This is a genomic window from Microbacterium sp. CR_7 (genome assembly GCF_041954755.1).
Taxonomy (GTDB): Bacteria; Actinomycetota; Actinomycetes; order Actinomycetales; family Microbacteriaceae; genus Microbacterium.
In genome coordinates, this window is sequence record NZ_JAVAYF010000004.1 from 279,976 (window position 1) to 334,596 (window position 54,621).

Here is a 54,621-nt window from a genome sequence, read left to right on the forward strand (position 1 = left end):
CCGATGCCGGCGAGGTCGATGACCTCGTCCACCCGCGAGGCGGGGATGCCGTGGGTCGCCGCCATGGCCCGCAGGTGGTTGCGTGCGGTACGGCCCGTGTGCACGGCCTTGGCATCGAGCAGCACGCCGACCTCGGTGAGTGGCGCGCGCAGCTTTCGGTACCCCCGTCCTGCGACGGTCGCGGTGCCCGAGGTCGGCCGGTCGAGTCCCACGATGAGCCTCATCGTGGTGGACTTGCCGGCGCCGTTGGGTCCGAGGAATCCGGTGACGGTGCCCGGCTTGACCGTGAACGACACGTCCTGGACGGCTGTCTTGTCTCCGAACCTCTTCGTGAGGCCCTCTGCTGTGATCATGCCTTTGACGCTACGGCCGAGGGAGGCTCCACCGCGTCCTCCTGCGGTACCGGAACGCAGGGCGTCGTCCTCCGGATCCGTAGCACCGCAGGACCACGCCGCCGAGGGACGATCAGTCGCGCGGACGAGCCGTCACGCGAGCGGACACCTCCTCCGATGCGGCGATCGCCTCATCGATGATCTCTCTCGTCGGCTCGGCGGTCAGCCAGTCGTGGCTCAGCGACGCGGGGATCAGCAGCGGCATCCGATCGTGGATGTCGGCGAGTCGGTCGGGAGCGGGGCGCATGACGATCGAGTAGCAGGTGAACCAGGTGCCGTCTGCGGTGCGGCCGCGTTGCGTCACCGCCGCCATGCCGAACAGCGCGCCGTCGTCGACGAGGAACTCGTGCCACACGCGCTCGGGCTTCTTCATCTCGTACCAGCTCGTGGCAGGGACCAGGGCGCGGGTCTTCAGACCGCCGGGGCGGTCCTGCAGGCGCTCTGACCTCGTGTTGATCGACGGGAACTTCGAGGGCTCACCGCCGATCAGGAAGCCCCACCATGCGGGCTCAAGGGTGGGTGCCGTGTCGGGCTGCACCACGATCGGGTTGAGGTTGCGGAGGTTCTTGCCGGTGGGGCGCACCGTCTCGTTCGCGTTCTCCTCCGCCCACCCGCGGAGGCCGTCGAGCACTGCCTCATCGGCGGCCTCGAGGAGCTCCGCATCGGTGAACCGGGGGTCAAGTCCGTAGCTCGCGCACATGCCGCCAGCGTACGCCGCACCACCGACATCGGCACGGGCCGGTCTCGCGCGCTCGGGTAGGGTCGACGGGTGACACCCGACCGCCGTCTACCCGCCCCCGTCGCGCTCGGCGGAGCAGTCGCGATCGGCGTCATGACGGCCGTGCAGGCACGCATCAACGGCGTCCTCGGCGTCAAGGTCGACAACGGGATCGTCGCCGGCCTCATCTCCTTCTCGGTGGGACTCGCGGCCCTGATCATCGTGATCGTCTGCATCCCCTCCGCGCGCCGAGGCGTGGGGCGGCTGCGCGACGGCATCCGACAGCGCACGATCCCGTTCTGGATGCTGCTGGGCGGCGCCTGCGGCGCCCTCACCGTCTCGACGCAGGGAGTGACCGCCGGGGTTCTCGGCGTCTCGCTCTTCACGGTCGGGGTCGTGGCCGGGCAGACCCTCCACGGGCTCGTCCTCGACCGGATCGGCTTCGGACCCGCCGGCGTGGTCGCCGTCACGCCGGGACGCGTGCTCGGGGGAGCGCTGGCGCTCGCCGCGGTGGGCATCTCGCTCAGCGGCGACGTGCTCGCGACCGCGCCGCTCTGGATGCTGCTGCTGCCCTTCGCGGCCGGCGTCGGCATCGCGTGGCAGGCGGCGACGAACGGACGCCTCGCGCAGCGGGTGCAGTCACCGCTCATCGCGACGTTCATGAGTTTCGTCGCGGGCACGGTGGCCCTCCTCCTCGCCGCAGCCGTGAGCGTCGCGATCCGCGGCCTGCCCGCCGCACCGCCCGCCGAGCCCTGGCTGTACCTGGGCGGGTTCCTCGGCTTCGCCTACATCCTGCTCGGCGCCTTCATCGTCGCGCACACGGGCGTGTTGCTGATGGGGCTCGGGTCGGTGCTCGGCCAGCTCGCGGCATCCGTCGTCATCGACCTCATCTGGCCCGCCGCCGCAGGCCCTGCCCTGTGGCAGATCGTCGGGATGGTCGTGGTGGCCGTCGGATCCGTGGTGGTCGCGCTGCCGCGTCGCCGACGCTGACTACTTCTTCTCGTCGCGCTTCTTCGGCGTGGGCTTCGGCATCCGGGTGACGAGCTTGCGCGCCTCGACGCCCTTGCGCCGCCCCGGCTTCTTGCCCTCCGGCTTGCCGCCGACGTAGAGCCAGCCGAGCAGCTCCTCGTTCTTGCCGAGGCCGTGCGCCTTCGCGACGGCCTTGGCGCGGGTGTAGTGGCCGGTGCGCCAGATGACGCCCCACCCCGCCTCGTCGAGCAGCAGGCTCAGCACGTGCGCGACGCCGGATGCCACCGCCTCCTGCTCCCAGCGGGGCACCTTGTCGCTCTTGCGGTAGCTGGCGACCACGGCGATCAGCAGCGGTGCACGCAGCGGCTTGGTCGACGGCGACGAGTCGCCCTGCGCCTTCGCGATCGCGGCGCCCAGCACCTCGCGGTCGCCTCCGCGCATCTCGATGAGACGCCATGGGCGCAGCGACGAGTGGTCGGCGACGCGCCCCGCCGCGGCGACGAGGTGCAGCAGCTCCTCGCGGGACGGCGCCTCGGCGGTGACCTTCGACCAGGACTGACGAGAGCGGACGGCCTCGAGCGCGCTCACGACTCGTCGGGGGTGAAGTTCAGCGCGATCGAGTTCATGCAGTAGCGGTCGCCGGTCGGCGTGCCGAACCCGTCGGGGAACACGTGGCCCAGGTGCGAGCCGCAGGTCGCGCAGCGCACCTCGGTGCGGACCATGCCGAGGCTCGTGTCCTCGATCAGCTCCACCGCATCGGGGCGGACGGATTCGTAGAAGCTCGGCCAGCCGCATCCGGAGTCGAACTTCGTGCCGCTCTTGAACAGCTCGGCACCGCAGGCGCCGCAGGTGTAGAGGCCGGAACGGCTCTCGTCGAGCAGCTCGCCGGTCCAGGCGCGCTCGGTCGCCGCTTCACGCAGCACGGCGTACTGGTCGGCGCCCAGTTCCTCGCGCCACTCGTCTTCGGTCTTGTCAACGCTGTACGACATCGGTCCTCCTGAGGTTCACCCCCATTCTCTCGTGTCCACTGGGGGTCGGCGCGGCAGAATGGTCATATGACGGATGCCGTGCAGCAGCGTTACGCGCGGTTCGCCGCAGAGGAGGCGCCGGGGCGCAGCGAGGTCTACGCCGAGTGGGCTGCGGGGGTGGCCGGTGATCCGGCGCTCCGCGACATCATCTCGAGGATCCCCGAGACCCGACGGCAGCCGCCCCTCGTCTTCGCGGTCACCCGGATGCTCGGCGTGGAGACCGGCGCGTTCGACACGTGGCGCGCCTTCGTGATGACTCACGCCGACGAGATCGTGGCGGAGTGCACCGATCGGCGGCTGCAGACGAACGAGCCGCTGCGCCTCGCCGCGCTACTTCCCGTGCTCTCCGAGATCGACGGACCCCTCGCGATGCTCGAGATCGGCGCATCAGCGGGACTCTGCCTCTACCCCGACCGCTACTCGTACCGCTTCGTCGATGGGGACGGTCGCGTGCGGGCGGCACTCGACCCCGCCGACGGACCCTCGTCGGTGGTGCTGGAGAGCCGCGTCGACGGCGAGATGCCCGAGCTCCGGGTACCGCGCGTGGTCTGGCGCGGAGGGGTCGACCTCGCCCCGCTCGACGCCCGCGATCCTCGCGATCGGCGCTGGTTGCGCTCGCTCGTCTGGCCGGGGGAGGAGGGGCGCGAGGAGCGTGTCGCGGCCGCACTCGACATCGCCTCCGTGGATCCGCCCCTTATGCTGCAGGGCGATGCCCTCGACCGCCTCGACGAGCTCGTGAGAGCCGCGCCCTCCGACGCGACGCTCGTGATCACGACCCCCGGCGTGCTCGTGCACATCCCGCGCGCGACGCGGACGGCGCTCGTCGACCGCATCCGCTCGCAGGCCGCGCGCTGGGTGACGATCGACCCGCCCGCTCTGCTCGACATCTGGGAGCCGCCCGTCGCGCATGAGGAGTGGCCAGGGTTCGTCGTCGCCCTCGACGGCCGGGTGCGGGCGGCAGCCGATCCACTCGGGCGATGGTGGGAGTGGCGCGCGGGCGAGTGAGGCGACCCGACGTAGTCTGAGCGCATGCGCGGAGAGCTCACGGAACGGGATCGTCTGATCCTCGCCCTCGAGACCGCGTGGCCGCGGCACGGCGGGGCCAAGGAAGAGGTCATCCGGGCGCAGCTCGGGATGAGCGCGGCTCGCTACTATCAGCTCCTCGGGCGGCTGATCGATTCCGAGGAGGCATTGGAGTTCGACCCCCTGCTGGTCGGCCGACTGCGCCGCATCCGCGATCGTCGCGCCTTCCAGCGCTCTGCCCGCACCCCCGGGTTCGTCGGCTGATCGAGCCCGCGCCACGCGCTGAGCGGTCGCCGACGCGGATACTCAGTGCGGTGCCGTTAGCATCGAGGGGTGTCTAAGCCGAACCGCGATCGATTCGACGACGTCCCCCGCACCTCCGGACGCGTGGGTGCGCATCGCGCCGAAGCGCCGGGGATGAACGGCTGGATCGTCCTCCTGTGGTCCTTCGTCGCCGCCCTCGTGCTCATCATCGGCGGCATCTTCGGCTCGCTCGTCGTCATGGGGCGCATCAGTCTCTTCCCCGAGGCTGTCCCGACCGCGATGCCCTCGCCCGAGGAGACCGGCGTCGTCGACACCACCTATTCGGTGCTCATCCTCAACGCGACGGCCGACGAGGGGCTCGACGATCAGATGCGAGACACGCTCATCAACAGCGGCTGGTCGGCCGACGTGGTGTTCGCGAGCGACAGCACGAGCCAGGACTTCTCCACGACGACCGTCTACTACGTCGCCGACGAGGACGAGCTGGCCGCGATCGGCCTTGCCGGCGTCATCGGCGGAGCCGACGTGCAGCAGAGCGACTTCTACGCCGACATGAACGACACGGACCAGAAGCAGCTCACGGTCGTGATCGGTCTCGACCGGTCGTCGAACCCGCCGGCGGCCACCGAGACCCCGGCTCCGTAGTCCCTTCGCAGCGGCTTGCACTCGATGGGGTCGAGTGCCAGAATGGCGTTAGCACTCTCTCACTCTGAGTGCTAAACCCAACGTCTACGTCCAGGAGGGACGACAAAACTCATGGCAAAGATCATCGCTTTCGATGAGGAGGCCCGCCGCGGCCTCGAGCGCGGCCTCAACATCCTCGCCGACGCCGTCAAGGTGACGCTCGGCCCGCGCGGTCGCAACGTCGTGCTCGAGAAGAAGTGGGGCGCCCCCACGATCACGAACGACGGTGTGTCGATCGCCAAGGAGATCGAGCTGGACGACCCGTACGAGAAGATCGGCGCGGAGCTCGTCAAGGAGGTCGCCAAGAAGACCGACGACGTCGCAGGCGACGGCACCACGACCGCGACCGTCCTCGCTCAGGCGCTCGTCCGCGAGGGTCTGCGCAACGTCGCAGCCGGTTCCGACCCCATCTCGCTCAAGCGCGGCATCGAGAAGGCCGTCACGGCCATCACCGAGGAGCTGCTCGCCAGCGCGAAGGAGATCGACTCCAAGGAGCAGATCGCCGCGACCGCATCCATCTCGGCCGCTGACCCGGCCATCGGCGAGCTCATCGCCGAGGCGATCGACAAGGTCGGCAAGGAAGGCGTCGTCACGGTCGAGGAGTCTCAGACCTTCGGCACCGAGCTCGAGCTCACCGAGGGCATGCGCTTCGACAAGGGCTACCTGAACCCGTACTTCGTCACGGACCCGGAGCGCCAGGAGGCCGTGTTCGAGGACCCGTACATCCTCATCGCGAACCAGAAGATCTCGAACATCAAGGACCTTCTGCCCATCGTCGACAAGGTGATCCAGGACGGCAAGGAGCTCGTCATCATTGCCGAGGACGTCGAGGGCGAGGCTCTCGCGACCCTCGTGCTCAACAAGCTCAAGGGCATCTTCAAGTCGGTCGCCGTCAAGGCTCCCGGCTTCGGCGACCGTCGCAAGGCGCAGCTGCAGGACATCGCGATCCTCACGGGCGGCCAGGTCATCACCGAAGAGGTGGGCCTGAAGCTCGAGAACGCCACTCTCGACCTGCTCGGCCGTGCGCGCAAGGTCATCGTCACCAAGGACGAGACCACGATCGTCGAGGGCGCCGGTGAGGCCGACCAGATCGAGGGTCGCGTCACGCAGATCCGCCGTGAGATCGAGAACACCGACAGCGACTACGACCGCGAGAAGCTGCAGGAGCGCCTCGCCAAGCTCGCCGGCGGCGTCGCCGTCATCAAGGCGGGTGCCGCGACCGAGGTCGAGCTCAAGGAGCGCAAGCACCGCATCGAGGACGCCGTCCGCAACGCGAAGGCGGCCGTCGAGGAGGGCATCGTCCCCGGTGGTGGCGTCGCGCTCATCCAGTCGGGCACCAAGGCCCTCGACGCTCTCACGCTCTCGGGCGACGAGGCGACCGGCGCGAACATCGTCCGCGTCGCGATCGAGGCTCCGCTCAAGCAGATCGCGCTGAACGCCGGTCTCGAGCCCGGTGTCGTCGCGAACAAGGTGTCTGAGCTCCCCGCGGGCCAGGGCCTCAACGCCGCGACCGGTGAGTACGGCGACATGTTCGCACAGGGCATCATCGACCCGGCGAAGGTGACCCGCTCGGCTCTGCAGAACGCGGCGTCGATCGCCGGCCTGTTCCTGACGACCGAGGCCGTCGTGGCCGACAAGCCCGAGAAGGCGGCCGCTCCGGCCGGCGACCCGACGGGTGGCATGGACTTCTGATTCAGAAGCGTTGAAGAGAAGACGCCCCGACCTCACGGTCGGGGCGTCTTTTCGTGCGCCCGGTCAGCGGAACAGGCTCGCCGAGAACTGGTCGGCCTCGGCGTACTGGGTGGCGGCGCTGCCCAGCGAATGGCCGATCGACTCGAGCGTCTGCTCGAGGTTCAGCTGACCCCCGCGCCACTGCTCCACGCAGGACTGGAACGCGCTCGACGCGTTCCCGACCCACGAGGACTGCAGCTGTGTGAGCTGGCTCGTGAGTGTTGCGGCCTCGACGTGCAGCCGCTCCATGGTGGCGAGCGCGGCCGTGTGGGCCGCACCCACGGCCTCTGTGTCGACGGTGATGACGGACATGGAATCTCCTCTCGATGGGATTCCGACGATAGGAGCGCAGCGCGCGCGGTCACCGGCGTCTCGACGCGCTTTCACCCGCACTGTGCACAACCCGCCAGTGCCCTCCGCGGTGGAGAAGCGTCAGAGCGCGAGCGGGTCGATCGGCTGCGTGTCCTCGAGGAGATGAGCCGGGGTGGCCCGCGACGGCGCCAGTGGGAGCGTGATCGTGAAGGTCGCGCCGCCGCCCGGCGTCTCGGTGACGGCGACGCTGCCGCGGAGCGCCTTCATGATCGACGCGACGATCGCAAGCCCGAGGCCGGAACCACCGGTCTCGCGCGCTCGAGACGTGTCGGCGCGCCAGAAGCGCTCGAAGATCTGATCGCGGATCTGCGGCGGAATGCCCTCTCCGTGATCGACGACCGAGATGCTGCCCGTTCCTCGGACGCGGTCGGCGTCGACGACGATCTCGAGAGGGCTGTCGGCCGGCGAGAACCGCCGCGCGTTGCCGAGAAGGTTCGTGACGACCTGGCGCACCTTGTTCTCCTCGCCCAACACGATCGGGGGAGTGCGGACGGGCACGTCGGTGGCCTCAGTGAAGTCGATCCCCGTGACCTCGGGAGCGGTCGGGGTGCGCGGCCGCCTACGCAGACGTCCGAGCGTCGCGCGGGAGAGCGCGCCGCGTGGCGTCGGAGGCTGCCGGTCGGGCGCGACCGGGGTCGGGCGCGTCGTGACGTCGATGAGAGGGGCGTCGACCGTGCGATCGATCACCGTCACCGTACGACCGGGGGCGGCGGCCCGGAGATCCAGAGCCGCGTCGCGCGCGATGGGACGGAGATCGAGTGCCTCGATCTCGGGCTCGCGCTCCTCGTCGAGACGGGCGAGGGCGAGGAGATCCTCGACCAGCACGCCCATGCGGATGGCCTCCTTCTCGATGCGCTCCATGGCGCGAGCCGTGTCCTCCTCGCCCTTGATCGCACCCATGCGGTAGAGCTCGGCGTACCCCCGAACGCTCACAAGGGGAGTCCGCAGCTCGTGGCTGGCGTCGCCGATGAAGCGCCGCATGTGCTGCACGGTGCGGTCGCGCTGGGCGAGCGACCCGTCGACGCGGTCGAGCATCGTGTTGATCGCGGTGTTGAGGCGCCCGACCTCGGTGGTCGGCTCGAGGTCTGTCAGGCGCTGACTGAAGTCGCCCTTCGCGATCGACATGGCGGTCGATTCGACCTGGCCGAGGCGCCGGAAGGTCAGCGTGACGAGTCCTCGGGTGAGGAGGGCCGCGATGAGGATCGTCACGAGCGCGACGGTGATGTAGATGCCGAAGAACTGGCTGATGATCCGGTCGGCGTAGTCGAGGGGCATCGCCACCATCTGGATCCGCAGCGCGCCATCGCCGTCACCGGGCAGCAGCGCCACTGCGGCGCGGAAGTCGTCGCCCTTCGTGCCGGCGAGGGGGAACACGCCGTCGCCGGCGTTCTGTGCATCCAGCAGCGTGTACTTCGAGGGGAAGGGCGGCTTGCCCCCGTTCGCGGAGTTGCCCGTCGTGGTCTGCAGCACGCCCTCGCCGTCGTAGATCGCGACGAAGAAGTCCCTGGGCGATTCGCGCGGGGTGTAGACCGTCTTGCCGTCCTCGACCGACATGTCGAAGTAGCGCGGGGCGAGGTCGGCCGAGACGAGCGCGGGCAGCTGCGCTTCGATGTTCCCGACGAGCGAGTTGCGCAGGATGGGCACGGTCCCTATCCCGGCGAGCAGGAGGCCGAGCGCGAGCACGGCGACGGTGACGCCCGTCACCTTCGCGCGCAGGCTGATGGCCCGCCACCAGCGGGTGACCGCGTCAGGCTTGTGCGCCATGCGGCCCTCCCTCCGGTCGTCGTCCGTGCGGCGTCAGCGCTCCGTCGACGACTACTTGCCGACCTTCAGCATGTAGCCGAAGCCGCGCTTGGTCTGGATGACCGACTCTTCCGTGTGCGGGTCGATCTTGCGGCGCAGGTACGAGATGTAGCTCTCGACGATGCCGGCATCGCCGTTGAAGTCGTACTCCCAGACGTGGTCGAGGATCTGCGCCTTCGACAGCACCCGGTTCGGATTGAGCATGAGGTAGCGCAGCAGCTTGAACTCGGTCGGCGAGAGCTCGATCGGCTCCTTGCCGACGTGGACGTCGTGCGTGTCCTGATCCATCGACAGTTCGCCGGCGCGGATGATCGACTCCTCGTCGGCCTGCATGGTGCGGCGCAGGATGGCCTGCGCGCGGGCGACGATCTCGTCGAGGCTGAACGGCTTGGTGACGTAGTCGTCGCCGCCGGCGTTCAGGCCCTCGATCTTGTCGTCGGTGCCGTCCTTGGCCGTGAGGAAGAGGATCGGCGCCGTGAAGCCCGCGCCACGGAGACGCTTGGTGACGCTGAAGCCGTTCATGTCGGGCAGCATGACGTCGAGGATGATGAGGTCGGGCTCCTCCTCCAGCACCGCCGAGATCGTGGCGGCGCCGTTGGCGACCGTCTTGACCTGGAACCCGGCGAAGCTGAGACCCGTGGAGAGCAGGTCGCGGATGTTCGGCTCGTCGTCGACGACCAGGATGCGCGCATCAGTCATGTCCCCATTATGGTGACTCAGACCATGCGGATGCTGACTATCCGTCGGAGCGGCGGTCACGCCGCGATCGCGTCCGCATCCATGATCGTGTAGCTGTAGCCCTGCTCGGCGAGGAAGCGCTGGCGGTTCTGCGCGTAGTCCTGATCGATCGTGTCGCGGGCGACAAGCGTGTAGAAGCTGGCCGTGTGACCGGACTGCTTCGGTCGGAGAAGTCGTCCCAGCCGCTGTGCCTCCTCCTGCCGCGACCCGAAAGACCCCGAGACCTGGATCGCCACTGACGCCTCGGGGAGGTCGATCGAGAAGTTGGCGACCTTCGACACCACGAGCAGATGGATCTCGCCCTCGCGGAACTGGCGATACAGCTCCTCGCGCTCGTCGACCGGAGTGGCGCCCGTGATCTGCGGGGCGTTCAGAGCCTCGGACAGCGTGTCGAGCTGGTCGAGGTACTGGCCGATCACGAGGATCTGCTCGTCGGGATGCTTGGCGATGAGCTCGCGCACGGCCTCGATCTTCGCGGGAGCGGATGCGGCGAGCCGGTACCGCTCGTCGTCGGTCGCGGCGGCGTATTCGAGCCTGTCGCTCGGAGGCAGGTCGACACGGACCTCGTAGCAGACGGCGGGGGAGATGAAGCCCTGCGCCTCGATCTGCTTCCACGGAGCGTCGAACCGCTTGGGGCCGATCAGGCTGAACACGTCGCCCTCGCGACCGTCCTCGCGCACGAGGGTCGCGGTCAGGCCGATGCGGCGTCGCGCCTGCAGGTCTGCGGTGAGCTTGAACACCGGCGCGGGGAGCAGGTGCACCTCGTCGTACACGATGAGTCCCCAGTCGAGGGCGTCGAGCAGGGCGAGGTGAGCGTACTGGCCCTTCCGCTTGGCGGTGAGGATCTGGTACGTCGCGATCGTGACCGGCTTGACCTCCTTGGCCTGGCCGGAGTACTCGCCGATCTCCTCGGGGGTGAGGCTCGTGCGCTTGAGGAGCTCGTCGCGCCACTGGCGTGCCGACACGGTGTTCGTCACGAGGATCAGCGTGGTGGTCTTCGTGGCGGCCATGGCCCCGGCGCCGACGATGGTCTTGCCCGCGCCGCAGGGCAGCACGACCACGCCCGATCCGTCCTTCGAGAACGCGTCGACGGCATCCTGCTGGTACGGACGGATCTGCCAGGTGCCCTCATCCAGTTCGATCTCGTGCGGAGTGCCGGGCGTGTATCCGGCGAGGTCCTCGGCCGGCCAGCCGATCTTCAGCAGCTCCTGCTTGATCTGTCCGCGCGCCCAGGCATCGACCACATAGGTGTCGGGGCTCGGGTGACCGATCAGCAGCGGCTGGATGCGCTTGTTGTTCGCGACCTGGGCGAGCACGGCGGGGTCGGTGGAGCGGAGGATCAGCGTGCCCTCGGCGTCGCGCTCGATCACGAGGCGTCCGTAGCGGTTCACGGTCTCGCGAAGGTCGACGGCGACGGACGGCGGCACCGGGAAGCGCGACCACCGGTCGAGGGTCTCGAGCATGTCTTCTGCGCTGTGCCCCGCCGCCCGGGCGTTCCAGAGCCCGAGACGGGTGATCCGGTAGGTGTGGATGTGCTCGGGAGCGCGCTCGAGTTCGGCGAAGATCGCCAGCTCGTGGCGGGCGCTCTCGGCATCCGCGTGCGCGACCTCGAGGAGCACGGTGCGGTCGCTCTGGACGATCAGGGGGCCATCAGACATAGCTGTCCAGTTTACTGGGCGATCACGGTGGCGGCGCGGATGCTCGACACCGGCAGCGTACGCTCGACGTCCGCCGCCTTGTCGCGTCCGCGCAGGCGTCCACCGCCGAGTCCGGTGGCCTCGAGCAGCAGTTCGCGCGTGCTGCCGTCCGGCATCCCCACGGTCACCCGCAGCACGGCCTTCGCGCGCACGGCGGCCTCCAGTTCGCGATCGAGCCAGGCGGCGTCGGCATCCGGCCCCTGATGCGAGCGGAGCGCCGCGATCAGTGACGAGTAGTCGCTCACGTCGTCTCCCGGTGTCGTGACGGGCGGGTGCCGTTCACCGGTGAGCACGGTGCCGTCCCCGTCCACGAGGGTCGCGGGGTAGCGCGCATCCGTGAGCGCCCAGTAGACCGTGTCGCGACCCACTCGCGTGGTGAGGGAGCCGACGTGCTTCGTGAGAGCGAGGGGGCGGAGCGTCTGGTCGACCGCGATCGCATCGACGAGGTGCGGGTCGGCGCTCTCGATCCGGGTGCGGCCCGTCTCGGCATCCGTCGACACCCGTACGAGACCGTGACGCTGCGCCGTCTGCGCGATCAGGTAGCGCAGCGGCTGCGGGATGCCGGTGAGCGAGACGGTCTCGAGGAAGTCGACGAGTGACTCCTCGCTCTCCCCGGCGACGAGCGCTCGCGCGACGGACTCCGGTGTGAACCGGTACGTCGAGGCCTGCGCGGCGGATTCCCGCGCCGCGACCGTGCGCAGCCGCACGTCGAGGGCGGGGGCGAGCGGGCCGGGAGAGATCGCGCTGAGGTCGTTCTGGAGGAAGATCCGGTCGACCTCGGCGGGGAGCAGCGCCGTGAGGGAGGAGGGATCAGCATCGTGGCCGTCCCGCAGGGGGGACGCCCAGGCCGGCTCGGTCCCGTCGTCGGCGACGAGGCCGAGCAGGCGAGCCTGCTCGGTCAGTGCCGCGCTGCGCTCGGGCCACGCGGAGTCCCACGGATGGGCCTGCGCCCAGTCGGCGAGAGGGATCCACCCACCCCGGTCAGACCGGATACCGCGGGGGAGCGCATCGCGGAAGCCGCGGGCGAGCTCGCTCCACCGCTCCGACACCGAGGATCGCAGCCACTCGTCGGCGATGTCCGTGGTCTGCAGGCGTCGGTCCCCTACCGCGACGAGCCCTGCGGTCGAGGCGATCGCCAGGAGGCGGTCCACAGACTCCGTCGCGACCCCGGAGTCGGACAACTGCCGTTTCTCGCCCGCGCTGAGGCCGCCGCCCGCGAGGAGGGCGAACGGCCTGTCCTTCGCTGCGAGCAGCAGGTCGGCGATCGTGGCGACCGTGGTGAAGGCGCGCTCGGCCGCGTGCGCTGCGGCGCGGTCGTCCGCCTGTCCCTGATGGTGCGACGTCGGCGGGGCGAGGGCGGGGCGATCGGAGACCGCCGTCACGACGGGGGGCGGCAGTTCTCCGTCAAGGCGCACCAGGGCGAGCCGCTCGAGGGTGCGGCGGTCGTCGGAGTCGTCGGTGCGCTCCCCGTCCGCCATCCGTTGCAGCACCGTCGCCTCGGCGAGCGTGAGACGGGGGAGGACTCTCGCGAGCGACGCCGGTTCGAGGAGCGCCTCGGCGGCGTCGAAGAAGTCCTGCCATCCGATGTCGGGACGCACGCCGCGCTCGGAGAACAGCTCGCTCAGGTCGGCATCGCTCATCGCGGCCAGGTGTTCGGCCAGCGGTCGGGCGTGCGTGCTCATGCCTGGTGCCTCAGGGTCGCGATCCCGCGCGACCCCTCCGGACGAAGCTCATCACCAGCAGCACCACGATCATCACGAACGCCGCGGGCAGACCCCAGTACGGGATCGCGGCGATCACCGGCCACGCGCCGGAGCCGAAGTCCTCCTGCCGCATGCCGACCGCGGTGCCGATGATGATCGCGAAGAAGCAGACGATGGATGCCGCGGCGAGCCCGAGCGCGGTGAAGGCGAGGATGCGATCGACTCGACGCACCGGCACGTCGGGTTCGGGACTCTGACTGCTCATCCCGCTCAGCCTAGTCGCTGAGCGGGAACAGGGCCTCGCGCGTCGCCGTCGCATTCCGCCCGTCTCCCCGCGCGCGAACCGACGCACCGGTAGGCTGGAGGCGGCCGCATCCTGCGCGGTCGTCCAGCTCCACACCGACTCAGCGAGGTTTCTCCCATGCCCACCGGCAAGGTCAGGTTCTACGACGAAGACAAGGGTTTCGGCTTCATCGCCACCGATGACGGCCAGGACGTCTTCCTGCACGCCTCCGCGATGCCCGCCGGCACCGTCGTCAAGGCCGGCGCGCGCGTCGAGTTCGGTGTCGCCGACGGGAAGCGCGGTCTGCAGGCGCTGTCGGTTCGCGTTCTCGAGGCCCCGCCCAGCCTCGCCAAGGCCAAGCGCAAGCCCGCAGACGACATGGCGATCATCATCGAGGACCTCGTGAAGCTCCTCGACGGCATCGGCGGCGATCTGCGTCGCGGCCGTTACCCGTCGTCCGGTCACGGCCGCAAGATCGCGGCCGTCCTCCGCAAGGTTGCCGATGACCTCGAAGCCTGACCCCGACGAGCGCCTGCTCGACGCGCACGACCTCGCGCTCGCCGCGTTGCGCGAGATCACTCCTGCGTCGACGATCGGACCCGCGGCCGGCTACCTCGTCGAGGACGATGGGTCGGTCTCGTTGCGCTTCGAGAACCGGCTGGCCGGGTATCCGGGCTGGTACTGGACCGTCACCGTCGCACGCGTCGACGACGAGGAGCCGACGGTGCTCGAGACGGAGCTGCTTCCCGGCGACGGCGCTCTCCTGGCACCGGAGTGGGTGCCGTGGGCCGAGCGTCTGGCCGAGTACCGTGCCCACCAGGCCGAGCTCGCCGAGCAGGCCGCGGCTGCGGCTGCCGAGCAGAACGACGCTGACGCTGACGGGGACGCCGAGGGCGATGCTGAGGACGACGACCTCGACGATGTGGATGAGGACGAGGACGAGGACCTCGAGGACGACTCCGACGAGGATGACGACCTCGACGACGAAGAAGACGATCTCGACGACGACGATCTGACCAGCGAGCCCCGGCCCGTGCACGGCGGCGACCTCGACGGAGTCGACATCGACGAGCTGGACGACTCCGAGAAGTCCGACGACGACACCGAGGATGATGACGACGACGACAGCTCCGACGAGGACGACTCCGACGACGACGCTTTCGACGAGGACGATTCCGACGACGAGGAATGATCCTCCGCCGTCATGACGAAGGGGACCGCGCGGATCGCGCGGTCCCCTTCGTCATGCGTGGCGTGGTCAGGCGCCCTGGTGCTCGAGAACGTAGTCGAGCGCGCGAGTCAGCTGCCGCACGTCGTCCGGCTCGATCGAGACGAAGGTCGCCACGCGGAGCTGGTTCCGCCCGAGCTTGCGGTACGGCTCGGTGTCGACGATGCCGTTGGCGCGCAGCGTCTTGGCGATCGCGGCCGCATCGACCGACTCGTCGAAGTCGATCGTGACGACGACCGGCGAACGGTCGGCCTCCGCCGTGACGAAGGGCGTCGCCACCTCGGATGCCGTGGCCCAGTCGTACAGGATGCCGGACGACTCGGCGGTGCGTGCGCCGGCCCAGGACAGACCGCCGTTGTCGAGGATCCATCCGAGCTGGCTGTCGAGCAGGTGCAGTGTCGTCAGCGCCGGTGTGTTCAGCGTCTGGTTCAGGCGCGAGTTGTCGACGGCGTTCTTCAGGCTCAGGAACTCCGGGATGTAGCGGTCGGAGGCGGCGATCCGCTCGATCCGGTCGATGGCTGCCGGCGAGACCGCGGCGAACCACAGGCCGCCGTCCGAACCGAGGTTCTTCTGCGGAGCGAAGTAGTAGACGTCGGCCTGAGCGGCGTCGAAGTCGATCCCGCCTGCCGCGCTCGTGGCGTCGATGACCGTGAGAGCGCCGTCTGCGGCGACGCGGGTGATCGGGGCGGCGACGCCGGTCGAGGTCTCGTTGTGCGGCCAGGCATAGACGTCGACGCCGTCGACGATCTCGGCGACCGTGCGGGATCCGGGCTCGGCCTTTCGCACGTCGGGTGCATCGAGCCAGGGGGCACCGGCCGCGGCGGCGAACTTGCCGCCGAACTCGCCGAACACGAGGTTCTGGCTTCGTCTCTCGATGAGGCCGAACGCCGCAGCATCCCAGAACGCGGTCGATCCGCCGTTGCCGGCGATGATCTCGTACCCCTCGGGCAGCCGGAACAGCGCCGCGAGGCGCTCGCGCACGCTGCCGACGAGATTCTTCACCGGCGCCTGCCGGTGAGAGGTGCCGAGCAGCGTGGGGCCGGCGGCGAGGAGCGCGTCGAGCTGCTCGCTCCGCACCTTCGAGGGGCCGCATCCGAAGCGGCCGTCGGCGGGCAGGAGGTCACGGGGAATCTCGATCGGCATGCGTCGAGTCTAGAGCGTGGCCTCCGGTGCGACCTCCTGCGTGACGCCCCGATGTCGGTGCGGGAATGTAGGCTTGCCTAAGAAGACCCGGAGGGCCACATGACCGACCTGATCGACACCACGGAGATGTATCTCCGCACCATTCTCGAACTCGAGGAGGAGAACATCGTGCCGCTGCGCGCGCGCATCTCCGAGCGCCTCGGGCACTCGGGTCCGACGGTCTCGCAGACGGTCGGCCGCATGGAGCGCGACGGTCTCGTCGTCGTGTCGGAGGATCGCACCCTGGAGCTCACCGAATCGGGGCGCCGCAAGGCGGTCGACGTCATGCGCAAGCACCGCCTGGCCGAGCGCCTGCTCTCGGATGTGATCGGCCTCGACTGGGCGTTCGTGCACGACGAGGCCTGCCGCTGGGAGCACGTCATGAGCGAGCAGGTCGAGCGCCGCCTCGTCGAGCTCCTCGGCCACCCCACCGAGTCGCCGTACGGCAACCCGATCCCCGGGCTCGACCAGCTCGGCGATGCCCCCGCTCGGACGTTCGACGAGGGCGTGATCGGGCTCGTGCAGAAGCTCAATGCGGCCGGCGCGCCGATCGAGGGCACGGTCCGTCGTCTCGCCGAGCCGGCGCAGGTCGACCCGGAGCTGCTGGAGCAGCTCCGTGACGCGGGCGTCGTGCCCGGCGCGAAGGGCGACTACCGCTTCAACGAGGGCTACGTGCTGATCCAGATGGAGGGCAAGGACGAGGGGCTCGAGCTCCCGGTCGAGCTCGCCTCCCACATCTTCCTCGTCGGCGAGCCGGCCTGAATCACTTCTGATCGGGGATTCTTCTGCTCCCCGGCGATTGCCAGGTTGGCAGGGTGACAGGATCGTTATCTTCCGGTAACCTCGGTGAAGTCGTCGGCGAAGAAGCCCGCTGACGATACCCGAGAGGATTCGCCTTCCAGGCTCGTCGTCCTCCCGGTAGGAACGCACAAAGTACCCGAAGCTACATTCGTGCCACGAGAGCAGAGTGCCGACGAGCCAGCGCTACCCGAGCGTGCAGGCGCAGGAGGATTCCGTTTTGGTCAAAGACATCCAGTCCGCGAACACACCTGAAGATCGACCCCTCGCCCGTCGCACGACCGCACGGGTCAGCGCGCGGACCGTGGTGAAGCCGTTGCGGTCCGTCGCGATCTTCGGAGCAGTGGGCGCCCTGGTCGCCGCTGTCGCGCTCCCCGCCTACGCGGCGTCGAAGCCGGCCGAGAGCGCCGCGACCGTGCAGCAGATGGCCGCCGTCGACGCGCAGTCGCTCGTCGTCGCGTCGCAGGCCACGTCGGCTCCGCTCGACCGCGGCACGTTCACCGCGACCACCCCTGACGAGATCGAGAAGAAGAAGGCGGAGGAGGCCGCAGCGGCCCGCGCCGCCGCCGCAGCATCGACGGCCTCCGCCTCGACCGGCGGTCGCACCTTCGACATCGGCGCCTACGCACTCGTCTCGCCCGGTTCGGGTGAGGTCCGCTACCCGCTCCCGCAGGGCTCGTACAGCGTCAGCCGCACCGTCGGCGGGGCGCACAACGGCGCCGACATGCTCGCGCCGCAGGGAACCCCCATCTACGCCGCCGCCGCGGGCGTCGTGCGCCAGTCGGCCGAGAGCATCGGCGGGTACGGCGTCGCCGTCATGATCGACAGCGTCGTGGGCGGCCAGCGCGTGCAGACGACCTACGGCCACATGACGTACGGATCCCGCCAGGTCCAGGCCGGCGAGAGCGTGGCCGCGGGTCAGCTCATCGGATTCGTCGGAAGCACCGGTCGCTCGACCGCCAACCACCTGCACTTCGAGGTGTGGGTCAACGGCGGCCTTCTCGAGCCGATCGCCTGGCTCGCCGCGAACGCCGGCTGAGGCGTCACAGCTCATCGCATCACCGGACACGCCTCCGAGCGTTCACCCGGAGTTGGGCCCCACCCCCGCTTCGATGGGTTAGCCTGAACCCGTTGTCGCACAGGCGGGAGAAGCTGATGGACCGAATACCGAGCATCCGCACCATGGATGCCCTCGGTCGTCATGTCCTTCAGCATCGGCCGCAGGGACGCCACGGTGCTGCCGTGCGCAGAAGGCGCTGTCACTAGACAGCGCCTTTTTTCGTCCCTGCGAACGCTCGCGTCCGCGCGACCTCGTGTGAGTCGAGAGTGCCGGGAAGCCGTCCCGGCGGATCGAGAGGATGCTGATGCGCACACTGGTACTGAACGCGGGATACGAGCCCCTGGCCATCGTGTCGTTCAAGAGAGCACTGGTCCTGGTCATGAACGACAAGGCCACCGTGATCGAGCACGTCGAGGACGATCCCGTCTGGGGCAGTCACGGCGTCTACGATCGGCCGGCCGTCATCATCCTGTCGAGATACGTGCGGGTGCCGTCGAGTCGTCGGGTACCGGTGACCCGGCGCGGAGTGCTGCGCCGCGACAACCACCGCTGCGGCTACTGCGGAAAGCCCGCCTCGACGATCGACCACGTGCTGCCGCGTTCGCGAGGCGGGGCGGACTCGTGGGAGAACCTCGTCGCGTGCTGCCTGCGCTGCAACAACGTGAAGAGCGACCGCACCCCGCAGGAGATGCGTTGGGAGCTGCGGATCACTCCGCGTCCGCCGCACGGCACCGCCTGGACGGTGCGCGGGAGCGAGCGGAGCGATCCGCGCTGGGAGCCGTACCTCGCGCTCGCTGCGTGAGCCGGACGAGACCGTTCCCGTAGACTGGAGGTCACGCCTTCGTAGCTCAGCAGGATAGAGCAGCCCTCTCCTAAAGGGCAGGTCGCTGGTTCGAATCCAGTCGAGGGCACTCTCCGGTCGTCACGGGCGACCGCGCCGCCAGAGCTTCGAGGGCCACCAGATCACACGTCCGAGGTCGTAGGCGAGCGCCGGCACGAGCAGCGAGCGCACGACGAACGTGTCGAGCAGCACGCCGAACGCGACGATGAACGCCAGCTGCACGAGGAACAGGATCGGGATCACCGACAGTGCAGCGAACGTCGCAGCGAGCACCAGTCCGGCGGACGTGATGACGCCGCCCGTGATCGACAACCCCCGGAGCACGCCCTCGCGCGTGCCGTGCGACAGCGACTCCTCCCGCACTCTCGTCATGAGGAAGATGTTGTAGTCGATGCCGAGCGCGACCAGGAACACGAAGCCGTAGAGCGGCACGGCGGGGTCGGCGCCGGGGAAGTGGAAGAGCCCGTTGAAGACCAGCGCCGACACGCCCATGGCCGTGCCGAACGACAGCACGGTCGTGATGATGAGCAGCACCGGCGCGAGGATCGACCGCAGCAGCAGCATGAGGATCAGCATGATCACGACGAGGATCACCGGGATGATGAGATTGCGGTCGTGGATGGACGCGTCGTTCGTGTCGACCGCGGTGGCGGTGACGCCTCCGACGAGCGCGTCGAGCTCATGCAGCGACGAGCGGAGGTCGCGCACGGTGGCACCGGCGGCATCGGAGTCCGCGGCATCCGTCAGCGTCCCCTGCAGCAGCACCCTCCCGTCGACGACGATCGGCTCTGGCGCAGAGGTACCCGGCGGTCCGACCGCCGTGATCCCGTCGGCGGTCACGGGCGCCGAGCCGCTGGGTGAATCGGCGGCGGTGACGGAGACGCCGTCGATGCCGTCGTCGGCGAGCAGCACATCTGCGGCGTCCTGGAGACGATCCTCGTCCACCACGACGTAGACCGGGCTTCCGGAGCCGCCGGGGAAGTGCTCGCCGAGCGCGACCTGACCGTCGCGCGCCTCCGAGGCTCCGAGCACGAGATCGGACTGCGGAACGCCCGAGGCGTTCAGTTGGAGGACGCCGGAAGCTCCGGCCAGCAGAACGACCGTCGTGACCATCCAGATCATCCGCGGTCGCTGGGTGATGAGTCCTGCGAGACGCGCCCACAGGCCGGTCGTGCGCATGCCGTGCTCCTCCGCGACGACCTCCGGCTCGTACCGCGGACGACGCGGCCAGAACACCGCGCGCCCGAACAGCAGCAGAAGCGCCGGGAGGAGCGTCAGGGCCGCGAGCATCGCGAACACGATGCCGATCGCTGCCACGGGGCCGAGGGTGCTGTTCGACTTGAGGTCGCTGAGCAGCAGGCAGAGCAGCCCGGCGATCACCGTGCCGCCCGAGGCGACGATCGGCTCCACGGAGCCCTTCCAGGCGGCGAGGAGAGCCGTGCCCTTGTCCTGCGCCACGCGGAGCTCCTCCCGGAACCGCGCGACGAAGAGGAGGGCGTAGTCGGTGGCCGCGCCGATCACCAGGATGAACAGGATGCCCTGGGTCTGCCCGCTGAGCAGCAGCACCTCGAACTTCGCGAGCCACCAGACGACCAGCAGAGCGACGCAGAGGGCGAACAGGCTCGTCGACAGGACCACGATCGGCAGCAGCAGCGAGCGGTACACGAGCACGAGGATCACGAGCACCGCGAGGAGTGCGACGCCGAGCAGCAGTCCGTCGATGCCGGCGAAGCCCGCGACGAGGTCGGCGCTGAAGCCGGCGGGGCCGGTGATGTAGACGGTCACGCCGTCCGGGGCGGCGGCGCGCAGCTCATCGCCGAGGGCCGACACGGTGTCGGCGAGCTCGGCCTCTCCGTCGATCGGGATGAACGCCTGCACGGCCATGCCGTCGTCCGAGGGGAGGGCAGGCGACACGTCGTCGCCGACGCCCTCGACGGACGGCGCATCGGCCACGGCATCCGAGATCGTGTCGAGCTGAGACGCGGACAACTCGCCGTCGGCGACGAACACGGCGATGGCAGGGATGGCGTCGCTGTCGTTGAACTCGCCGAGCAGCTGCTGCACCCGGGTCGCGTCAGAGGACTCGGGCAGGTAGCTCGTCTGGTCGTTCGAGGACACCTCGTCGACCTTGCCGAACAGGGGGCCGCCGAGTCCTGCACCCACGAGCCAGACGAGGATCAGGGCGACGGGGATCATCACGCGCACCCAGGAGTGGCGCCTCGTCCGCTCGCGCGTCTCTCGCGGCGGGGCTTTCCGTTCCGCCGCGCTCGGGGCCGGGGGGTGCTCAGGATCGGACATCGGTTTCCCTTCGGGAGGAACTCGGTGGGCGTGAGGGTGCGGGTCAGGAGACCCAGGCGAGGATGAGGATCATCGTCGCCAGGAAGCCCGCGATGTAATTGAGGGCGATGAAGCGGCGCCACGCGCGATTCGTCCCGGCGGAGGTCTCGTCGGTGACCGACCACCAGGGAGCCGCGTTCACGATGTAGGGCACCGCGAGGACCGCGGCGAGCGGACCGGGCCAGGCGGTGAACAGCATCGCGATCCCGGCGAGCGCCCAGAGGAGGATCGCGAGGCGGACCGTCGCTCGCGCGCCGATGACCGTCGCGATCGAACCGATGCCCGCCTCGCGGTCCGGAGCGATGTCCTGCACCGCGCCGAAGGCATGCGCTGCCATGCCCCACAGGAAGAACCCGACGAGCACGACCACCAGCGTCGGCGTCACGGATGCCTCGGCGAGAGCGAGTCCGACGATCGCCGGGGTCACGAAGTGCAGGCTCGACGTCGTCGAGTCGAGGAACGGACGCTCCTTGAACCGCAGACCGGGTGCGGAGTAGGCGATCACGGCGAAGACGCTCACGACGAGCCAGATCCAAGATGCCGGGTTGCCGACCGCGAAGAGGTAGACGAGGAAGGGCAGGTTGGTGACCGCGGCAGACCACAGCGTCGCCCGGTGGATGCGAGGGGAGAGCAGCGCTCCCTCGATGCCGCCCTTGCGCGGGTTCGCGAGGTCGGACGCGAAGTCGAACACGTCGTTGATGCCGTACATCGCGAGGTTGTACGGCACGAGGAAGTACAGCGTGCCGAGCACCAGCGTGAGGTCGATCTCACGGGTGGTCAGCAGGTAGGCGGCTGCGAAGGGGAACGCCGTGTTGATCCAGCTGACGGGCCTGGACGAGAGCACGATCTGGCGGACGTCGCTCCCGAGCGTCGTGGCGGTCATGCGTCACCCTCCCTGCTGCCCTCGGCGCGGCCGCTGTGCCGGCGAGCCCGCAGGAAGGCCCAGAGAGCCGGCAGCAGCAGCGCGCCCGCCACCGGGTAGGCGAAGTCCTCGAGCGGGGCGAGTCCGATGTGCACCCCGAGCAGGTGATCGGGGGAGTAGTGAAAGAGCCCGCTCGCGATCATGATGCTGTCGAACACCGCGGTGAGCACGATCAGAGCCGCGGCGGCGATCGCCACGGCGGCGGCACGCGGACGCCGCGCGCGAGGTGTCAGAATGGCGAGGGTCACGGCGGCGATCGCGGCCGCACCGACGAACCAGGCCGCGAGCTGCAGGTAGGTCATGACGCCCGCTCCGCCCTGGTGCGTCGGCGGAGCACGCCGAGGACGCGAACGGCGCCCGTGTAGAGGATCATCGTGCAGACGACGAGGAAGACCAGGAAGACGGGCTCCTCGAGCGGCAGCTCGGGGGCGAGCACGATGCCGGTGGCGATCGCACCCTCGCCGCGGAAGAAGATGCCCCCGGCGATGCCCGCGACGTCCCAGACGAGGAAGAACACGAGGCCGACGACCGTGACGACGGATGCCGAGAGCGCGTCCCTCCAGAAGAACAGCCGGAACCGCCAGTCGAGCAGGAGCATGCAGCCGAGCGACACGAGCAGGCTCGCGAGGTAGACGACGCCCATCACACGGCGTCCTCGACGGGCGCGGCGGACGGCAGCGGAAGCGGCCCGCCGGAGTGGTCGCCGCGGATGCGCTTCAGGACGATCTCTGCGCTGATGAGGCACATGGGCACGCCGACGCCCGGTGCCGTCGTGCCGCCCGCGTAGTACAGGCCCGAGACCTTGCGCGAGACGTTCTGGGCGCGGAACATCGCGCTCTGCGAGAGGATGTGCGCAGGGCCGAGCATTCCTCCGCGCCACGAGTTGTAGTCGTCGCGGAAGTCCGCGGGCCCCTTCGTCTCGCGCACGATGATGCGGTCGCGCAGGTCGGGGATGCCGGCCCACGTCAAGATGAGGTCGATCGCCTCGTCGGCGGCACGTTCGATCGCCGGCGAGCCCGATCCGTCGGAACCACCGCCGCCGAGGTCGACGTCGGCGGGGATGGGGATGAGCACGAACAGGTTCTCGTGGCCCTCCGGGGCGACGCTGTCATCGGTCGCGCTCGGCCGGCACACGTAGGTCGACGCGGGGGAGGGGATCGCCGGGCTGTCGCCGAAGATCGCGTCGAAGTTGGCGTCCCAGTCGTCGGTGAAGAACAGCGAATGGTGCGGGAGCTGCGGGAGCTCGCCGCGGACGCCCAGCATCACGAGCACCGCTCCGGGGCCGCTCGTGCGACGCTGCCACCAGCTCTCCGGATACGTCCGGAGCTCGGGCGGAAGCAGGGCGGTCTCGGTGTGGTGGAGGTCGGCGGCCGAGACCACAATGTCGGCCTCGGCGACGTGGGCGATGCCGTCGGCATCCTGCCATTCGACGCCCGTGGCCGCGACGGTGCCGGAGCGTCGTTCTGTGCGGATCGCCGTCACATCGGCATCCCTGACGACCGTCACTCCGGCCTGCTCGGCCAGGTCGGCGATGCGCTCGACGACTCGCCAGAACCCGCCCTGCGGATAGCTCACGCCCTCGTCGAGGTCGAGTGCGCTCATCAGGTGGTACATCGCCGGCGCGCTGCGCGGGTCCGTGCCGAGGAAGACGGCGGGGTATCCGAGCAGCTGACGCAGGACCGGATCCTGGAAGCGCCGGGCGGCGAAGGACTCCAGGCGTGTCCCGAGCAGGGTCGCGAGACGCGGGGCTGCGCCCAACACCTCCTTCGTCGCGAGGGTGCTCCACTTCGTGAACGGGTTGTACAGGAAGTACCGCTCGGCCATGTCACGGGCGTGGTGCGCGGAATCGAGATACTCGTCCAGACGAGCAGCGGAACCCGGCTCGCGCGCCTCGAACAGCTTCGCGACCTCTGCGCGGCCGCTGGGCACCGTGATCGGCGCGGAGGGGCCGTCGGAGCCCGGCTCCTGGAACACCCGGTAGCCGGGGTCGAGCAGGGTGAGGTCTAGCTGCTCCTCGGTCGAAGACCCCATCATCGCGAAGAAGTGGTCGAACACCTCGGGCATCAGATACCACGAGGGACCGGAGTCGAAGCGGAAGCCGTCGCGCTCGATCGTGCCGGCCCGGCCGCCGATCCGCGAATTCTTCTCATAGACGGTCACCTGGTGTCCGTCGCGGGCGAGAAGGCCCGCTGCCGCGAGGCCGGCCACTCCTCCGCCGATGACGGCGACGCGGCTCATCGGTCACGCTCCAGAGCCGTGACGGCGACGGCCCGCGCGGCGAGCAGAGCCTTGACCGGGTCTGGCACGCGGACACGACGCTCGTACAGCTGCGCGGCCGGAGTCCTGGCCACTCGCCGCATGAGCGCCTCGAAGAGCGCGAGCGCACTGCGCACCGCAGCGCGGGCGTCCTTCGGGAGCAGGGGGATCGATCGACGGGCGTCGTCGAGCTGAACGGTCACGGTGCGTACCCATTCGTCGCGGTCGGAATCGGTGAGGCGCCCCGAGTCGCCGAGGTACCCGCGCTGCAGGCGATCGGTGTCGTCGGCGAGGTCGCGGAGGAAGTTCGCGTTCTGGAAGGCGGCGCCGAGCTGCCTGGCGCCATGGGTGAGCACAGCGAGCTCCGCCTCGGTGCGCGACTCCTCGCGGAGGAAGACCCGCAGGCACATCAGCCCCACGACCTCGGCCGATCCGTAGACGTAGCGCTCGTGGGCGTCGGCGTCGTAGGCGGTGAAGTCGGCAGCGCTCGCGATGTCGGCGGCCATGGAGTCGAAGAACGGCTGCGTCAGATCTTCCCCGATCCCGCATTCGCGCGCGGTCCTGGCGAACGCGTGCAGGATCAGGTCGGTGCTGTAGCCGACGGCCATCGAGCGATGCGTCGCCGCCACATAGGACGCGAGCGCCTCGGTCTGCGCCGAGGTGTCCAGACCCGCCTGAGCGGCGACGCCGTCGACGATCTCGTCGGCGATCCGCACCATGGCGTAGATGTTCCGCACGTGCTGACGATGACGAGCGCCGAGCAGCTTCGTCGCGAGTCCGAAGGACGTGGAGTACGTGCGGATGACCTCGGTGGATGCCGTGTCGGCGGCGCGGCTGAAGCGGCCGAGGCTCTCGTCGCCCTGCCCGCTCGGGATCGCGGTCATGCGCGGCGACCCTCGAGGCGGGAGACCGTCGAGAGGATCGTGTGTGCGGCATCCGCTCCGATCTCACCGGTCAGCTGCGCGTCGGCGAGCAAGGTGTGCACGGCGTCGAGCTGATCGCCGACGAGATCGGCGACGAAGGCTTCGGCCCCGCAGGCGCGCAGCTGGTCGCGGAGGCCCTCGGCATCCCTCATGCTCAGCTCCGCCGAGCCGAAGCGGGGAGCGATGTCGTCCCACGCGCCCGTCGAGCGTGCGTACGCGATGATCGCGGTCTCCTTGCCCTCCCGCAGGTCGGAGAACGCATCCTTCCCGTGCGCGCGATGGTCGCCGAACACGCAGAGCAGGTCGTCCTGCAGCTGGTAGGCGAGCCCGATGTGCCGCCCCACGCTCGTCAGCGTCCGCTCGGCCGAGGCGGAGGAGCCCGAGAGCAGCGCGGCCGCGCGAAGCGGGAGCGAGAACGAGTAGGTCGCGGTCTTGTACACGCTCATGCTGAGGATCGTGGTGAGGTCCGGTGCGACGATGCCGTGGCTGAGCGCGACGTCGGTGTGCTCGCCCGCGACCGTCTCGACGATGGTCTCCTCGACGAGATCGAGCAGGCGTGACCGCACGTCTGCGGGGACATCGGCGCGGGCGAATCCCATGACGGCGGCCGTGAGGAGCAGATCTCCCATGAGGATGGCGCTCGAGCGCGCCCAGTGCAGCGCGCCTTCCTCGGTGGCGGCCGGCGTGCTCGCCGCGAGGGCGCCGATCAGATTCGGCCGCTTGCGGCGTGTGAGGTCGCCGTCGATGACGTCGTCGTGCAGGAGGAACGCATAGTGCAGCAGTTCGATGTGCGCCGCGACCTCGACCGCCGCCGGAGCCAGAGTCGATGAGTCTCCGACCGTGAGGGCGCGGTGGATGTCGAGCAGCAACCGCGGGCGGACGAGCTTGCCGCCCAGCGAGTGGTCGGCTGCGGCGCGCCACAGCGCAGCGAACTCCGATCCGTATGCCTCGGCGGCGGCGCTGTGGTGGACGAACCGCTGACGCAGGGCTTCCTCGATCCGAGTGCCCATGTCTTCGTGGATCGCCGCGGATGTCATCGTCATACCGCCCCTCGCTCGCGCATGAGCGGAAGCTGCTCCACGAGCCACGGGCTGAAGGCGAAAGGGGCCGCCGCCACGGCGGTCGCGAACTCCGCCGCGTCGACCCACGCCCACTCCGACACCTCGTCGGGGTCGGGGGACAGCGCGCCGTCGGCGACCGCGATGTGCACGGGGCAGATCTCGTTCTCGACGATGCCGCTCGCATCGACCGCGCGGTAGCGGTACTCGGGAACGACGACGGCGACGTCGGTGATGCGGAGGCCGAGTTCCTGCTGCGCTCGCCGCGTGACGGCGTCCTGCATCGTCTCGTCGGGGCGGGGATGGCCGCAGAAGCTGTTGGTCCAGACGCCGGGCCAGGTGCGCTTCGACAGCGCGCGACGGGTGACGAGCAGGCGCCCGTCGCCGTCGATCACGTAGCACGAGAACGCGAGATGGAGCGGGGTGTCGGTCGTGTGCACGACGTCTTTGGCCAGCACTCCGATCGCGACGCCATCGGGGGAGAGGAGGGTGACCTCGTCCATCTGGGAAACCTCCTCGATTTCGCTAGCTTAGCTAATAATCAACATAACATGATTCCAATGTTGTGTAGCATGATGACATGAACGAGCGATCCGCCGCCAGCCCCGTCGAGGGTGCCGTGTCGGACGTGCGCGATGAAACCGGCTTCTCCGCGGACGGGCTCGCGCACGCCGCGATCTACGACGTGGAGGCCAGCGACCCGCGCAGCTCGCTGATCGACCGCAGTGGCGTCGCGCCGGAGGACCTCCGACAGATCGCGGCGCTCATGGGGGCGATCGGCGAGCTTCGGGATGCCGAGCAGAAGCTCTCGCTCGCCTCACGCCGGTACATGCGCCTCAACGACACCGACATGCGGGCGCTGCACTATCTGATCGTGTGCGCGAACAAGGGCGTGACCGCCACTCCCGGAGGGATCGCGACGCACCTGGGGATTTCGACGGCGTCCACGACGAAGCTGCTCGACCGACTCGAGCGCGGGGGCCATATCCGCCGGGCGCCGCACCCGACCGATCGGCGTGCGCTCGCGATCACCATCACCCCGGAGACCCGTCAGGCGGCGATGGACACGGTGGGCGCGCAACAGGCCAAGCGGTTCTACTCGGCCGCGCGATTGACGCGCGAGGAGCGCGATGTCGTGATCCGCTTTCTCGCCGACATGACGCAGGAGATCACGCTCCGGGATGAGCCATGGGCCCAGACCGGAGACGCGACCTCCGACTGAAACTCAGTGTGCGGCGTTGTACGCCTCGATGACGGGGGCGGGAATCCGCCCGCGCTCCGAGAGGCTGTAGCCGTTGTCATTCGCCCAGGCGCGAATGGCCGCGACCTCGGGATTCCTCGACGTCCGCTTGCGTGAACCCGTCGAACGCGACGAGGAGGACCCGCCGCCCGCGCGCCGGCCCGCGGAGATGTACGGCTCGAATGCCGCTCGCAATTCCTTCGCGTGATCGTCGTTCAGATCGATCTCGTAAGCCGTGCCGTTCAACGAGAAATGCACGGTCTCGCCTTCGCCCGCCTCCAGGACGGTGCCGTCGATGTCGTCGACCAGTTGATGCACAATTCTTTTCGCCATGGAAAAGACGATACCCGGCGTGGCGCAACGAAGACAATGCGAATTACCACGGATGACAAATGAGGGGGTGAAAAGCGCGCGCGGCGTCGTCAGGGCAACAGCCCGAAACGGCGGGCTTTCGCCACAGCGGCATGGCGCGTCGACGCATCGAGTTTCGACATTGCGGTGCCGAGATACGCCTTGACCGTTCCCTCTCGCAGGCCCAATTGCAGCGCGATCTCCGCATTCGTCGCCCCGAGGGCCGCGCAGGCGAGGACATCCGTCTCACGGCGGGAGAGATGCACGGTCGGAACGGGCCCGGTCACGGTCGTCGCCGCGTCGCCCGCGAGCGTCAGCAGCCGATGCTCCACCTGCGCGATCCGCGCACGGAGGTCGGGATCGTCGACGGCAGCGGCGATGCTCCGCAGCTCGGCGAAGCTCTCCCGCAGCTCCTCCCGCTGCGGCGTGGCCACAGTCTCAGCGGTCGGGTCGACAGCGCGCAGACGACGAGTCACCTCATCTCGGATCCGCAGCTCGTCCGCCACCGACTGCGCGACCTGCATCGCCGGAGCCGTGGTGACGCCGCCCTCCGGCGCGCGATCCCACGCTCCGGCGTAGAGGACGCCGCGCGGCCGCCCGCTCACGACGATCGGCAGCGCCAGCAGCGTGCGGAGGCCTTCGCCGAGCACGAAGACGTCGTAGTCGTGGGTGATCTGCTGCGATGAGCCGTAGTCGTTGGTCATGCGCGGACGCAGCTCGATCATGGCGCGTCCGCCGAGTCCTCGCTCCGGCCGGACCCGTAACCCGTCGAGGCTGTGAGTGCGGTTGCCGACGATGCTGGTGACGCTCACCACGCCCTCGTCGATGAGGCCGCCGAAGGCCACGGGGAACCGGGTGCGCTGAGCGAGCTCGCGCACCGCACGGGCGACGAGCTCGGTCTCGGATTCCATCCCGGTGGGAGCGCTCACGATTACCTACTTTCGGGGGTGACGACGCCGTTCCCCGTTTCGTAGCGTCGACCCTACCACTCGCCCGGTACCCCCGTGCGAGCCGACGAACATGTGGCAAGGAGGCCCCATGAGCGACCACACAACGGCCGATCCGGCGGGAGCGATCGATTACATCGCCGTCGAGCAGTCCTCTCGATTCCGCACTCTCAAACGGACGCAGCGATCATTCATTTTCCCGCTCGCGGCGTTCTTCCTCATCTGGTACTTCGTGTACGTCCTGCTCGCGGCATTCGCCACGGAATTCATGGCGCAGCGCGTGTGGGGAGACATCACGGTCGGCCTGCTGTTCGGGCTCGGCCAGTTCGTGACGACCTTCGCCATCACGATGGGATACGTCGCATTCGCGAATAGGCGGCTAGACCCGCTCGCCAGCGAGATCCGCGAGGATCTCGAGAAGGCGCAGGGTGACGCATGAGCGCCGTGCGCACGGCGAGCGAATCGCTCGCCGTCGAGAGCAACCCGATCCTGAACATCTCGATCTTCGTCGCTTTCGTCGCCGTGACGCTTTTCATCGTCATCCGGGCGAGCCGGAACAACAAGACGGCTGCGGACTATTACGCCGCCGGGCGTTCCTTCACCGGGCCGCAGAACGGATTCGCGATCGCAGGCGACTATCTCTCCGCCGCATCCTTCCTCGGGATCTGCGGGGCGATCGCCATCAACGGATATGACGGCTTCCTGTATTCGATCGGATTCCTCGTCGCCTGGCTGGTGGCGCTGCTGCTCGTCGCGGAGCTCATGCGCAACACCGGGAAGTTCACGATGGCCGATGTGCTGTCGTTCCGACTGAAGCAGCGCCCCGTGCGCATGGCCGCGGCGATCACGACGTTGGCGGTGTGCTTCTTCTATCTGCTCGCGCAGATGGCGGGGGCGGGCGGCCTGGTCTCGTTGCTGCTCGGCATCGACGGCCGAGTCGGCCAGTCCATCGTGATCGCCGTCGTCGGTGTGCTGATGATCGTCTACGTGCTCATCGGCGGCATGAAGGGCACGACCTGGGTCCAGATCGTGAAGGCGTTCCTGCTCATCGGCGGCGCACTCGCCATGACGATCTGGGTGCTCGCGATCAACGGCTTCAACCTCAACACCCTCCTGGAGGCGGCCGTAGCGAACTCCGACAAGGGCGACGCGATCCTCGGGCCGGGACTGCAGTACGGCGCGAACCCGTGGGACTTCCTGTCGCTGGGCATGGCGCTCGTGCTCGGTACCGCCGGGCTTCCGCATGTGCTGATGCGGTTCTACACCGTGCCGACGGCGAAGGAGGCCCGCCGTTCGGTCGTGTGGGCGATCTGGCTCATCGGCGGCTTCTACCTGCTGACGCTCGTGCTGGGCTACGGCGCCGGCGCCCTGGTGGGCGCCGACGTCATCGCCGCCGCCCCCGGTGGACCGAACTCGGCGGCACCGCTGCTCGCCCTGTACCTGGGTGGGCCCGTGCTGTTGGGCTTCATCTCGGCCGTGGCGTTCGCCACGATCCTGGCCGTGGTGGCCGGACTCACGATCACCGCGGCTGCGTCCTTCGCACACGACATCTATGCGAACGTCATCCAGAAGGGGAAGAAGGATGCCGCGGGCAACGCCGTCGAACCGGATCCGAACGGCGAGGTGCGCGTAGCCCGTCGCACGGTGGTCGTGATCGGCATCCTCGCGATCGTCGGCGGCATCGGCGCGCAGGGCCAGAACATCGCCTTCCTCGTCGCACTGGCCTTCGCGGTCGCGGCCTCGGCCAACCTGCCGACGATCCTGTTCTCGCTCTTCTGGCGTCGTTTCACCACCCGCGGCGCCGTGTGGAGCATGTACGGCGGTCTCGGAGCGGCCATCATCCTCATCGTGCTGTCGCCGGTCTTCTCGGGGTCGCCGACCTCGATGATCCCCGGCATCGACATCGTGCTCTGGCCGATGAACAACCCGGGCATCGTGTCGATCCCGCTCGGCTTCTTCCTCGGCTGGCTCGGCACCGTGACGAGCAGGACGAAGGAATCGCCGCAGCTCGCCGCCGAGATGGAGGTGCGCTCGCTCACGGGTTTCGGAGCGGAGAAGGCAGTGGACCACTGACCGACGCTGCGCCCTGACCGATCGCTCGTCGATCGCAGCCCGCGATCGCGTGGACCCCGGCGGCCTACACGCCGGGGTCCACGCCGTCTTGTCGGACCGCGATCACCCCTGGGATTCGAGGTCGAGCAGATACCGCTTGCGCTCGGGGTGCGCGCCGTAGTGACCCGGGGTTCCGTCCGCCCGCACGACGCGATGCACGGGGACGATGATCGAGAAAGGGGTGTGGCGGCAGGCGGTGCCCACGGCGCGGGCTGCTCCCGGGTGCCCCGCCAGAACCGCGACCTCGCCGTAGCTCAGCGTCTGCCCCCATTCGATCTCGCTGATCACCTGCAGCGCCGTCCGCGCAAAACCGGAGGTCAGGCGCCAGTCGAACGGCAGATGCTCATCGAAGCGCACCGGTACGCCGTCGAAGTAGTCGTCGAGGACGGAGGCCAGATCGTCGGCGGCACCGGGGTCGGGTTCGGGGGTTGCCTGCAACTGCTGGGCCACGTTCTCGAGCAGCCACGGAACCGAAGGGTCGGCCGCCTCGGAGAGGTCGAAGCGCACGATCCCCTGGTCCGAGAAGACCGCGAGCGCGTCGCCGAACGGCGTGGGGGCGAAGTCGTAGCGGAAGGTCATGGATCCATCCTGACGTTCTCTCGTCTGTCGCGTGGAGGAGTTCTGCGTGTGCGACGGCTTCAGTGGATCGATCTGGGCACCGACCCTGCGTGCAGAAGGAGTGAGTGGAGCATGCAGCCGTTCGCGAGGCCTGAAATGCCGTGAAACCCGCCAGGGATACCGCGGTCGCGGCGGGTCGCGCCTAATGTGTGAGTTGTGTGGCGACGAGAAGGCAAGGCTGTGGACGACGCAGCGAACGATGCCTCGGTGACCCTCGGGGAGCTGCACGACTCGGCATCGGGCGTGCAGGTCGCGCATGCCGCCGAAGCCGAGCGCACCCGTCTGCGGGCCGAAGCCGCCGATCTCGGCGGAGCATCGCCGCTCGTGACGTTCCGCGACACGGTCGAATCGGGCATCGACATCTCCAAAGCCCACCCCGGCAGCCTGCCGCAGTTCATCACCGGCAAGTCCACGCTGCTCTCGAATCTCTTCCGCGACGAGGTCGGCCTCCGCACCGCACGCCTCGCCGCCGAGCGGATCACCGCCAAGAACACCGAACTGCGCACGGTGCGCGGCATCGAAGCCGTGCACCTTGCCGTCGGCGTGGCCGGTTGGCGGATCGGAGGAGCGGACTTCGCCGCCCCCGTCCTCCTGCGCCCGCTCGCGATCCGCCGGCACCACTCCGATTTCGAGCTCAAGCTGCAGGGGTCGTTCGAGGTCAACCCCGAGCTCATCCGTATCGCTCGCGAGCACTTCGGCATCTCGATCGATGCCGCAGCGCTCGCCGCCCTCGCCTACGACGGCGGGATCTTCAAGCCGCAGCCCGTGATCGACAGCCTGCGGAGCATCACCCGCTCGATCGACACCTTCTCCGTGACGCCGCGGCTCGTCGTCTCGACGTTCGCCGACGTCGGCGGGGCCATGTCGCGCGACGCCGTGAACCTCGATCACGTCGTCCTCAACGCGCTCGGCGGCCATGTCGGCGACCGCGAGCAGGTCTCCGCGCGCCGCCCTGCGCCTCACCACACGGGTCCGGACGACCGCGCCCCCGCTTCCGACAACCTGCTCCTCGACGCGGATGCCGAGCAGGAGGCCGTGCTGGCCCGCATCGCCGCCGGTCACTCGCTGACGGTCGCCACCCTGCCGGGAACCGGCGGCACCCAGACCGTCATCAACGCGCTCGGCGAGCTCGTGCGCAACGGCAAGCGGGTACTCGTGGTGTCGGCCCGGCGCTCGACGCTCGACGGCGTGCGGCATCGCCTCTCCGGCATCGGCCTGGACAGCCTGGCCGTCTCGCCCGCGAGCGTCCGGCGGGATCTCGTCCGCGCCATCGGCCGGAACGAGAAGGCCACTGCGCCGAAGGTCAGCGACGTCGACGATGCGCTGGTACGGCTGCGCACGGTGCTGCGCGACTATCGGCGCGCCCTCACCGCGCCCGCCGTCGGCACCGACGCCTCCGTCCTGGACGCGACGCGTCACCTGACGCGGTTGGCGTCGCTCCCGCATCCGCCGTCCACCACCGCCCGGCTCAGCACCGAGACGCTGCGGCGTCTCGCCGGGGATCGGTCGGCCGCGGCATCCGCGCTCGCGCAGGCGGCACGCCTCGGGGAGTTCCGCTTCGGCCCTGACGACTCTCCCTGGTACGGCGTCACGTTCACGAGCACCGAGGCCGCACGAGCCGCGCATGAGCTGGCGGGGCGTCTGCACGCCGACAGCGTGCCCGCGCTCCTCGAGCGCGGCTACGCCCTGATCGCTCAGACTCACATGCGCCCGTTCTCGACGATCGACGAACTGGGAGAGTACCTGCGTCTCCTGCAGGGCATCCGCGACACCCTCGACCGGTTCAGCCCGACCGTCTTCGAGCGACCCCTGGGCGAGCTGATCCAGGCGCACGGGTCGCGGCGGGACTCTCCGGGCATGTCCGGCGCGAACCGCCGTCGTCTCCGCCGACTCGCCAAGGAGTATGTGCGACCCGGGGTGCACATCACCGAGATGCACGAGGCGCTGCTGCGGATCCAGGCGCAGCGGACGCAGTGGCAGCGCTGCGTCGAGGCCGGGGTCGCCCCGGAGATCCCCCTGGGGCTCGCCGACGTGTACTCGTCGTGGCAGCGCGTCGCCGCCGAGCTCTCCGAGCTCGACGCCGCCCTCGGCCGTCGCGAGCCGCTGGCGTCGCTTCCGGTGGCGCGACTGGTGCGTATGCTCGCGGGTCTCGCCGCGAAGTCCGACGTGTTCGACAACCTCGTCGAGCGCGCACAGTTGCGCGACCGTCTCGCCGACCTCGGACTGGAGCCCCTGCTGGCCGAACTCTCGGTGCGGCACGTGTCGGAGGCCCGCGTCGGCGACGAGCTGGAGTTCGCGTGGTGGCAGTCGCTCCTCGAACGAGCGCTGCAGGACGACCGCTCGCTGCTGGGTGCGAACACCGCCGTCGTCGACCGTCTCGAGCGCGACTTCCGTCTCGTCGACGAGGCCCACGCAGCGATGGCGGGGCCGCTGCTGGCGTGGCAGCTCGCGAACCAGTGGAAGATCGCCATCGTCGACGAGCCGCAGCAGTCGCAGCACCTGCGCAGCGCGCTCAAGCAGGCGAGCTCGACCACCGCCGAGATCGTCAGTGCTGCGCCGACGCTCGTCGACGTGCTCGCGCCGGTGTGGATCTCCTCGCCCTACCTGGTACCCGAGATCCCCGACTCCGTCGAGTTCGACACCGTGCTCCTGGTGGATGCCGCCGCCATCAACCTCGCGGAGGCTGCACCGGCCATCCGGCGCGCCCGCCAGGTGGTGGCATTCGGCGACCCGGTGACCCAGCGGCCCACCCCGTTCCACGTCGCGGTCGACCCTGACGCGACGTGGGAGGCGGAGGTGCCGTTCGACGCCGTGTCGGTGTTCGAGCGCCTCTCCGAGCTGCTTCCCGTGATGACGCTCACGCGCAGCTACCGCGCGGGCGGCGAGGATCTCGCCGAGCTGATCAACGACGCCTTCTACGGCGGCGAGATCGTGTCGCTGCCGTGGGCCGGGTCGTACCTCGGACGCGGCAGCCTGACCGTGGACTACGTCGAGGGCGGCACCGGCGCCCCCGATCCGATCTCGGGCGCGGTCGAGAGCCCCGACGCCGAGGTCGCCCGTGTGGTGACCCTGGTCGTGGAGCACGCCGTGCACCGCCCGGAGGAGTCGCTCATGGTCGTCACGGCCAGCCGGCGTCACGCCGAGCGCGTGCGTGCCGCCGTGACCTCGGCGTTCGCCGGGCGCTCCGACGTCGCCGACTTCGTCGGTCGCGACACCGCGGAGCCCTTCGCCGTGCTCACGCTCGAGGAGTCCGTGGCGGAGAGTCGCGACCGGGTCATCCTGTCGCTCGGCTTCGGCCTCACGAAGCACGGCCGGGTCCTCAGCGACTTCGGCGACCTGTCGACGCCCGACGGCGAGCGGCTGCTGACGGTGGGGATGACCCGCGCTCGGCGGTCCATGGTGATCGTGTCGTCGATCCGCCCGTCGGCTTTCGACGACGGGCGCCTGGAGTACGGCGCGGCGACGCTCATGTCGATCCTCGGCGGCCTCGCCTCGCGCGGACGCGACGCCCGCCTGGAGGACCTCGCCGATCCGCTGACCCTCGCTCTCGCGCGCGAGCTCCGCCGTCTCGGCGCGGCGGTCGACGTCGACTACCGCGGCCTGCTGCCGCTCGTCGCGCAGCACGGCGGCAAGGCCGTCGTCATCGAGTGCGACCCCGAGACCCGGGGCGAGTCGCTGCGCGAGACCCTGCGGCTGGGGCCGCACGTGCTCCGCCGACTCGGCTGGCACTACGTACGCGTGCACGCCTTCGATCTCTACAGCGACCCGGTCACCGCGGCGACCCGTATCGCCGGAGTCCTCGGCATCTCGCCGTCGGCTCCGCGCGCCGAGGACGACACGCAGCCGATCGACATCGTCGACCCGCGCAATGGCTGAGGAAGCCGACCACGACGGACAGCGCGAGCAGCGACAGAAGGTCGTTCGCGTCCCGGGCTCCCGTCGTGCGCGGCTGACGCCCGTGCGCGGATCCGACCCGGCGCCGGAGACGCCGGAGCGGCGGCAGCCACCGGCATCCGCTCCGCAGGGGCCGAAGGGTCCGAACGACGAGCGGATGCTCGGCGACGTGCCGCCGCACTACTGAGCGACGGGTCGCCGCCCGATGGAGATCACTCGCGGGCGCTGTTGCGCGCGAGCAGGTCGCGGATCTCGATGAGCAGCTCGGTCTCGGTCGCGGCGGCCGGCTCCTCCTGCGGCTCCTCGGCCGGAGTGCCCTTGCGCGCTTCGACGTGGGCCTTGAAGGTGTTCATGGGGAGCACGAAGACGAAGTACACCACGGCGGCCACGGCGAGGAAGCTGATCAGCGCCGAGATCAGGTCGCCGAGCGGGAAGGTGACCTTGTTGCCGTAGATATTGGTGACGGTGGGGCCGAACTCGCCGGCGGCGTCGGCCTCGAAGAAGAGGGCGACGAGCGGGTTGATGAGGCTGTTCACGACGGCGGTGACGATGGCCGTGAACGCGGTGCCGATCACGACGGCGACGGCCAGGTCGATCACGTTGCCGCGGAGCAGGAAGTCCTTGAAGCCTTTGAGCATGAGAGTTCTCCGATCGGTCGTGCGTCAGGAGGAGGTCGGTGCCGCAGCGGGCGCCGCGGTCGTGCTCGATGACGACTCAGACTTCGATGATGCCGAAGCATCCTTCTTCGCTCCAGAGCCGCCCCGCGAGTCGGTCCGATAGAAGCCGGATCCGTTGAAGGTCACTCCGATCGATCCGTACTGCTTGCGCAGCTCGCCTCCGCATTCGGGGCAGACCGTCAGGGCGTCGTCCGAGAAGCTCTGGACGGCGTCGAAGGCGTGGCCGCAGGAGCGGCAGGCATAGGCGTAGGTGGGCATGGGGGTCCTCGTCGGTCAGCGTCGCGTGGGCGACAGGAGAAGAGTCCGGGTCGGTGTCACGACACCGTTCACCGGCTGGTCGTGCACCTCGCTCGGCAGGGAGTCGAGCACCTCGGAATCATAGATCACGGCGTAGACGGGCGGGCACTTCTCCATCGAGCCGATCGTCTTGTCGAAGTAGCCGCGACCCCACCCCATGCGCATGCCGGTACGGTCGACGGCCGCTGCGGGGATGATCATGAGGTCGACGTCGTTCACGGCGATCGGCCCGAGGACCTCGCCGGTGGGCTCGGGCAGTCCGTACAGCCCCTCGGAGATCTCGTCGTCGTCGTTCGCGACGGCCCAGTCGAGGAGTCCGTCCGCGCGGGTCACGGGGAGCAGCACGCGGATGCCGCGGCGCACGGCCGCTTTCACGAAGTCCCTCGTCCCCGGTTCGGTCGTGGTCGACAGGAAGCAGGAGATGGATGCTGCGCCGAGTTCGGCGATCAGGTCGTCCAATCGTTCGGCGATGGCGGATGCGGCGCTCTCGCGCTGCGCATCGCTCAGCAGCTGCCGCCGCTCGCGGAGTTCCGCGCGGAGCGCGCGCTTCTCGTGCTCGACGTCGTTCGCCATGACTCAGAGTCTACGGCGGCGCGCCCGCTAGGCTGAGGGGATGGGCCACCAGAAGATGAAAGCCGTGATTCCCGCAGCCGGACTGGGAACGCGATTCCTGCCGGCGACGAAGGCGATGCCGAAGGAGATGCTGCCGGTCGTCGACAAGCCTGCGATCCAGTACGTCGTCGAGGAGGCGGCCAACGCGGGCATCGACGACATCCTGGTGATCATCGGGCGCAACAAGAACGCCATCTCGAACCACTTCGACTCGGTCCCCGAACTCGAGGTGAAGCTCATGGAGAAGGGCGACACCGGGCGCCTCGAGCGCGTCATGAAGTCGAGCGACCTCGCCGACATCCACTTCGTCCGCCAGGGTGAGCCCAAGGGGCTCGGCCACGCCGTGCTCCGCGCCCGCACTCACGTCGGAGACAGCTCGTTCGCGGTCCTGCTCGGCGACGACCTCATGGACGAGCGCGATCCCCTGCTGACCGAGATGATCGCCGAGCACGAGCGCACGGGGGCGGCGATCGTCGCGCTCATGGAGGTCGACCCCTCCAGCATCCACATGTACGGCGCCGCCGCCGTCGAGGAGCTCGACGGATCGGATGCCGTGCGCGTCACCGGTCTCGTCGAGAAGCCCGCTCAGGAGGACGCCCCGTCGAACCTCGCCATCATCGGGCGCTACGTGCTCCCGGCATCCGTGTTCGATGTGCTCGAGCGGACGGAGCCGGGCAAGGGAGGCGAGATCCAGCTGACCGACGCGCTGCAGGAACTCGCGACGGACCCCGACGGTCCGGGAGTCGCCGGCGTGATCTTCCGCGGCCGGCGCTACGACACAGGCGACCGCGTCGACTACATCAAGGCCATCGTCCAGCTCGCCTCCGACCGTGAAGACCTCGGTCCCGAGCTGCGCCCCTGGCTGAAGGACTTCGCGGAACGCCTCTAGGCGCGACGTGGGCGTCGGGGGCATTCTGATGGATCAGTCGACGGGGATGCGACACGGTCCGGTCGAACTGCGCCTGGTGCGGTCGCGTGACGCTCGATCGCTGCAGCACGAGCTGCTGTCGAACCGCGCCTGGTTGCAGCCGTGGGAGGCCACCGTGCCCCATGGCGCTGTGTCGTTCGACATGCGCCTCAGCATCCGTCGCCTCCTCCAGCAGTACCGCGACGGCGGAGGTTATCCGTTCGTCATGGAGTACGAGGGAGAGATCGCGGGTCAGCTCAACGTGTGGGGCGTCGCCCGCGGGTCGCTGTGCTCGGCGACGATCGGTTACTGGGTCAGCGAGCGCTTCGCCGGGCGGGGGGTCACGCCGACGGCCGTCGCGCTGGCGACCGACGCCTGCTTCACCGAGTACGGGCTGCATCGTATGGAGATCTGCATCCGTCCGGAGAACGCCGCGAGCCTGCGCGTCGTGCAGAAGCTGGGTTTCCGCTACGAAGGGCTGCGGCGCCGGTACATCCACATCGACGGGGACTGGCGCGATCACTACGCTTTCGCCCTCACCCGGGAGGACGTGCCGCAGGGGGTGCTCGCGCGATGGCTGAGCGGGCAGGTGCCGGTGCACGCAGCCGACGTGCCGCCGTCGGACCGCCTCTCGATCTGAGGCGGGATCACAGCGAATCCGCTCGCGACACGCGCCCGGACTGACCCCGCGCGCGGACGGTGTTCCCGTACCGTTGTCGACATGGACGGGCCGGTGCTGAGCGGAGGAGTGATCGTGCTCGTCGCCGTGCTCCTGTGGCTGCTCTATCTGCTTCCCTCGTGGCGCGGACGCTTCCAGTACGACGCGGCCGAACGGAACGCCGTCCGGCTGAATCAGGCTCTCCGAGTGCTGGCCGAGACCAGCGAGACGCCGGGGGAGGTGCGCCTCGAACTGAACGCGCGCACCGCACTCGCCCAGCAGAAGCTCGCCAAGCGGCTGCAGTCGGAGAAGGAGGCGGCGGAGCTCGCCGTGCTCCGCGAGCAGCTCGCCGCCGCCAAGGCCGACCCCGTCGTGAGACAGGCCCGCGCGCGTCGGCGGGTGCGCATCGCCTCCTCGTCTCTCGTGCTTCTCGGCGTCGTCGTCACCGGTGTCGGGGTCTGGCAGTTCATCGTCGCTCAGGCGCAGCTCCTGCTGTGGGTGGGCGGCGCTGCTGTCGTGATCGGCGCCGTTCTCCTGCAGCGCATGGCCTCGGTCGCCGGCCGTGCTGTCCGCCGAACGGTGCACGAGGAGCAGACGGTGCGTGAGCGGGTGTCGCCGCCCCTCCACGACCAGGGGCGCGCGACCTGGACTCCCCGTCAGCTTCCCGAGCCGCTCGTGTCGGTCGCGGGTTCCCGTGCCCAGACGGCTCGGGCGGAGATGGATGCTCAGGAGGAGCGTCGCAAGGCCGCCCGCCTGGCGGAGCTGCGCGAACGCGCGGAGCGCATGGCACCCCAGGCCCCGGTTCGCCTGCCCGCACCTCAGAGCGAGCCGGCGCCCGCCGCGGCGTCGCCGTACGCACGGATGGGCTTCGTCGACGATGCGGAGATCGAGGCGCACGTGCGGGAGCTCCTCGCGAAGAGGGCCGCGGGGTGACCCCGTGGACGCAGCCACCTCGTCGAGCGTGATAACGTAGTCAAGGTTCACGGGCCTATGGCGCAGTTGGTAGCGCGCCTCGTTCGCATCGAGGAGGTCAGGGGTTCGAATCCCCTTAGGTCCACCGTGAGAAGGTCCCCCGGTCAGCCCGGGGGACCTTCGTCGTTCCCGAGGCTCGCTGCGCTCAGCGTGCGGCGAGACCTGCCAGCAGTTCGAGCACGCAGAGCGCAGCGAGCCGAACGGTGCGGGCATCGTCGGCGTCGGTCGTCGCGTCGACCTCTGCAAGGTCCGCGCTCACGACCCGGCTGTCGGCGGCCACGGCCCTCGTGAGGGACCGCAGTTCCCAGGCGGCCAGCCCGCCCGGCACGCTCGCCGGGCACCCGGGGGCGACGGAGCGATCGCAGACGTCGACGTCGATGTCGAGGTGGACACGGGGTGCGTCGCCGGATCCCGCGATCTCGAGCGCCTCGGCAACCACATCGGCTGCGCCCCGACGGCGCACGTCGTCGAGGGTGATGACGCGGATGCCCCAGTCCGCGGCGCGCCGCGCGTACGCGGCGGAGTTCGCGAAGTCGGCGATCCCGATCTGCACGATGCGGGTCGGATCGACGCGTTCGGTCGCGATCGTCGCGCTCGCCGGGGTGTCTTCGACGAGACGGCGGACGGGTGAGCCGTTCGAGACGCCGTCGCGCAGATCGAAGTGCGCGTCGAACGTGATGAGTCCCGTCGCCCGGGAACCGAGTGCGACCGGGTAGGTGAGGGAGTTGTCGCCACCGAGGGCGATCACGAGACGGGCGACCTCGGAGAGCTCCCGCACACGGCTGATGGCCTCCGCCTCGCCGTCGTCGCCGTCCGGATCGGCGATGTCGCCGGCGTCCCTGATGCGGAGCGCCTCGTCCAGATCGACGACGGGCGGACCGAGCACGGTCGCGCCGTAGCGGGGGAGGGCCTCGCGGATCGCCGCCGGTGTCGCGTGGGCGCCGGTCGGCGAGAGCGAGGTGCGCCAGGTCGGGACGCCGAGGAGCACGGCATCCGCCTCTCCGTCGACGGCGGGCCACGAGCCGGCGCGCGGCCAGAGGGGGTCGTGCGAGAGGGCCATGATGCTCCTGTCAGGCGCCCGGGATGAGCGCGTGTGCGATCGAGAAGATCGCCAGGCCCGCGAGGGCGCCGACGACCGTGCCGTTGAGGCGGATGTACTGCAGATCGCGACCGACCATCAGCTCGATCTTCTCGGTCGTCTCGGCGGGGTCCCAGCGCTCGACCGTGTCGGTGATGATCGACGCGATGTCGTGCCGGTAGCGGTCGACCAGGAACACGGCCGCGTCGGAGACCCAGGTGTCGACGCGGCGCTGCAGCGCGGCATCCGTCGCCAGCCTCTCGCCGACCTCCTGCAGCGCCTGCACCGCGCGTCGGCGAAGACCGCTCTCGGGATCGGCGAGTGCGGCGAGGAGTCCGTTCTTCGCCGTGTTCCACGCCTCGGCGGCCAGCGCGCCGACGCGGGGGCTGTCGAAGAGCGAGGCCTTGGCGTTCTCGAGCTTCTCGCGCGTCGCCGGGTCGTTCTGCAGATTTTCGGCGAGCCGGGCCAGGTAGCCGTCGATCGCGATGCGGGCGGGGTGCTTCGGGTCGTCGCGCACGGCGCGCACGAACTTCACGGCCTCGTTGTAGGCGGTGTCGTCCACGAAGCGGTGGGCGAGCTTCGGGACCCAGCCGGGGAGGCGCCGCGAGATGAGTCCCGAGAACGAGGTCGCGTTCGCGTCGAGCCAGCGGCCGACCGTGTCGACGGCGAGATCCACGGCTCCATGATGAGCGTCCGCCTCGACGATCTTCTCCAGCCACTGGCCGGCGGGCGGCCCCCATTCCGGGGAGACGAGGTGCTCGCGGGCGAGGTCGGTGATGAGGTCCCGCACGTCGTCGTCGCTCAGCGCGTTCAGCACGGCGGTGGCGATCGTGGCGCCTTCCGTGCCGACGCGCTCGGCGTGCTGCGGCTCCCGCAGCCATTCGCCGGCCCGCTGCGAGATCGCCGTCGTCGACAGCTTGGCGCGCACCACCGATCCCTCGAGGAAGTTCGTCTCCACGAACTCTCCGAGCGTTCGGCCGATCTCGTCCTTGCGGCTCGGGATGATCGCGGTGTGCGGGATGGGGAGCCCGAGCGGGCGTCGGAACAGCGCCGTCACGGCGAACCAGTCAGCGAGCGCGCCGACCATCCCACCCTCGGCCGCTGCGCGCACGTACGCGAGCCACGGCTGACGATCCTGCAGCCAGAACGCGATCACGAAGAGCACGGCCATGAAGATCAGCGCGCCGAGCGCGACGGCCTTCATCCGACGCAGCGCGAGGCGTCGTTCCTGGTCGGCGGGAGAGAGCAGCGCCATCGGTGTTCGCGGCATGACGTCATCCTTTCACGCGTCGACCCCTGCGAGACGGTCGTCGTCGCATCGGACGTCTCGCCCCTGAGACACCGGAAGACCTGTGTAGTACCATCACTACAGCCAGGATCGAGGTGCACCGTGTTGCGCATGACAGCGAGAGAGTTCAACCAGTCCGTCGCTCGTGCGCAGCGCGTCGCCGACGAGCAGCCCGTCCTGATCACGAAGCGGGGCGAGCCCGCGTACGTGCTGCTCTCGATCGACGAGTACCAGCGTCTCGCGGCGGCAGCGCCGAGGGATCAGCGATCGGCGCTCGCGATGCTGTCGCCCCCGTCCGGTGTGAGCGTGGACGACGACGTGTTCGATCGGGTTCTCGCCGACATCCGGGCGAACACGCCTGACCGCCCTCCCATCGAGTTCGACTGATGTATCTCCTCGACACCAACGTGATCTCGGAGACCCGGCGAGCGGAACGCGGCCATCCGGCGGTTCTCCGCTGGCTGGATGCGCTCGCGGAGGACGAGTGGCACGTCAGCGTCGTGACGGACTACGAACTGGAACTGGGCGCGGCCGGTCTGCGACACCGCGACCCGCGGCAGGCCGCTCGCCTGGATCTCTGGCTCGCTCGCGCACGACGGGGATATCAGAGCCGTCTGCTCCCCGTCACCTCGGAGATCGGCCGGATCTGCGCGTCCATCCAGGTGCCGGACCGGCGCCAGCTGGGGGACGCGCTGATCGCCGCGACCGCCCTGCACCACGGCCTGACGCTCGTCACACGCAACACGCGGGACTTCGACGTCCCCGGTCTGCCGGTGCTGAACCCCTTCGAGGACTGAGCGCGGCGGCCGCCGGGGCGCGTACGCTCGAAGCGTGATCGAAGACATCAAGAAGCGCGCCCTGCACCGCACCAGCATCCTGGAGGGTCAGATGCGCGGCGTCGCGCGGATGATCGAGAACGAGGACTACTGCATGGACATCATCACGCAGTCCAGGGCGATCCAGCGGTCGCTCGAATCGCTCAACCGCCTGCTGCTGGAGAACCACCTGCGCACGCACGTGACGCACATGTTCGAGGAGGGCGGCGACGAGCGCGACAAGGCCGTCGACGAGCTGCTGAAGGCGTTCGACTTCAGCAGCAAGTGACGGCCCCGGCGCCCCCTCGATCTAGCGGCCCCCGCCGAACACCTCGCCCTCCATCGCGTCGTAGCCCTCGGCCTGCGGATCGCCGTGCGAGCCGCCGGACAGCGCGTACTCCTCCTCGGGGGAGAGCACGAGACGGTGCCGGAAGAAGAGGCCGAAGCCCAGCAGGATCACCACGTACACGATCGCGATGGCGATGATCGCGGGGCCGAAGGTCGGGTTGAGCAGGAACCCGAGGAAGATCAGCGCCGCGATCACCAGCGCGATCGCCGCACCGGGCACACCCCACGGGCTGCGGTACGGGCGGTCGACGTTCGGGTACTTGCGGCGCAGGATCATGAACGAGATCAGCTGCAGCGCGTAGGCGAGCACCGCGCCCCACACGGCGATGTTCAGCACGATCGCTCCGGCGACGGTTCCGGCGCCCTCCGCGTCGAGCGCGGCCAGCACGTCGAGCACGATGAGGGCGACGAAGCCGATCGCCGCGCCGACGACGAGCGCGACCCACGGGGTCTGACGCTTGCCGGTGAGCGAGAGGAAGCGCGGGTAGTAGCCCGCACGCGAGAGCGAGTACATGTTGCGTCCGTACGCGAACATGATGCCCTGCAGCGAGGCGAGCAGGCCGATCAGGGCGAACAGGGCGAGCACGGCGGCGAGCTGGTCGCCGACGATCGCGCGGAACCCGTCGAGCAGCGGTTCACCGGCCGTCCCGGTCGCCTCGGCGCCGATGACGCCCGTGTTGAGGAACAGCACCAGCAGTCCGGTGACGATGAGCGTGCCGCGGGCCCAGAAGCCCGCCTTGGGGATGTCGCGAGTCGGGTTGTGCGACTCCTCGGCGGCCAGAGGGAGCTCTTCGATCCCGAGGAAGAACCACATCGCGAACGGGAGGGCGAAGAGGATCGGCAGCACGCCGTGCGGCAGGAACGTCGACTGCCCCTCGTCGGGCACGATGTCCCACAGCGCGTCCCAGCTGAAGGCCCCCGAGAGCAGGGCCATCGCCGAGAAGACGAGGATGATGCCGATCGAGATCACCGAGACGACGATCGCGAACCTGAAGGAGATCGCGGCGCCCGCGGAGTTCAGAGCGATGAACACGACGTAGAGGATGAGGTACCAGACCCACCCCGGCAGGACGAGGCCGAGCAGCTCGCTCGTGATGCCGTTCGCATACGACGCCGAGAAGTAGACGATCACCGCCGTGGTGGCGACGTACTCGATGGTCTCGGCTGCCCCTGTGACCAGGCCGCCCCAGGGGCCCATGGCGGACCGGGCGAACGAGTAGGCGCCGCCGGTGTGCGGCATCGCAGCTGCCATCTCGCCGATCGAGAAGATCATGCCGTAGTACATGATCACGAGGATCACGAAGGCGATCAGCATCCCGCCGAAGCCGGCGAAGTCGATGCCGAAGTTCCACCCCGAGAAGTCGCCCGAGATGACGGCGGCGACCGCGAGGCCCCACAGCCCCCAGACGCCGGCGGATCGCTTGAGGGTCCGCTTCTCGAAGTATTCGCTCCCCGCCCGGGTATAGGTCGCCCCGGCGACCTTGCGGGACTCACTGCTCTGACCAGACATCCGCTCTCCGCTCGCTCGCGTGCAGGCACCGGGTGTGCGCCTTGCGGATGATTGTGACAGTCAATGGTGGTTTCGTCTACCTTTAAACGACGAGGTCATCTACTCTGAGGGCGAAGCCGATCGGCCGATCGCTTCACCGCAGGAGAACGGAGCGTGGGATGTCGGGCAATCTGAGCATCGACCAGCTGGACGCCGGCATCGCCGCCGGTGAGATCGACACGGTGATCGTCGCCTTCGCGGACGCGCAGGGCAGGCTCGTCGGCAAGCGCGTGTCGGCGCGGCTGTTTCAGGAGGACATCCTGCACCACGGCGCCGAGGCCTGCGACTACCTCCTCTCGGTCGACGTCGACATGAACACGGTCGACGGCTATGCGATGTCGGGGTGGGACCGCGGTTACGGCGACATGGTGCTGCGACCGGACGCCGAGACGCTGCGCCGCATCCCCTGGCTCGAGGGCACCGCGCTCGTGATGGCCGACCTGGTCTGGCAGAACGGAGAGCCCGTCGGACCATCGCCCCGTGCCATCCTCGACCGGCAGCGCGACCGGCTCGCCGAGCGCGGCTGGACCGCCTACTCCGGCACCGAGCTCGAGTTCATCGTGTTCGAGAACACCTACCGCGACGCCTGGGCCCGCAAGTACGAGGGACTCACCCCCGCCACCGACTACAACGTCGACTACAACCTGCTCGCCTCGACGCGCATGGAGCCGCTGCTGCGCGACATCCGCAACAGCATGGACGGGGCGGGCATGTACTGCGAGGGCGTGAAGGGCGAGTGCAACTTCGGACAGCAGGAGATCGCGTTCCGCTACGCCGAGGTGCGCGAGACTGCCGACCAGCATGCGATCTACAAGAACGGCGCCAAGGAGATCGCCGGCAACCACGGCCAGGCGATCACCTTCATGGCGAAGTTCAACGAGCGCGAGGGCAACAGCTGCCACATCCACCTCTCGCTGCGCGACGGGTCAGGCGCCCCGGTGATGGCGGGCGACGGCGAGCACGGCTTCAGCCCGGTCATGGAGCACTGGATCGCCGGCATCCTCGCCACGCTGCGCGAGTTCACCCTGCTCTACGCGCCGAACATCAACTCGTACAAGCGCTTCGCGAAGGGCAGCTTCGCCCCGACCGGAGTCGCCTGGGGCATCGACAACCGCACCTGCGCGCTGCGCGTCGTCGGGCAGGGATCGGCGCTGCGCGTCGAGAACCGCGTCCCCGGTGGCGACGTGAACCCGTACCTGGGCATCTCGGCGATCATCGCCGGCGGCCTCTACGGCGTCGAGAACGAGCTGCCCCTGCCCGACCGCTTCACCGGAAACGCCTACGAGGACGCCGTCGACCACCTGCCGACCACGCTCCGCGAGGCCGCGCAGCTGTTCCGCGAATCGACCATCGCCCGCGAGGCGTTCGGCGACGACGTCGTCGAGCACTACCTGAACCAGGCGCGCATCGAGCTCGAGGCCTACGACGCCGCCGTCACCGACTGGGAGCGCATCCGTGGTTTCGAACGACTCTGACCCGGCGCCCCTGATCGGCGTCACGACCTACCTGGAGCGCGCGCAGCAGGGCGTGTGGGACGTGAGGGCCGCGTTCCTGCCCGAGCAGTACCTCACCGGAGTGACCGACTCGGGCGGCATCGCGCTGCTCCTCCCTCCTCAGGACCCGGATGCCGCGGACGCGGCGATCGCTGGAATGGACGGCCTCGTCCTCTCCGGCGGGGCGGACGTGGCTCCCGAGCTGTACGGCGAGGAGCGGCATCCGCTCACCGACCCGGCACGGGTCGACCGCGACGCGTGGGAGCTGGCCCTGTTCCGGGCGGCGGAGCGCCGCCGCATCCCCGTCCTCGCGATCTGCCGCGGGCTGCAGCTCGTGAACGTCGCCCGCGGAGGCACGCTGCAGCAGCACCTGCCCGAGTCGCTGGGTACCGAGAAGTACCGCATCGGCGGCGGTGTGTACGCCGAGAACGAGGTCGAGGTCGCGGAGGACACGCCCTTCGCCGACATCATCCGCGAGAGCGGCGTGCGCGTGCACAGCTATCACCACCAGGGCATCGACCGGCTCGGCGAGGGTCTCGTCGCGGCCGCGCACTCCGACGACGGCCTCGTGCAGGCGTTCGTCGACACCGACGGCGGCCATGTCGTCGGTGTGCAATGGCACCCGGAGGAGAACGCCGAGGACCGGCGTCTCTTCGCCGACCTCGTCTCGCAAGCGCGCGCGTTCGCCGCGCGCAGGAAGGAGAGCGCGCGATGAGCGCCTTCACCGTGATCGACCCCTCGACCGGCTCCGCCATCCGCGAGGTGCCGCGCGCCGATGTGGGGGAGACGGATGCCGCGATCGCGCGCGCCGTCGTTGCGCAGCGCCGCTGGGCCGCGCTCGCCCCCGTCGCGCGGGCTGACGCACTGCGCTCCTTCGCGCGGGCCGTCGAGGGCGCCGTCGAGGAGCTCGCTCAGCTGGAGGTGCGCAACTCCGGGCACCCCATCGGGTCGGCCCGCTGGGAGGCCGCGCACGTCGCGCAGGTGCTCAACTACTACTCCGCCGACCCCGAGCGGCTGTCCGGACGACAGATTCCGGTGGCTGGGGGCCTCGACGTCACCTTCCACGACCCGTACGGCGTGGTCGGCGTGATCGTCCCGTGGAACTTCCCGATGACGATCGCCGCCTGGGCGTTCGCGCCAGCGCTCGCCGCCGGCAACGCCGTCGTGCTGAAGCCCGCCGAGCTGACCCCGCTGACCGCGATCCGCCTCGGGCAGCTCGCGCTCGAGTCCGGCCTGCCCGAGGGGCTCTTCGAGGTCGTGACGGGCTCGGGGTCGGTCGTCGGACAGCGGCTCGTCGAGCACCCCGACGTGCGCAAGGTCGTCTTCACCGGGTCGACCGAGGTGGGCATCGAGGTCGCGGCCGGATGCGCGCGGGCGCTCAAGCCGGTCACCCTGGAGCTCGGCGGCAAGAGCGCGAACATCGTGTTCGATGACGCCGACCTCGAGAAGGCCGCCGCCGCCGTGCCCGGATCCGTGTTCGACAACGCCGGGCAGGACTGCTGCGCGCGCAGCCGGCTGCTCGTGCAGCGCTCGGTGTACGACCGCTTCCTGGAACTGCTCGAACCGGCCGTCGCCGCCTGGCGAGTGGGCGACCCGTCGAGCGCCGAGACCGACATGGGCCCGCTGATCTCCGCCGGCCACCGCGACACCGTGGCGTCGTTCCTCGACGGAGCCGACATCGCGTTCCGCGGCAGCGCCCCGCAGGGCGACGGGTTCTGGTTCGCGCCGGCCGTCGTGCTCGCCGACCCCGGCGACCGGATCGCCCAGCAGGAGGTCTTCGGGCCTGTCGTCGCGGTGCTGCCGTTCGACGACGAAGCGGACGCGATCCGCCTCGCGAACGACACGATCTACGGGCTCGCCGGCTCGCTCTGGACGCAGAACCTCGGGCGGGCCGTGCGCGTCTCGCGCGGCGTGCAGAGCGGAGTGCTGTCGGTGAACTCGCACTCGTCCGTGCGGTACGCCACCCCGTTCGGCGGCATGAAGGCCTCGGGTCTCGGCCGCGAACTCGGCCCCGACGCGGCCGAGCACTTCACCGAGACGAAGAACGTGTTCTTCGCGACCGACGACTGAACACGGCATCCGCCCCCGATCCATCCCAGCAACGGAGAGAGCAATGACCATCGACCTGACCCAGCGTCTCAAGGACCGCGTCGCCATCATCACCGGAGGGGCCAGCGGCATCGGGTTCGCCACCGCACGCCGCTTCGCCGCCGAGGGCGCGTTCGTCGTCATCGCCGACGTCGACCCCGCCACCGGTGAGAAGGCCGCCGCCGAGGTGGGCGGAGCCTTCCGCCCCGTCGACGTCGCCGACGAGGCGAAGGTGAACGCGCTGTTCGACGGCGTCGCCGAGGAGTTCGGCCGCATCGACATCGCCTTCAACAACGCGGGCATCTCGCCCGCCGACGACGACTCGATCGAGACCACCGAGCTGGCGGCCTGGGACCGGGTGCAGGACGTGAACCTCAAGAGCGTCTACCTCTGCAGCCGCGCGGCGCTGCGGCACATGGTGCCGGCGGGGCGCGGATCGATCATCAACACCGCGTCGTTCGTGGCCCTGCTCGGGTCGGCGACCTCGCAGATCAGCTACACGGCCTCGAAGGGCGGAGTGCTCGCGATGTCGCGCGAGCTGGGCGTGCAGTTCGCCAGGCAGGGCGTGCGGGTGAACGCACTGTGCCCCGGCCCGGTGAACACGCCGCTGCTGCAGGAGCTCTTCGCGAAGGACCCCGAGCGCGCGCAGCGTCGTCTCGTGCACGTGCCGATGGGGCGCTTCGCCGAGCCGGAGGAGCTCGCGGCCGCAGTCGCCTTCCTCGCCTCCGACGATTCCTCGTTCATCACGGCCAGCGCGTTCGTGGTCGACGGCGGCATCACCAACGCCTACGTCACCCCGCTGTGAGCTCGGCCCATCGCGCTGTGACAGGGTGAGACCATGAGCGACCGCGTCTCCGACGGCGACCTCGTCGAGGTCAGGCGAGCGGTGTACCGCCCGCTGCGACGGGGGAACGCCCTCGAGGACGCGGTGTCGCGGCTCGTGCAGACCATTCGGCTCGGCGTGGTCGCCCCGGGGGAGTCGCTGCCCCCGGAGCGGGAACTCGCGGCATCCTTCGGCGTCAGCCGCGACACCGTGCGCGACGCGATCAGGGAGCTCGCCGACACCGGCTACCTCGTGCCCAAGCGCGGCCGGTACGGCGGCACCTTCGTCGCGGACCCGCTGCCGCACCCCTCGGATGCCGGCGCCGTGACGCCCGCCGAGATCGATGACGTCCTGGGCCTCCGACGGGTGCTCGAGACGGGCGCAGCCCGGGCCGCCGCGGGGCGCTCGCTCGACGCCGGCGTTCGTGCCGACCTCTGGGCCCGGCATGAGGCGGCGCTGCCCGCGGGGCCCGAGGAGTACCGCCGCCTGGACACGCTGCTGCACCTCGCGATCGCCGAGGCCGCGGGCATCCCGTCGCTCGTGGCGCTCGTCGCCGAGAACCGGGCGTCGGTGAACGTCTGGCTGGACACGTTCCCGCTGCTGCCGCGCAACATCCAGCACTCGGGCGAGCAGCACGAGCGCATCGTCTCGGCGATCCTCGCGGGCCGGCCGGATGCCGCCGAGGCGGCCATGAACGACCACCTCGCCGGCTCCGAAGCGCTGCTGCGCGGATTCCTGGTCTAGCCCGCCGCGTGCTCAGTCCCGTTCGGTTGGCACCTCTTGCCGCAATCCCGGGCGAATTACGGCAAGAGGTGCCGACCGAAGTAGCGGTCTCGTGGCCGAGGACGCCGGCGCCTCGTCTAGCCCGCGGCGTGCTCGTCGGCGACCGAGAGCGCGTCGTCGAGCACGGCGAGGCCGCGGACGAGCTCCTCCTCGGTGATGACGAGCGGCGGCGCGACGTGCATGCGGTTGAAGTGCGTGAACGGCCAGACCCCCGCCTTCTTCGCCGCCGCCGCGAAGGCGGTCATGGGCGCGGCATCCGTTCCCGCCGCGTTGAAGGGCACGAGCGGCTCGCGCGTCTCCTTGTCGCGCACGAGCTCGACGGCCCAGAACAGTCCGAGACCCCTGACCTCGCCCACGCTCGGGTGGGTGTCGACCCACGAGCGCAGAGTCGGCTCGACGATGCGCTCGCCGAGGTCCCGCACTCGTTCCAGGATGCCGTCGCGACGGAACACCTCGAACGTCGCCACCCCGGCGGCGCACGCCAGCGGGTGCCCCGAGTAGGTGAGTCCGCCGGCGAACGGCGTCGTATCGAACGCCTTCGCGATGCGCTCCGAGATCACGACGCCGCCGAGCGGGACGTAGCCGGAGTTCACACCCTTCGCGAAGGTGATGAGGTCGGGCTGCGCGTCGAAGGCGTCGATGCCGAACCACTCGCCGAGGCGTCCGAAGCCGACCATGACCTCGTCGGCGATGTACACGATGCCATAGCGGTCGCACAGCTCGCGGACGCCCTGCAGATATCCGGGCGGCGGTACGAGTACGCCGTTCGTGCCGACGACGGTCTCGATGATGATCGCCGCGATGGTGCTCGGGCCTTCGAGCTGGATCGTCTGCTCGAGGTGCGCGAGGGCGCGCTCCGACTCCTGCTCGAGGGTCTCGGAGTGGAAGGGGGAGCGGTACAGATACGGACCGAAGAACCGGACGGAGCCCGAGTCGACCGTGTCGTTCGCCCAGCGGCGCGGGTCGCCCGTGAGCGAGATCGCGGTCGACGTGGAGCCGTGGTAGCTGCGGTACATCGACAGGACCTTGCGGCGTCCGGTCGTCTGCCGCGCCATCCGCACCGCGTACTCGTTCGCCTCGGCGCCGCCGTTGGTGAAGAACACCTTTTGGAAGCCCTCGGGCGCGACCTCGACGATGAGGCGCGCGAGCTCGCCCCGCACGTCGTTCGCCATCGCGGGCTGGATCGTCGCGAGACGCCCGGCCTGCTGCTGGATCGCCGCGACGAGATCCGGATGCTGGTGCCCGAGGTTCAGGTTCACCAGCTGGCTGGAGAAGTCGAGGTAGGCGTTTCCGGCGTAGTCCCAGAACGTCGACCCTTCGCCGGCGGCGACGGGGAGCGGGTCGATGAGACCCTGGGCGCTCCAGGAGTGGAACACGTGCCCGCGATCGTCGGCACGCACCTGCGCCTCGGCGTCGGGGGCCGGCAGCTCATGGGACGCGCCGTGGCGGTCGGTGAAAGCAGTCATGGTCTTCTCTCCGTGCGCCGGTCAGTGATTGCTCGGGAAGCCGAGGTCGATCTGCGAGGGGGTGTGGTCGGGCCAGCGGGTCGTGACGACCTTCGACCGCGTGTAGAAGTGCACCGACTCGGGTCCGTAGATGTGCGAGTCCCCGAACAGCGAGTCCTTCCAGCCGCCGAACGAGTAGGCGCCGATCGGCACGGGGATCGGCACGTTCACTCCGACCATGCCGACCTCGATGTCGAACTCGTACTGGCGGGCCGTGCCGCCGTCGCGCGTGAAGATCGCCGTGCCGTTGCCGTAGGCGTTCGCATTGACGAGCTCGACGGCCTCGGCGTAGCTCTCGACGCGGACCACTCCGAGGACCGGGCCGAAGATCTCGTCGTCGTAGGCCTTCATGCCGGGGGCGACGTGGTCGAGCAGGCTCACGCCGATGAAGAAGCCGTCGGAGTCGAACTGCTTCTCGGTGCCGTCGACGACGACGGTGGCGCCCTCGGCGGCGGCGCCGGTCACGTACGAGGCGACGCGGTCTCGGTGCTCGCGGGTGATGAGCGGTCCCATCTCGCTCGCCTCGTCGGTGCCGGCGCCGATCGTGAGGCCCTCGATGCGTGAGGCGATCGCCGCGACGAGGTCGTCGGCCACGTCTCCGACGGCGACGAGCACCGACACGGCCATGCAGCGCTCGCCGGCAGAGCCGTACGCGGCGGAGACCGCGGCGTCGGCGGCGGCGTCGATGTCGGCATCCGGCATCACGACCATGTGGTTCTTCGCGCCGCCGAGGGCCTGGACACGCTTGCCGTTCGCCGAGGCGCGCTGGTAGATCGAGCGGGCGATGGGCGTGGAGCCGACGAAGCTGACGGCGTTCACGCGGGGCGAGCCGAGCAGGGCGTCGACGGCCTCCTTGTCGCCGTGCACGACGTTGAGCACGCCGTCGGGAAGGCCCGCCTCCTGGAAGAGCTCGGCCAGCCACACGGCTGCCGACGGGTCCTTCTCGCTCGGCTTGAGCACGACCGTGTTGCCGCACGCGATGGCCGAGGCGACCATCCACAGCGGAACCATGACGGGGAAGTTGAAGGGGGTGATGGCGGCGACGACGCCCACCGGCTGCTTCACGGAGTGCACGTCGACGCCCCGAGCGACCTGCTCGCTGCGCTCGCCCTTGAGCAGGTGCACGAGGCCGGCCGCGAACTCGACGTTCTCGATGCCGCGCGACACCTCGCCCGCGGCATCCGAGAGCACCTTGCCGTGCTCGGACGTGACGATCGCGGCGAGCTCGGGGGTGCGCTCCTTGAGCAGCTGACGCAGGCGGAAGAACACGTCGGCGCGCTTGATCACGCTCGTCTCGCGCCACGCGGGAAGCGCGGCGGCCGCCGCGGCGATCGCCTGCTCGACCTCGGCCGTCGAGGCGAACGCGACGCGCTTGGTCACCTGCCCCGTGGCGGGGTCGAAGACCTCGCCCGATCGCGCCGCTTCCGCGGTCTCTGCTCCGTTGATGACGTGACGGACGATGTCCACGCTGCTCCTCGATGCTCGTGCGCGGGTAGATCGGACACTCTGACCGGTTCCCGTTACGCTGTGTCTCATCCATGCTCACAGAGATCGGCGGGCGATACCGGTGACAGAACGTCATGACTTTCCCGAGAATCGGACAGAGCGTCCGGCGGGCAGGGGATTCCTCACCGTGGCCGATGTGCTGAACAGTCCTGCGGTGCAGCGCGGGGTGCCCGAGGTGATCGTCGGCGGTGCAGCGCTGGAGGCTGCGGTGCGCTGGGTGCACGTCTCCGACAGCACGGGGGTCGCGCGCCTGCTCGACGGAGGAGAGTTGCTGCTCACGACGGGGGCCGCCTGGCCGGACGACGACCGGATGCTGCGCGAGTTCGCCGTGCGCCTGCACGAGGTCGGCCTCGCCGGGATCGTCCTCGAACTCGGCGAACGGCACACTGACGTCCCCGGGGCGGTCGTCGACGTATGCGCGAGGGAGGGCCTCGCACTCGTCGCGCTCACCCGGGAGGTGAAGTTCGTCACGGTCACCGAGGCCGTGCACCACGCGCTCATCGCCGCGCAGACGGCCGCACTGGAGGAGCGACGGCACCTGCACGAGCTCTTCACGGGGCTGAGCCTGCAGGGCGCACCGGCCGACGTCGTGGTCGCCGAGACCGCGCGGGCGATCGGGGCCTCAGTGATGCTCGAGAATCTCGCCGGCGAGCTGATCGCGGGAGAGTACCTCGGGCGGGGGGTGGCGGAGGCCCTCGATGCTCGAGAGGGGGCTGACCGCGTGCCGGTGCAGGCGCGGGGCACCCGGTGGGGCACGCTGCTCGCGCTCCCCGGCCCCGAGCCGGCGGCCGGTCGGCTCACGGTGCTCGAGCAGGGGGCGACGGCGCTCGCGTTCGGCTGCCTCGCCGACGGGGGAGATGTCGAGTGGTCGCTGCTCGCCCAGCGCAGCGTGATCGACGATCTGCTCGGAGCCCGGTTCGCGGATGCCGACGACATCGCCGCACGGCTCGGGGCCGGGGGATTCGAGCTGAGGGGGCGGCGATGCCACGGCATCGTCGTCGGGGGATCCGACTCGATCGCGGGGCTCGCCTACCGTGCCAGGCAGGCGGGGCTCGCGGTCGTCGCGGCCCGCGCCGGCGACCACGACGTCGCGCTGCTGTCGGCGCCGGCATCGGCAGAGCTCGACGACGCGACCCTGCTGCGCATCGCCGGTCCCGGCCGTCCGGTGTTCGTGGGGCCGATGGCCGAGGATGTGCCCGGCCTGCTCGCGTCCCTCCGCGCGGCCCGCGATCTCGCCGACAGCGAGGTGTCCAGCGGCGGTGCTCGTGTGCGGCGAGTCGGGGACCGGCCGCTCGAACGGCTCGTCGCGACCCTGAGGGACGATCGACGCCTGCACGAGCACAGCGAGCGGATGCTGTCGCCGCTGATCCGCTACGACGAGGAGCGACGCGGCGACCTGCTCGACGTACTGGCAGCGCTGCTCGCCCACCCGGGGAATCGTTCGGCCGCCGCTGCGGCGAGCCACCTCTCCCGGTCGGTGTTCTACCAGCGGCTCACGCTCATCGGCGATCTGCTCGACGCCGACCTCGACGACGGAGAGACTCTCGCAGCCCTGCACCTCGCGCTGCTGGCCCGTCGACGCACCGCGCCGCGGGGCTGATCCCGGTGCGCTAGAGGACGCCCTGGGCCTCCGTCAGCACACCGCGCAGGATCTGACCGATCTCGCGGAACTCCGCGGGGCCGATCGTGAGCGGCGGTGCGAGTTGGATGACGGGGTCGCCGCGGTCGTCGGCGCGGCAGTAGAGGCCGGCGTCGAACAGCGCACCGGACAGGAAGCCGCGCAGCAGTCGCTCGGACTCGTCGTCGTCGAACGTCTCCTTGGTCGCCTTGTCCTTCACGAGCTCGATGCCGAAGAAGTATCCGTCGCCGCGGACGTCGCCGACGAGCGGCAGATCGAGCAGCGTCTCGAGCTCGGCGCGGAACAGGGGCGAGTTCTCGCGCACGTGCGCGTTCAGGCCCTCCTCGTCGAAGATCGCGAGGTTCTCGAGCGCGACCGCGGCCGACACGGGGTGTCCGCCGAACGTGTAGCCGTGCGGGAACGAGAGGTCGC

General features: G+C 69.7%; 58 protein-coding genes and 2 tRNA genes (2 of these 60 cut by a window edge). 29 read left to right on the plus strand and 31 right to left on the minus strand.

All coding sequences use genetic code 11. The features are described from left to right. Positions 1–353: the start of an ABC transporter ATP-binding protein gene (locus RAC81_RS10460; protein ID WP_375082286.1), read on the minus strand. The gene continues 559 nt to the left of window position 1, outside the view; only the first 353 of its 912 coding nucleotides appear in the window; the start codon lies at positions 351–353; its stop codon lies off the left edge, out of view. A 112-nt stretch (positions 354–465) separates the two neighbouring features. Beyond that, positions 466–1,092: an SOS response-associated peptidase family protein gene (locus tag RAC81_RS10465; RefSeq protein ID WP_375082287.1), complete on the minus strand. Its 627-nt coding sequence runs from the start codon at positions 1,090–1,092 to the stop codon at positions 466–468. Between the two features lie 69 nt (positions 1,093–1,161). Between RAC81_RS10465 and RAC81_RS10470 the strand changes: the two genes are divergently transcribed. Further along, positions 1,162–2,100, plus strand: coding sequence for a DMT family transporter (locus RAC81_RS10470; protein ID WP_375082288.1), 939 nt, complete (start codon positions 1,162–1,164; stop codon positions 2,098–2,100). Here RAC81_RS10470 and RAC81_RS10475 read toward each other — a convergent pair whose 3' ends face one another. Continuing rightward, positions 2,101–2,667 (minus strand): nitroreductase family protein, encoded by a 567-nt coding sequence (locus RAC81_RS10475; RefSeq protein ID WP_375082289.1) that lies wholly within the window; start codon positions 2,665–2,667, stop codon positions 2,101–2,103. Next, positions 2,664–3,068: a peptide-methionine (R)-S-oxide reductase MsrB gene (gene msrB, locus RAC81_RS10480; RefSeq protein WP_251587126.1), complete on the minus strand. Its 405-nt coding sequence runs from the start codon at positions 3,066–3,068 to the stop codon at positions 2,664–2,666. Before msrB ends, RAC81_RS10475 begins: the two co-directional genes overlap by 4 nt. A gap of 66 nt (positions 3,069–3,134) precedes the next feature. Between msrB and RAC81_RS10485 the strand changes: the two genes are divergently transcribed. The 4 genes from RAC81_RS10485 (at position 3,135) to groL (ending at position 6,770) form a co-directional block, all read left to right on the plus strand. Beyond that, positions 3,135–4,112, plus strand: a complete 978-nt coding sequence (locus tag RAC81_RS10485) for a DUF2332 family protein (RefSeq protein WP_375082290.1) — start codon at positions 3,135–3,137, stop codon at positions 4,110–4,112. A gap of 24 nt (positions 4,113–4,136) precedes the next feature. Beyond that, a complete protein-coding gene (locus RAC81_RS10490) occupies positions 4,137–4,394 on the plus strand; it encodes a DUF3263 domain-containing protein (RefSeq protein WP_375082291.1) in 258 nt (85 codons plus the stop codon). 69 nt (positions 4,395–4,463) lie between these two features. Further along, positions 4,464–5,039: a LytR C-terminal domain-containing protein gene (locus RAC81_RS10495; RefSeq protein ID WP_375082292.1), complete on the plus strand. Its 576-nt coding sequence runs from the start codon at positions 4,464–4,466 to the stop codon at positions 5,037–5,039. A 111-nt stretch (positions 5,040–5,150) separates the two neighbouring features. Beyond that, positions 5,151–6,770 (plus strand): chaperonin GroEL, encoded by a 1,620-nt coding sequence (groL, locus tag RAC81_RS10500; protein WP_375082293.1) that lies wholly within the window; start codon positions 5,151–5,153, stop codon positions 6,768–6,770. A gap of 63 nt (positions 6,771–6,833) precedes the next feature. Here groL and RAC81_RS10505 read toward each other — a convergent pair whose 3' ends face one another. The 6 genes from RAC81_RS10505 to RAC81_RS10530 all read right to left on the minus strand — a co-directional run bounded on the left by RAC81_RS10505 (position 6,834) and on the right by RAC81_RS10530 (position 13,387). Continuing rightward, positions 6,834–7,121 (minus strand): WXG100 family type VII secretion target, encoded by a 288-nt coding sequence (locus RAC81_RS10505; RefSeq protein ID WP_375082294.1) that lies wholly within the window; start codon positions 7,119–7,121, stop codon positions 6,834–6,836. 120 nt (positions 7,122–7,241) lie between these two features. After that, positions 7,242–8,945, minus strand: coding sequence for a sensor histidine kinase (locus RAC81_RS10510; protein ID WP_375082295.1), 1,704 nt, complete (start codon positions 8,943–8,945; stop codon positions 7,242–7,244). A 51-nt stretch (positions 8,946–8,996) separates the two neighbouring features. Beyond that, a complete protein-coding gene (locus tag RAC81_RS10515) occupies positions 8,997–9,683 on the minus strand; it encodes a response regulator transcription factor (protein WP_096714949.1) in 687 nt (228 codons plus the stop codon). 56 nt (positions 9,684–9,739) lie between these two features. Then, on the minus strand, positions 9,740–11,380 hold the full coding sequence (locus tag RAC81_RS10520; protein ID WP_375082296.1) for a DNA repair helicase XPB: 1,641 nt from the start codon (positions 11,378–11,380) through the stop codon (positions 9,740–9,742). A gap of 11 nt (positions 11,381–11,391) precedes the next feature. Beyond that, positions 11,392–13,101 carry a helicase-associated domain-containing protein gene (locus tag RAC81_RS10525; RefSeq protein WP_375082297.1) on the minus strand — a complete coding sequence of 570 codons (1,710 nt, stop codon included), beginning with the start codon at positions 13,099–13,101 and terminating at the stop codon, positions 11,392–11,394. A 10-nt stretch (positions 13,102–13,111) separates the two neighbouring features. Beyond that, positions 13,112–13,387, minus strand: coding sequence for a multidrug ABC transporter ATPase (locus RAC81_RS10530; protein ID WP_375082298.1), 276 nt, complete (start codon positions 13,385–13,387; stop codon positions 13,112–13,114). 156 nt (positions 13,388–13,543) lie between these two features. Here RAC81_RS10530 and RAC81_RS10535 point away from each other — a divergent pair, with 156 nt between their 5' ends. Beyond that, positions 13,544–13,924 carry a cold-shock protein gene (locus RAC81_RS10535; RefSeq protein ID WP_251587140.1) on the plus strand — a complete coding sequence of 127 codons (381 nt, stop codon included), beginning with the start codon at positions 13,544–13,546 and terminating at the stop codon, positions 13,922–13,924. After that, on the plus strand, positions 13,908–14,597 hold the full coding sequence (locus tag RAC81_RS10540) for a DUF3027 domain-containing protein (RefSeq protein WP_375082299.1): 690 nt from the start codon (positions 13,908–13,910) through the stop codon (positions 14,595–14,597). Before RAC81_RS10535 ends, RAC81_RS10540 begins: the two co-directional genes overlap by 17 nt. 66 nt (positions 14,598–14,663) lie before the next feature. On the opposite strand, the gene serC is transcribed toward RAC81_RS10540, so the two are convergent. Continuing rightward, positions 14,664–15,776 (minus strand): phosphoserine transaminase, encoded by a 1,113-nt coding sequence (gene serC / locus RAC81_RS10545; RefSeq protein ID WP_375082300.1) that lies wholly within the window; start codon positions 15,774–15,776, stop codon positions 14,664–14,666. A gap of 99 nt (positions 15,777–15,875) precedes the next feature. On the opposite strand from serC, the gene RAC81_RS10550 reads away from it, so the two are divergent. From RAC81_RS10550 to RAC81_RS10565, 4 genes are all read left to right on the plus strand, one after another. Continuing rightward, positions 15,876–16,577 (plus strand): metal-dependent transcriptional regulator, encoded by a 702-nt coding sequence (locus RAC81_RS10550; RefSeq protein WP_251587146.1) that lies wholly within the window; start codon positions 15,876–15,878, stop codon positions 16,575–16,577. Positions 16,578–16,782: 205 nt separating this feature from the next. Beyond that, positions 16,783–17,652 (plus strand): M23 family metallopeptidase, encoded by an 870-nt coding sequence (locus RAC81_RS10555; protein WP_251587148.1) that lies wholly within the window; start codon positions 16,783–16,785, stop codon positions 17,650–17,652. A gap of 325 nt (positions 17,653–17,977) precedes the next feature. Continuing rightward, a complete protein-coding gene (locus RAC81_RS10560; protein ID WP_375082301.1) occupies positions 17,978–18,475 on the plus strand; it encodes an HNH endonuclease in 498 nt (165 codons plus the stop codon). Between the two features lie 35 nt (positions 18,476–18,510). Continuing rightward, positions 18,511–18,584, plus strand: a tRNA-Arg gene (locus RAC81_RS10565). Positions 18,585–18,595: 11 nt separating this feature from the next. Here the strand turns inward: RAC81_RS10565 and RAC81_RS10570 are convergent. From RAC81_RS10570 to idi, 8 genes are all read right to left on the minus strand, one after another. Further along, complete coding sequence (locus tag RAC81_RS10570) at positions 18,596–20,710, minus strand: MMPL family transporter (RefSeq protein WP_375082302.1); 2,115 nt, start codon at positions 20,708–20,710, stop codon at positions 18,596–18,598. A 145-nt stretch (positions 20,711–20,855) separates the two neighbouring features. After that, the gene (locus RAC81_RS10575; RefSeq protein ID WP_375082303.1) at positions 20,856–21,734 is read right to left on the minus strand and encodes a prenyltransferase; all 879 of its coding nucleotides are present in this window, start codon (positions 21,732–21,734) and stop codon (positions 20,856–20,858) included. After that, entirely contained in the window at positions 21,731–22,075 is a 345-nt protein-coding gene (locus RAC81_RS10580; RefSeq protein WP_375082304.1) for a lycopene cyclase domain-containing protein, read from the minus strand. The genes RAC81_RS10575 and RAC81_RS10580 overlap by 4 nt, the downstream gene beginning before the upstream one ends. Continuing rightward, the gene (locus tag RAC81_RS10585; protein ID WP_375082305.1) at positions 22,072–22,416 is read right to left on the minus strand and encodes a lycopene cyclase domain-containing protein; all 345 of its coding nucleotides are present in this window, start codon (positions 22,414–22,416) and stop codon (positions 22,072–22,074) included. Before RAC81_RS10585 ends, RAC81_RS10580 begins: the two co-directional genes overlap by 4 nt. Then, positions 22,416–24,011 carry a phytoene desaturase family protein gene (gene crtI / locus RAC81_RS10590; RefSeq protein WP_375082306.1) on the minus strand — a complete coding sequence of 532 codons (1,596 nt, stop codon included), beginning with the start codon at positions 24,009–24,011 and terminating at the stop codon, positions 22,416–22,418. The genes RAC81_RS10585 and crtI overlap by 1 nt, the downstream gene beginning before the upstream one ends. Continuing rightward, positions 24,008–24,913 (minus strand): phytoene/squalene synthase family protein, encoded by a 906-nt coding sequence (locus RAC81_RS10595; protein WP_375082307.1) that lies wholly within the window; start codon positions 24,911–24,913, stop codon positions 24,008–24,010. Before RAC81_RS10595 ends, crtI begins: the two co-directional genes overlap by 4 nt. Then, positions 24,910–25,995 (minus strand): polyprenyl synthetase family protein, encoded by a 1,086-nt coding sequence (locus RAC81_RS10600; protein ID WP_375082308.1) that lies wholly within the window; start codon positions 25,993–25,995, stop codon positions 24,910–24,912. The genes RAC81_RS10595 and RAC81_RS10600 overlap by 4 nt, the downstream gene beginning before the upstream one ends. Next, a complete protein-coding gene (idi, locus tag RAC81_RS10605; protein WP_375082309.1) occupies positions 25,992–26,513 on the minus strand; it encodes an isopentenyl-diphosphate Delta-isomerase in 522 nt (173 codons plus the stop codon). Before idi ends, RAC81_RS10600 begins: the two co-directional genes overlap by 4 nt. Before the next feature lie 77 nt (positions 26,514–26,590). Here idi and RAC81_RS10610 point away from each other — a divergent pair, with 77 nt between their 5' ends. Further along, positions 26,591–27,232, plus strand: a complete 642-nt coding sequence (locus RAC81_RS10610) for a MarR family winged helix-turn-helix transcriptional regulator (protein WP_375082310.1) — start codon at positions 26,591–26,593, stop codon at positions 27,230–27,232. Positions 27,233–27,235: 3 nt separating this feature from the next. Here RAC81_RS10610 and RAC81_RS10615 read toward each other — a convergent pair whose 3' ends face one another. Both RAC81_RS10615 and RAC81_RS10620 read right to left on the minus strand, forming a co-directional pair. Further along, complete coding sequence (locus RAC81_RS10615) at positions 27,236–27,583, minus strand: Lsr2 family protein (RefSeq protein WP_375082311.1); 348 nt, start codon at positions 27,581–27,583, stop codon at positions 27,236–27,238. Between the two features lie 89 nt (positions 27,584–27,672). Then, the gene (locus tag RAC81_RS10620; protein ID WP_375082312.1) at positions 27,673–28,530 is read right to left on the minus strand and encodes a LuxR C-terminal-related transcriptional regulator; all 858 of its coding nucleotides are present in this window, start codon (positions 28,528–28,530) and stop codon (positions 27,673–27,675) included. 109 nt (positions 28,531–28,639) lie between these two features. On the opposite strand from RAC81_RS10620, the gene RAC81_RS10625 reads away from it, so the two are divergent. Both RAC81_RS10625 and RAC81_RS10630 read left to right on the plus strand, forming a co-directional pair. Continuing rightward, positions 28,640–28,987 (plus strand): DUF485 domain-containing protein, encoded by a 348-nt coding sequence (locus RAC81_RS10625; protein ID WP_375082313.1) that lies wholly within the window; start codon positions 28,640–28,642, stop codon positions 28,985–28,987. Then, complete coding sequence (locus tag RAC81_RS10630; RefSeq protein WP_375082314.1) at positions 28,984–30,621, plus strand: cation acetate symporter; 1,638 nt, start codon at positions 28,984–28,986, stop codon at positions 30,619–30,621. The genes RAC81_RS10625 and RAC81_RS10630 overlap by 4 nt, the downstream gene beginning before the upstream one ends. A gap of 102 nt (positions 30,622–30,723) precedes the next feature. Here RAC81_RS10630 and RAC81_RS10635 read toward each other — a convergent pair whose 3' ends face one another. Next, positions 30,724–31,239 (minus strand): methylated-DNA--[protein]-cysteine S-methyltransferase, encoded by a 516-nt coding sequence (locus RAC81_RS10635; RefSeq protein ID WP_375082315.1) that lies wholly within the window; start codon positions 31,237–31,239, stop codon positions 30,724–30,726. A 219-nt stretch (positions 31,240–31,458) separates the two neighbouring features. Here RAC81_RS10635 and RAC81_RS10640 point away from each other — a divergent pair, with 219 nt between their 5' ends. Together RAC81_RS10640 and RAC81_RS10645 are read left to right on the plus strand one after the other, a co-directional pair. Beyond that, positions 31,459–35,154: an AAA family ATPase gene (locus RAC81_RS10640; RefSeq protein WP_375082316.1), complete on the plus strand. Its 3,696-nt coding sequence runs from the start codon at positions 31,459–31,461 to the stop codon at positions 35,152–35,154. Continuing rightward, complete coding sequence (locus RAC81_RS10645; RefSeq protein WP_375082317.1) at positions 35,147–35,359, plus strand: hypothetical protein; 213 nt, start codon at positions 35,147–35,149, stop codon at positions 35,357–35,359. The genes RAC81_RS10640 and RAC81_RS10645 overlap by 8 nt, the downstream gene beginning before the upstream one ends. 25 nt (positions 35,360–35,384) lie before the next feature. Here RAC81_RS10645 and mscL read toward each other — a convergent pair whose 3' ends face one another. Genes mscL through RAC81_RS10660 form a run of 3 tightly spaced genes read right to left on the minus strand, consistent with a single transcriptional unit; the run spans position 35,385 to position 36,719 of the window. Continuing rightward, positions 35,385–35,810 carry a large conductance mechanosensitive channel protein MscL gene (mscL, locus tag RAC81_RS10650; protein ID WP_341933798.1) on the minus strand — a complete coding sequence of 142 codons (426 nt, stop codon included), beginning with the start codon at positions 35,808–35,810 and terminating at the stop codon, positions 35,385–35,387. Positions 35,811–35,834: 24 nt separating this feature from the next. After that, positions 35,835–36,107 (minus strand): FmdB family zinc ribbon protein, encoded by a 273-nt coding sequence (locus RAC81_RS10655; protein WP_375082318.1) that lies wholly within the window; start codon positions 36,105–36,107, stop codon positions 35,835–35,837. A gap of 15 nt (positions 36,108–36,122) precedes the next feature. After that, complete coding sequence (locus RAC81_RS10660) at positions 36,123–36,719, minus strand: 5-formyltetrahydrofolate cyclo-ligase (protein ID WP_375082319.1); 597 nt, start codon at positions 36,717–36,719, stop codon at positions 36,123–36,125. A gap of 40 nt (positions 36,720–36,759) precedes the next feature. Between RAC81_RS10660 and galU the strand changes: the two genes are divergently transcribed. The 4 genes from galU to RAC81_RS10680 all read left to right on the plus strand — a co-directional run bounded on the left by galU (position 36,760) and on the right by RAC81_RS10680 (position 39,380). After that, a complete protein-coding gene (gene galU / locus RAC81_RS10665) occupies positions 36,760–37,647 on the plus strand; it encodes a UTP--glucose-1-phosphate uridylyltransferase GalU (protein ID WP_375082320.1) in 888 nt (295 codons plus the stop codon). A gap of 28 nt (positions 37,648–37,675) precedes the next feature. Further along, positions 37,676–38,305, plus strand: a complete 630-nt coding sequence (locus RAC81_RS10670; protein WP_375082321.1) for a GNAT family N-acetyltransferase — start codon at positions 37,676–37,678, stop codon at positions 38,303–38,305. Between the two features lie 81 nt (positions 38,306–38,386). After that, complete coding sequence (locus tag RAC81_RS10675; protein ID WP_375082322.1) at positions 38,387–39,256, plus strand: hypothetical protein; 870 nt, start codon at positions 38,387–38,389, stop codon at positions 39,254–39,256. Between the two features lie 51 nt (positions 39,257–39,307). Further along, a tRNA-Ala gene (locus tag RAC81_RS10680) sits at positions 39,308–39,380 on the plus strand. Between the two features lie 60 nt (positions 39,381–39,440). Here RAC81_RS10680 and RAC81_RS10685 read toward each other — a convergent pair. Further along, entirely contained in the window at positions 39,441–40,355 is a 915-nt protein-coding gene (locus RAC81_RS10685; protein WP_375082323.1) for an arginase family protein, read from the minus strand. Positions 40,356–40,365: 10 nt separating this feature from the next. Further along, positions 40,366–41,643: a DUF445 domain-containing protein gene (locus RAC81_RS10690; protein WP_375082324.1), complete on the minus strand. Its 1,278-nt coding sequence runs from the start codon at positions 41,641–41,643 to the stop codon at positions 40,366–40,368. Between the two features lie 129 nt (positions 41,644–41,772). On the opposite strand from RAC81_RS10690, the gene RAC81_RS10695 reads away from it, so the two are divergent. Genes RAC81_RS10695 through RAC81_RS10705 form a run of 3 tightly spaced genes read left to right on the plus strand, consistent with a single transcriptional unit; the run spans position 41,773 to position 42,765 of the window. Continuing rightward, complete coding sequence (locus RAC81_RS10695; protein ID WP_375082325.1) at positions 41,773–42,048, plus strand: type II toxin-antitoxin system prevent-host-death family antitoxin; 276 nt, start codon at positions 41,773–41,775, stop codon at positions 42,046–42,048. Further along, a complete protein-coding gene (locus RAC81_RS10700) occupies positions 42,048–42,458 on the plus strand; it encodes a type II toxin-antitoxin system VapC family toxin (RefSeq protein WP_375082326.1) in 411 nt (136 codons plus the stop codon). Before RAC81_RS10695 ends, RAC81_RS10700 begins: the two co-directional genes overlap by 1 nt. A 34-nt stretch (positions 42,459–42,492) precedes the next feature. Continuing rightward, a complete protein-coding gene (locus RAC81_RS10705; RefSeq protein ID WP_096713861.1) occupies positions 42,493–42,765 on the plus strand; it encodes a metal-sensitive transcriptional regulator in 273 nt (90 codons plus the stop codon). A gap of 21 nt (positions 42,766–42,786) precedes the next feature. Here RAC81_RS10705 and RAC81_RS10710 read toward each other — a convergent pair whose 3' ends face one another. Next, on the minus strand, positions 42,787–44,334 hold the full coding sequence (locus tag RAC81_RS10710; protein WP_375082327.1) for an amino acid permease: 1,548 nt from the start codon (positions 44,332–44,334) through the stop codon (positions 42,787–42,789). 158 nt (positions 44,335–44,492) lie between these two features. Here RAC81_RS10710 and RAC81_RS10715 point away from each other — a divergent pair, with 158 nt between their 5' ends. From RAC81_RS10715 to RAC81_RS10735, 5 genes are read left to right on the plus strand one after another with little or no spacing between them, the layout of a single operon-like run. Continuing rightward, entirely contained in the window at positions 44,493–45,848 is a 1,356-nt protein-coding gene (locus tag RAC81_RS10715; protein WP_375082328.1) for a glutamine synthetase family protein, read from the plus strand. Continuing rightward, positions 45,829–46,581 (plus strand): gamma-glutamyl-gamma-aminobutyrate hydrolase family protein, encoded by a 753-nt coding sequence (locus RAC81_RS10720; protein WP_375082329.1) that lies wholly within the window; start codon positions 45,829–45,831, stop codon positions 46,579–46,581. The genes RAC81_RS10715 and RAC81_RS10720 overlap by 20 nt, the downstream gene beginning before the upstream one ends. Continuing rightward, positions 46,578–47,936 carry an aldehyde dehydrogenase family protein gene (locus tag RAC81_RS10725; RefSeq protein WP_375082330.1) on the plus strand — a complete coding sequence of 453 codons (1,359 nt, stop codon included), beginning with the start codon at positions 46,578–46,580 and terminating at the stop codon, positions 47,934–47,936. Before RAC81_RS10720 ends, RAC81_RS10725 begins: the two co-directional genes overlap by 4 nt. Before the next feature lie 43 nt (positions 47,937–47,979). Beyond that, complete coding sequence (locus tag RAC81_RS10730) at positions 47,980–48,759, plus strand: 3-oxoacyl-ACP reductase (protein WP_375082331.1); 780 nt, start codon at positions 47,980–47,982, stop codon at positions 48,757–48,759. A gap of 33 nt (positions 48,760–48,792) precedes the next feature. Further along, positions 48,793–49,521, plus strand: coding sequence for a FadR/GntR family transcriptional regulator (locus RAC81_RS10735; RefSeq protein WP_375082332.1), 729 nt, complete (start codon positions 48,793–48,795; stop codon positions 49,519–49,521). 116 nt (positions 49,522–49,637) lie between these two features. Here the strand turns inward: RAC81_RS10735 and RAC81_RS10740 are convergent, their stop codons facing one another. Both RAC81_RS10740 and RAC81_RS10745 read right to left on the minus strand, forming a co-directional pair. Beyond that, a complete protein-coding gene (locus RAC81_RS10740; protein WP_375082333.1) occupies positions 49,638–51,026 on the minus strand; it encodes an aspartate aminotransferase family protein in 1,389 nt (462 codons plus the stop codon). 21 nt (positions 51,027–51,047) lie between these two features. Then, on the minus strand, positions 51,048–52,532 hold the full coding sequence (locus tag RAC81_RS10745) for a CoA-acylating methylmalonate-semialdehyde dehydrogenase (RefSeq protein ID WP_375082334.1): 1,485 nt from the start codon (positions 52,530–52,532) through the stop codon (positions 51,048–51,050). 166 nt (positions 52,533–52,698) lie between these two features. Between RAC81_RS10745 and RAC81_RS10750 the strand changes: the two genes are divergently transcribed. Further along, the gene (locus RAC81_RS10750) at positions 52,699–54,171 is read left to right on the plus strand and encodes a PucR family transcriptional regulator ligand-binding domain-containing protein (protein WP_375082335.1); all 1,473 of its coding nucleotides are present in this window, start codon (positions 52,699–52,701) and stop codon (positions 54,169–54,171) included. 10 nt (positions 54,172–54,181) lie between these two features. Here RAC81_RS10750 and RAC81_RS10755 read toward each other — a convergent pair whose 3' ends face one another. Next, a protein-coding gene (locus RAC81_RS10755) for an aspartate aminotransferase family protein (RefSeq protein ID WP_375082336.1) crosses the window boundary here: on the minus strand, positions 54,182–54,621 show its final stretch. 955 nt of this gene lie beyond the right edge of the window; the window shows 440 of its 1,395 coding nt (coding positions 956–1,395); its start codon lies beyond the right edge, outside the window; the stop codon is at positions 54,182–54,184.

Bases quoted from the DNA above. Each gene is read 5' to 3' on its own strand.
- RAC81_RS10465 (WP_375082287.1), bottom strand. From the start codon at position 1,092: ATGTGCGCGAGCTACGGACTTGACCCCCGGTTCACCGATGCGGAGCTC.
- msrB (WP_251587126.1), bottom strand. From the start codon at position 3,068: ATGTCGTACAGCGTTGACAAGACCGAAGACGAGTGGCGCGAGGAACTG.
- RAC81_RS10485 (WP_375082290.1), top strand. From the start codon at position 3,135: ATGACGGATGCCGTGCAGCAGCGTTACGCGCGGTTCGCCGCAGAGGAG.
- RAC81_RS10490 (WP_375082291.1), top strand. From the start codon at position 4,137: ATGCGCGGAGAGCTCACGGAACGGGATCGTCTGATCCTCGCCCTCGAG.
- groL (WP_375082293.1), top strand. From the start codon at position 5,151: ATGGCAAAGATCATCGCTTTCGATGAGGAGGCCCGCCGCGGCCTCGAG.
- RAC81_RS10505 (WP_375082294.1), bottom strand. From the start codon at position 7,121: ATGTCCGTCATCACCGTCGACACAGAGGCCGTGGGTGCGGCCCACACG.
- RAC81_RS10510 (WP_375082295.1), bottom strand. From the start codon at position 8,945: ATGGCGCACAAGCCTGACGCGGTCACCCGCTGGTGGCGGGCCATCAGC.
- RAC81_RS10515 (WP_096714949.1), bottom strand. From the start codon at position 9,683: ATGACTGATGCGCGCATCCTGGTCGTCGACGACGAGCCGAACATCCGC.
- RAC81_RS10520 (WP_375082296.1), bottom strand. From the start codon at position 11,380: ATGTCTGATGGCCCCCTGATCGTCCAGAGCGACCGCACCGTGCTCCTC.
- RAC81_RS10525 (WP_375082297.1), bottom strand. From the start codon at position 13,101: ATGAGCACGCACGCCCGACCGCTGGCCGAACACCTGGCCGCGATGAGC.
- RAC81_RS10530 (WP_375082298.1), bottom strand. From the start codon at position 13,387: ATGAGCAGTCAGAGTCCCGAACCCGACGTGCCGGTGCGTCGAGTCGAT.
- RAC81_RS10535 (WP_251587140.1), top strand. From the start codon at position 13,544: ATGCCCACCGGCAAGGTCAGGTTCTACGACGAAGACAAGGGTTTCGGC.
- RAC81_RS10540 (WP_375082299.1), top strand. From the start codon at position 13,908: ATGACCTCGAAGCCTGACCCCGACGAGCGCCTGCTCGACGCGCACGAC.
- serC (WP_375082300.1), bottom strand. From the start codon at position 15,776: ATGCCGATCGAGATTCCCCGTGACCTCCTGCCCGCCGACGGCCGCTTC.
- RAC81_RS10550 (WP_251587146.1), top strand. From the start codon at position 15,876: ATGACCGACCTGATCGACACCACGGAGATGTATCTCCGCACCATTCTC.
- RAC81_RS10560 (WP_375082301.1), top strand. From the start codon at position 17,978: ATGCGCACACTGGTACTGAACGCGGGATACGAGCCCCTGGCCATCGTG.
- RAC81_RS10570 (WP_375082302.1), bottom strand. From the start codon at position 20,710: ATGATCCCCGTCGCCCTGATCCTCGTCTGGCTCGTGGGTGCAGGACTC.
- RAC81_RS10575 (WP_375082303.1), bottom strand. From the start codon at position 21,734: ATGACCGCCACGACGCTCGGGAGCGACGTCCGCCAGATCGTGCTCTCG.
- RAC81_RS10580 (WP_375082304.1), bottom strand. From the start codon at position 22,075: ATGACCTACCTGCAGCTCGCGGCCTGGTTCGTCGGTGCGGCCGCGATC.
- RAC81_RS10585 (WP_375082305.1), bottom strand. From the start codon at position 22,416: ATGGGCGTCGTCTACCTCGCGAGCCTGCTCGTGTCGCTCGGCTGCATG.
- crtI (WP_375082306.1), bottom strand. From the start codon at position 24,011: ATGAGCCGCGTCGCCGTCATCGGCGGAGGAGTGGCCGGCCTCGCGGCA.
- RAC81_RS10595 (WP_375082307.1), bottom strand. From the start codon at position 24,913: ATGACCGCGATCCCGAGCGGGCAGGGCGACGAGAGCCTCGGCCGCTTC.
- RAC81_RS10600 (WP_375082308.1), bottom strand. From the start codon at position 25,995: ATGACGATGACATCCGCGGCGATCCACGAAGACATGGGCACTCGGATC.
- idi (WP_375082309.1), bottom strand. From the start codon at position 26,513: ATGGACGAGGTCACCCTCCTCTCCCCCGATGGCGTCGCGATCGGAGTG.
- RAC81_RS10610 (WP_375082310.1), top strand. From the start codon at position 26,591: ATGAACGAGCGATCCGCCGCCAGCCCCGTCGAGGGTGCCGTGTCGGAC.
- RAC81_RS10615 (WP_375082311.1), bottom strand. From the start codon at position 27,583: ATGGCGAAAAGAATTGTGCATCAACTGGTCGACGACATCGACGGCACC.
- RAC81_RS10625 (WP_375082313.1), top strand. From the start codon at position 28,640: ATGAGCGACCACACAACGGCCGATCCGGCGGGAGCGATCGATTACATC.
- RAC81_RS10630 (WP_375082314.1), top strand. From the start codon at position 28,984: ATGAGCGCCGTGCGCACGGCGAGCGAATCGCTCGCCGTCGAGAGCAAC.
- RAC81_RS10635 (WP_375082315.1), bottom strand. From the start codon at position 31,239: ATGACCTTCCGCTACGACTTCGCCCCCACGCCGTTCGGCGACGCGCTC.
- RAC81_RS10645 (WP_375082317.1), top strand. From the start codon at position 35,147: ATGGCTGAGGAAGCCGACCACGACGGACAGCGCGAGCAGCGACAGAAG.
- mscL (WP_341933798.1), bottom strand. From the start codon at position 35,810: ATGCTCAAAGGCTTCAAGGACTTCCTGCTCCGCGGCAACGTGATCGAC.
- RAC81_RS10655 (WP_375082318.1), bottom strand. From the start codon at position 36,107: ATGCCCACCTACGCCTATGCCTGCCGCTCCTGCGGCCACGCCTTCGAC.
- RAC81_RS10660 (WP_375082319.1), bottom strand. From the start codon at position 36,719: ATGGCGAACGACGTCGAGCACGAGAAGCGCGCGCTCCGCGCGGAACTC.
- galU (WP_375082320.1), top strand. From the start codon at position 36,760: ATGGGCCACCAGAAGATGAAAGCCGTGATTCCCGCAGCCGGACTGGGA.
- RAC81_RS10670 (WP_375082321.1), top strand. From the start codon at position 37,676: ATGGATCAGTCGACGGGGATGCGACACGGTCCGGTCGAACTGCGCCTG.
- RAC81_RS10675 (WP_375082322.1), top strand. From the start codon at position 38,387: ATGGACGGGCCGGTGCTGAGCGGAGGAGTGATCGTGCTCGTCGCCGTG.
- RAC81_RS10685 (WP_375082323.1), bottom strand. From the start codon at position 40,355: ATGGCCCTCTCGCACGACCCCCTCTGGCCGCGCGCCGGCTCGTGGCCC.
- RAC81_RS10690 (WP_375082324.1), bottom strand. From the start codon at position 41,643: ATGCCGCGAACACCGATGGCGCTGCTCTCTCCCGCCGACCAGGAACGA.
- RAC81_RS10695 (WP_375082325.1), top strand. From the start codon at position 41,773: ATGACAGCGAGAGAGTTCAACCAGTCCGTCGCTCGTGCGCAGCGCGTC.
- RAC81_RS10700 (WP_375082326.1), top strand. From the start codon at position 42,048: ATGTATCTCCTCGACACCAACGTGATCTCGGAGACCCGGCGAGCGGAA.
- RAC81_RS10710 (WP_375082327.1), bottom strand. From the start codon at position 44,334: ATGTCTGGTCAGAGCAGTGAGTCCCGCAAGGTCGCCGGGGCGACCTAT.
- RAC81_RS10715 (WP_375082328.1), top strand. From the start codon at position 44,493: ATGTCGGGCAATCTGAGCATCGACCAGCTGGACGCCGGCATCGCCGCC.
- RAC81_RS10725 (WP_375082330.1), top strand. From the start codon at position 46,578: ATGAGCGCCTTCACCGTGATCGACCCCTCGACCGGCTCCGCCATCCGC.
- RAC81_RS10730 (WP_375082331.1), top strand. From the start codon at position 47,980: ATGACCATCGACCTGACCCAGCGTCTCAAGGACCGCGTCGCCATCATC.
- RAC81_RS10735 (WP_375082332.1), top strand. From the start codon at position 48,793: ATGAGCGACCGCGTCTCCGACGGCGACCTCGTCGAGGTCAGGCGAGCG.
- RAC81_RS10740 (WP_375082333.1), bottom strand. From the start codon at position 51,026: ATGACTGCTTTCACCGACCGCCACGGCGCGTCCCATGAGCTGCCGGCC.